Origin of the sequence: Aeromonas sp. S12(2024) (assembly GCF_041402305.1) — a bacterium.
Classification (GTDB): domain Bacteria; phylum Pseudomonadota; class Gammaproteobacteria; order Enterobacterales; family Aeromonadaceae; genus Aeromonas; species Aeromonas veronii.
In genome coordinates, this window is record NZ_JBGLRB010000026.1 from 1 (window position 1) to 42,690 (window position 42,690).

Genomic DNA, 42,690 nt, shown 5'->3' on the forward strand with positions numbered 1-42,690 from the left:
TGTGAGTGCCCACACAGATTGCTTGATTCAAATTGTTAAAGAGCGACGCAACAGTGTGTTGCTGCGGGAGTGGAATTCTACTCAACCGCCTTCTCGAGTCAAGCCTTATTTGCAAAGGCTTTTCGAGGTTACCGACCCGGTTGTTTGCGTTGCCGCTTGCCGTGTCGATGGAGGCGCATTATAGGGAGTGAATTCGTTCTGGCAACCCCTCTCCTGCAATAAAATTGCAAAAAAGGGCACTTTTTTAGTTATTCATCTCCAGCCACAGCTTTTATACAAACTTATCCACAGAAATAGCCTTCCGGTTGTTAGAATGGCCGAAAACAAGGAGGCCAAGATGGACTTACGACTGAGACCTTACAAGGGAAAACGCCCGCAATTGGGCAAGCGGGTATATGTAGACCCCTGCGCGACATTGGTGGGCGATATCGAGCTGGCTGACGATGCCAGCATCTGGCCCATGGTGGCGGCGCGGGGGGATGTAAACCATATCCGCATCGGTGCCCGCAGCAACATTCAGGACGGCACGATGCTACACCTGACCCGCAAGAGCGCCAGCAATCCGACCGGCTATCCACTGCTGATCGGTGAAGATGTCACGGTCGGCCATAAGGCGATGCTGCACGGCTGCACCATCGGCAACCGGGTGCTGGTCGGCATGGGTGCCATTCTGCTTGATGGCGTCGTGGTCGAAGATGATGTGATGATCGGAGCCGGCAGTCTGGTGCCGCCGGGCAAGCGACTCGAGTCAGGCTTTCTATATATAGGGAATCCCGTCAAACAGGCTCGCCCGCTCAAACCGGCCGAGCTCGCCTTCCTCAAAACCTCGGCGGACAACTATGTCCTGCTCAAGGATGAGTATCTGCAAGAGACGTTATAGGAACGGCAGAGATGAAGAAGCCCGGCATGATGCCGGGCTTCGCTTCTTATATAGCTATATAGCCGTGCAGAACGGCTGACCGGAAATCAGTGGGCCTGATCCCAGTTGTCACCGGTACCCGCTTCAACCAGCAGCGGCACATGCAGTTCGGCTGCGGCCGACATCTTCTCCTTGATGATGGCGGTGTACTCCTCCAGCTTCTCTTCGCGGATCTCGAACACCAGTTCATCGTGTACCTGCATCAGCATGCGGATCGACTCATCCTCGATACCGCGGATCCAGCTATCCACGTTGATCATGGCGCGCTTGATGATATCGGCGGCCGTGCCCTGCATCGGGGCGTTGATGGCGGCCCGTTCGGCAGCCTTGCGCAGACCGGCGTTGCGGGACTTGATATCCGGCAGATAGAGGCGACGACCAAACAGGGTCTCGACATACCCCTGGGCTTCCGCCTGCTGACGGGTGCGCTCCATATACTCCAGCACGCCCGGGTAGCGCTCGAAGTAGAGATCCATGTACTTCTGCGCTTCGGCACGACCGATCCCCAGCTGCTTGGCCAGACCGAAGGCACTCATGCCGTAGATGAGGCCGAAGTTGATCGCCTTGGCACTGCGGCGCATGTCGCTGGTCACCGCCTCGAGCGCCACCCCGAACACCTCGGCGGCGGTCGCCTTGTGGATGTCCTTGCCTTCGGCGAAAGCGGTCAGCAGACCCTTGTCGCCGGAGAGGTGCGCCATGATGCGCAGCTCGATCTGGGAGTAGTCCGCCGCCACCAGCTTGTAACCGGCGCACGGGATGAAGGCCTGCCGGATGCGGCGCCCCTGTTCGTTGCGCACCGGGATGTTCTGCAGGTTGGGATCAGATGATGACAAACGGCCCGTAGCCGCTACCGCCTGATGATAGGAGGTGTGCACCCGCCCGGTCTGCGGCTTGATCATCAGCGGCAACTTGTCGGTGTAGGTGGACTTGAGCTTGGCCAGACCGCGATGTTCCATCAGCAGTTGCGGCAGCTCATAGGTCTCCGCCAGCTCGGCCAGCACCTCTTCTGCGGTGGACGGTGCCCCCTTCGGAGTCTTTTTGATGATCGGCAGGCCCAACTTGGTGAAGAGGATCTCCCCCAGCTGCTTGGGCGAAGAGAGGTTGAACTCCTGCCCGGCCAGCTCATGGGCCTGCTTCTCCAGCTCCGCCAACCGCAGCTCGATCTCCTGGCTCTGCTGGTGCAGCAACTTGGGATCGATGGTGGTGCCGAGCAACTCCATCCGCGCCAGCACTGGCAGCAGCGGCAGTTCGATCTCGCTGAATACCCTGGCAAGGCCCGGTACGGCCTCCAGCTGACCCCAGAGGGTCTGGTGCAGACGCAGGGTAATATCGGCATCTTCCGCCGCATAGGGGGCCGCCTGCTCCAGCTCGATCTGGTTGAAGGTGAGCTGTTTCACTCCTTTGCCGGCGATATCTTCAAAGGAGGTAGTCTCGACCCCGAGGTAACGCTTGGCCAGCGAATCCATGTCGTGGCGGCTGGCGGTGGAGTTGAGCACGTAGGACTCGAGCATGGTGTCGTAGGCGATACCTTGCAAGTCGATGTCATGGTTGAGCAGCACGTTGCGGTCGTACTTGAGGTTCTGCCCCACCTTGAGACGGGTCGGATCTTCCAGCAGCGGTTTGAGCTTGCCGAGCACCACGGCCTCGCTCAGCTGTACCGGCGCCCCCAGATAGTCATGGCCAAACGGCACATAAGCAGCCTTGCCCGGCTCAACCGCGAAGGAGACGCCAACAATCCGTGCCTCCATATAATCGAGACTGGTGGTTTCGGTATCGAAGGCAAACAGCGGTGCCGCTTTCAACTGTTCCAGCCAGCCGTCAAACTCGGCTTCGTCCAGAATGCAGTGGTAGTCGGTTTCGATGGCGGCAACCGGAGTGGTGTTGTCATCGCCAGCGTCGCCCTGTCCGGCGCTCTCGCTCCCCTCTTCACCACCGGATTCCAGCTCCTTGATCAGGTTGCGCAGCTCGTATTCGCGATAGACCGCCAGCAGGGACTCCTTGTCGACCGGCTTGAGCAACAGCTCTTCCAGACTCTGTTCCAGCTCGACATCGGTCTTGATGGTCGCCAGTCTATAGGAGAGACGAACCTGCTCCTCCTGCTCGCGGAACTTGTCGGCGAACGCCTTGGAGCCACGGAAGCCGAGGGCAGCCACCTTGTCGAGGTTGGCGGCAATCTCGTCGATGCTGCCAATCCCCTGCAGCAGGGCCAGTGCGGTCTTCTCGCCGACACCGGTCATGCCGGGAATGTTGTCGACCTTGTCACCCATCAGGGCCAGGTAGTCGATGATGAGCTCGGGCGGTACGCCGAACTTCTCGATCACCCCTTCCCGATCAGTCTTCACATCTTTCATGGTGTCGATCAGGGTGACATGGTCGGAGACCAACTGCGCCATGTCCTTGTCACCGGTGCTGATCAGTACCGGCAGCTGCTTCTCGGTCGCCTGGCGGGCCAGGGTGCCGATCACGTCGTCTGCCTCGACGCCTTCGACCATCAAAAAGGGGAATCCCATCGCCTTGATCATCTGGTGGATAGGCGCAACCTGGCTGCGCAGATCGTCCGGCATGCTGGCGCGGGTCGCCTTGTACTCGGGATAGATGTCGTCGCGGAAGGTCTTGCCCTTGGCATCAAACACCACGGCCACATGACAGTCAGGATATTGCTTGCGCAGGCTGCGCATCATGTTGGCCATGACACGGACGGCGCCGCTCGGCAAACCGGTCGATGTGCGCAGATCGGCCTGCTGGGAGGCGAAGAAGGCGCGGTAAAGATAAGAGGAGCCGTCGACCAGAATAAGGGGGTTGCTAGGGGCCATGAAATCGTCCTGCCAGAGATAAACAGCCGCTAGGATGCCACAGGGCCCCCCTCACACCAAGGGGCGCAGCAACAGCACACAGCGCCCGATAAAGGGACTCAATCTGTGGATAACTCTGTGTTCAAAAATGGGGCGCATCAGAGCACACAGTGATAAAACTGTGCATAAGAATATAAAAAGCCATTAAAAACAATGTGTTGAGATCGCAAAAACCGATCGTGAGACAGTTAGAATGATCTCGATCAATGTGGAAAAAGATTTAAGGGAGTAGGTACGGCAGGATCCAAAACGAAACAATCCTAGCACAGCAAGATGACTTGACCAGCGGAGGGCGAGCGATAACCATACAAAAGTACAACAATCCATCCTGGCTCACATTTTCAACAACGAGGAGTTTGCCATGAAAAAAGTGGCCGTGATTTTGAGTGGCTGCGGTGTCTTTGACGGGGCCGAAATCCACGAGGCCGTCATCAGCCTGCTGGCGTTGGCCCGTCAGGGAGCCGCCGTCCAGTGCTTCGCCCCGAACGTGGCGCAGCTCCATGTCATCAACCACCTGACCGGTGAAGTGAGCGAGGGGGAGAGCCGCAATGTGCTGGTCGAAGCGGCCCGTATCTGCCGTGGCCAGATCAAGGATGTGGCCGAGCTGGATGCGGCCGACTACGACGCGCTGCTGGTGCCCGGCGGCTTTGGCGCGGCCAAGAACCTGTGTGACTTCGCTATCAAAGGAGCCGAGTGCCAGATCCAGCCCGATGTGCTGAAAGCGTGTCAGAGCTTTGCCAACGCCAACAAACCGGCCGCCTATATCTGCATCGCCCCCGCCATGATCCCGCTGATCTATGGCGCCGGGACGCTGGCGACCATCGGCCATGACGAAGGCACCGCCAACGCCATCGAGGCGATGGGTGGCAGCCATCTCAACTGCCCGGTCAACGAATTCGTGGTGGATCAGGAGCGCAAGGTGATCTCCACTCCGGCCTACATGCTGGCCAACAACATAGTCGAAGCGGCAGACGGCATCGAGAAGACAGTCAAGCAGCTGCTGGCGCTATAATCCTCACCCAGCCAAAAACAGACGGGCCGCTCATGGAGCGGCCCGTTTTCAATTCTGCCTGAAGGCGATGAGTTAGATGGTTTCGCCCATTTGATCCATTTTACCCAGCAGGGCACGCAGACGCTCCTGCCATGCAGTGTGCTCGTTGCGCAGCTGATGGTTCTCGTCTTGCAGCTTGCTGTTCTGCTCTTTCAGCTCGTCCAGCTCCATCTTCAGCAGGGAGATGTTGTCGACAGCGGATTGTACTTTGGATTCGAGTTGCTCAAGGACTTCTAGTGACATATGCATACCTGTTTGTTCAATTGCGATGCCCCACAGAGGGCGATTCAAGCGCGTGAAGCCAGCATACCCCGAGCGCATCGGCACAAACAAGCCAGTGCGCTGTAAAATGCGCCTTCCATAGATGTATTGTCTAAATATGCGTCTATTTTTCTCGCATCCTGCGCCCGAGCCGCGACAACACACTGAACCGTGCGTAAAAGACCCCGCCGCCCGCGCATCATTTGCCCCCTCCTGACGGCGCCGCCGTTATCCATGCAAGGCGATATAAGCCCCCAGCAACAGACAGGCGACGACATACATCAGCAGGCCATAAAGCAGGTTCCAGCGCAGGATCAGCCCGGCACTGAGGTTGTAGCGGGAGGCCAGCGCCAGATTGGAGCCGGAGAGCGGACTGGTGCCGGTGGCAAGCCCCCATCCCAGCAGGAAACACATACCTAGCAGGCTGGGATCCGGCGCCAGCGGCCAGAGCAGCGGCGCCAGCCCGGAGATACTGATGAGCGGATGCACCCCAACGATGGCCACCAGCAGGATCAGCAGCAGAGTGAGGGATGCCTCAAGCCAGCCAAAGTGGTTGAACAGTGGCAGGCCATGACCGGCACCGAGATCGATGACCGACAGCGCGCTGTTGATGCCTGCCGCCAACAAACCGGCCCCCAGAAACAGCACCAGCTGACCGCCGATGGCGGGAAAGCGTTCCACCACCTGCCGCTTGAGGGCCGCCTTGCGCCCGACCCTAGGCATAAAAAGCAGCGCCAGCAGCGGGGCCACCAGCGCGATCACCGCCAGAATGCCGAGCTGGGGCCAGACCTGCTTGATGAGCAGTACCAGCAGCGCCAGCGTGACCGGCAACCCCAGGGTCTGCAGCCGCAGCGGATAACCGGCAAAGTCGGCCACTCCGATCCTCTCCACCTGCCAGGCAGTCAGCCCCATCGCCAGCAAGGCGGCGAGGATCCCGAACGGCAGAATATGGGAGAGCTGCAAGCCCGGCGCATAGGTGAGCGCCACCGCCATGGCGACAAAGAAGGGTGACCAGAAGGCAGCGGCACAGAAGATCCGGCTCAGCACCATCACCTGACGCCGCTCCAGGGTGCCATTGCGCTCCAGCCGATCGCCGATGATGAACAGCACCGAGAGGTTGATGACCGCCCCCAGCAGATTGAGGCTGGCCATAGTGCTCCACAGCCCCTTGCGTCCGGTCCAGGAGGTGGTGCCGGTCAAGAGACCTGAGGTGGCGAGGTTGAGGGTGCTCACCGCGGCAAACATGGTGAGCATATTGATGTTGGGCAGCAGCCAGTCACCGGCGGTGAGGGTCGCTCCCTGCCACCAGGAGAAGAAGAGCAGCAGCAGGGCGGCACCATACAGGGCCAGCGCCTGCCGCCTGGCGGCCCCAACCAGCCAGGGCCAGGTGAGCAGTGATGCCCCCCAGGCCGCCATGGCCGCAGGCCAGGGGGAGAGTCCCAGATAGAGATGGAGCAGGTTGAGCAGCCACATCCCCAAAATCAGATAACCCGACCAGCGTTTGGCCATCGACTACTCCGGCCGGGAGATCAGAGACACTGATCCATATCCAGTGAAGGCTTGTCGCACTCCGGACGGCCGACGATCTTGGCGGGTACGCCAGCGACCGTGGTATGAGGCGGCACCGGGTTGATCACCACGCTGCCCGCGCCGATTTTGGCGCCCACGCCCACTTCGATATTGCCAAGCACCTTGGCGCCCGCCCCTATCATCACCCCTTCGCGGATCTTGGGATGGCGATCGCCGCTCTCCTTGCCGGTACCGCCGAGAGTCACGCTCTGCAGGATGGAGACATCATCCTCAATCACTGCCGTCTCGCCGACTACTATGCCGGTGGCGTGGTCGAACATGATCCCCTTGCCGATACGGGCGGCCGGGTGCACATCCACCCCGAACACCACCGAGATCTGGTTTTGCAGATAGAGGGCCAGCGAGCGGCGCCCTTGGCGCCACAGCCAGTTGGCGACCCGATAGCCCTGCAGGGCATGGAACCCCTTGAGATAGAGCAGCGGAGTGGAGAAGAGGTCGACCGCCGGATCGCGCTCCTGCACGGCGCAGATGTCGGCCGCCACTACCGTCAGCAGCTCGGGCTCGCTGCGCAGGGCCAGCTCGATCACCTCGCGCAGGGCGATGGCGGGCATGGTGGCGCTGTCGAGTTTGTTGGCCAGCTGGAAGCTGAGGGCCGAACGCAGATTCTTGTGATTGAGAATAGTGGAGTGGAAGAAGCTGGCCAGCATCGGCTCCTGGGCCGCCATGCACTGTGCTTCTTGCTGAATTTTGTGCCAGGTTTTGGCAACCAGTTCATCCATGTTGCAGCCTACTGTTGTTCTGGGTGAGGGCTCTGTTGTTCTTTTGTCAGCACCGAGATGGGGTCCATGTGGATGATGACATCCATCCGCTCGAATGCCTGGCGTACCGCCAGTTCGGCTTCATCGGCGATCTGATGGGCCTTGACCAGGGGGATCTGATCATCCAGTTCAAGATGCAACTGTACGAATCGGGTCGGCCCGGATTGACGGGTGCGCAGGTCATGTACGCCGTGTACACCTTCTACGGCACAGCAGAGCGCCATTATTCTCGCTTGTTCTTCCGCTGGCAACTGACGATCGAGCAGGGCCTGCACCGACTCGTAGCCAATGTGTCCCGCCCCCCACAACAGGAATAGCCCGATCAGGATGGCAAACAGGCCGTCGGCCCAATACCACCCCTGCCCCGCCAGCACCAACGCCAGCAAGACACCGGCATTGAGCAGCAGATCGGAACGGTAGTGCAGCATGTCGGCCTTGATGGCCACACTGTTGGTCTTGCGAATAACGAAACTCTGGAAGCTGACCAGCAGCAAGGTCAGCACGATGGAGCCGCCACTGACCCAGAGACCCGCCTCCAGCCGCAGAATAGGCGCCTGATTGAGCAGGGATGAAATTCCGTGCATCACCAGCAGCAGGGCGGAGCCGGAGATAAAGGCCGACTGGATGAGGCCCGCCAGCGACTCCGCCTTGCCGTGACCGAAACGGTGTTCGTCATCGGCCGGGGCAAGCGCATAGCGAATGGCCAGCAGGTTGATGATGGAGGCACTCACATCCATGAAGGAGTCGGTGAGCGACGCCAGCAGGGTCGACGAGTCGGTCATCAGCCAGGCGATCAGTTTGCCGATGATCAGCAAGGTAGCGGTGGTGACCGCCGCTATGCTGGCAAAGGTCACCCAACGGGAATATTGTTGATGGCTCAAAACCGGCTTTCCTCTGGCGATGAAAAACTTATTATACCCTGACCCCGGCGTCAGTTTGGCGCGAAAATCTGCGGAATAACACCAGATGAACAGAATACTCCTGGTCGACGACGATCTTGAATTGACCCAACTGCTCACCGAAATTCTGACCCTGGAGGGATTTCAGGTCACGGTCGCCGAGGATGGTGAAGAGGGGCTGCAACGGCTGGCGGAGCAGAGCTTCGATCTGGTGTTGCTGGATGTAATGATGCCCAAACTCAACGGCTTTGCCATGCTGACCAAGCTGCGCAAGACCCACGATACCCCGGTGCTGATGCTGACCGCCCGCGGTGACAGCCAGGATCGGGTCAACGGTCTGGAAGCAGGTGCCGACGACTATCTGGCCAAGCCATTCGATGACAGGGAGCTGCTGGCCCGGGTACGCGCCATCCTGCGCCGTACCCAGAGCGCCCCACCCCAGCGCGGCAACTCCTCCGACGAAGTGCACTTCATGGATATCGTGCTGCAACCCGGCCTGCAGCAGGCCCGCTGCGGCGAACAGCTGCTGGAGTTAACCGCCACCGAGTTTGGCCTGCTGGAGTGCCTGCTGCGCAATCCCGGCCAGATCGTCAGCAAGAGCCACCTCTCCGAGCAGGTGCTGGGCAAGAAGCTGGAACCCTTCGATCGGGCCATCGACATGCACCTGAGCAACCTGCGCAAGAAGCTGCCGGACCGCACCGATGGCCAGCCCCGCTTCAAAACCGTACGGGGGCGCGGGTACCTGTGGCTAGAGCAAGAATAGAGCGCATCAACTCCCTCAACGGGATCTCGACCCACATCTTCCTCTGGTTCTGGTTCATGCTGCTGGTGATGCTGGCCGCCGTGATCAGCCTGCCGACCCTGGATCCCCGCAACCAGATCCCGCTGCCGACCCACGAAGTCGCGCGGATGCAGAACAACGTGCAAGCCCTGCTCAACGCCGCTGAGCCGGATCAGGATTTCGATCTGGCCAAGGCGATGGACAAGATCGCCATGCTGCCGGTGGACAACGTCTACCTGCGCGACGAGAAGGGGCAGATCCAGTCCACCACCCATCCGCGCAAGTTTGTGGTGCGCTTTATGGTGGATGCCGATGACCCGGCCAATCCCATGCTGGGCAACGAGGATCGCAAGGCGATCGCCGGCCCCTTCCTGATGGAGCACCACGGCCATCGCTATCACGTCTATTTCGGCCTCAATGCCGAGAACCCCTACCTGTTCCTGTTTATTCAGGTGCTGGATCACCCGATCCGCATTCTGGGCATCTCGATGCTGGTCAGTACCCCGCTCTGCCTGCTGCTCGCCTGGCGGCTGACCCGGCCCATCCTGCAGTTGCAGAAATCGGTCTCCCAACTGGCGGCCGGCAATCTGGAGGTACAGATCCCCAACCTGGGACGGGGCGACGAGATCGGCCAGCTGGCGGATAACGTCAGCCGCATGGTGGAGACACTCAAGAGCATGATCCAGAAGCAGAAACAGCTGCTTTCCGATATCTCCCACGAGCTGCGCAGTCCTCTCACCCGGATGCAACTGGCGCAGGCGCTGATCCGCCGCAAGCAGGGTGACAGCGCCGAGCTGGCGCGGATCGAATCGGAGATCGGACGGCTGGACAAGCTGATCGGCGATCTGCTGGATCTGTCGCGGGTGCAGCAGCATGTGGAGGCACCGGTGGTGCACCCGCTGGCCGACCTGCTGGAGCCCATCCTCGAAGATGCCATGTTCGAGGCAAACCAGAGCGGCAAACAGCTCAGACTGCCGCCACTGCCCGCAGAGTCGATCCAGATGTGGCCCGAGCTGCTGGCCCGGGCGGTGGAGAACCCCCTGCGCAACGCCCTCAAATATGCCCGCGAGTTCATCAAGGTGGACTGGTATCGGGAGGGGCAGGAGTGGGTGATGACCATTCGGGATGACGGCCCCGGCGTGCCAGACGAGCAGCAGGCGCTGCTGTTCCAGCCCTTCTTCCGGGTCGATGACGCCCGCAACGCCAAAACTGGCGGCACCGGGCTGGGGCTGGCCATCGCCTCGGAGGCGATCCAGCGCCACGGCGGCACCATTGCGGCCAGCAACAATCACCCGACCGGGCTGACCATCACCATCCGCTTGCCCATCGCCTGATCCTTTTCATCCGGACGGGCGCTGGGTATGCTGACGCCCCTTCTTGGCTTTACATCTCTTTGCAGGAGCTCGTCATGCTCGATATCGTCCTCTACCAGCCGGAAATTCCGCCCAACACCGGCAATATCATCCGGCTCTGCGCCAATACCGGTTACCGGCTCCATCTGATCGAGCCGCTGGGATTTGAGTGGGATGACAAGCGGGTAAAGCGGGCGGGACTCGACTATCACGAATTTGCCGAGGTGAAGCGCTGGTCGAGCTATGAGGCTTTTCTGGCTGCCGTGGCACCCAAGCGGGTGTTTGCCTGCACCACCAAGGGGCGCACCGCGCACTCGGCAGCACAATATGCCCTTGGCGATGCCCTGCTGTTTGGCCCGGAGAGTCGCGGCCTGCCCATCGAGATCATCGAGAGTCTGCCATTCGAGCAGCGGCTACGCATCCCTATGGTGCCCCAGAGCCGCAGCATGAACCTCTCCAACGCGGTGTCTGTCTTTGTCTACGAGAGCTGGCGCCAGCTCGGCTACGACGGTGCCATGTAAGCGCCACCGATGATCAGTGGCGGGCGTCGAGCAGATGCCCGCTGCGCTCCAGCCGCCAGCAAGTGACCCCCAGCGACAGACCGCGCCCCACCATCAGCGCCGCCATCGCCGCCCATAACGCGGCCACGCCCCACGACTGACAGAGCCACCAGATCGGGAAGAAGCCGCCAAACGCGGCCAGCAACATGCTGTTGCGCATCTCCCGCGCCCGGGTCGCCCCGATAAATACGCCATCCAGCAGGAAGCACCAGACCGCCAGCAAGGGCATGGCGATCAGCCAGGGAAGCTGACGATGTGCCTCCGCCACCACGGCCGGAATGTCGGTGATATAGCCGATAAGATGGGCACCAAAGAGGGCAAACAGCAGGGTAAAACCACTGGCGATGAGGGCGGCCCAGCCCAGATTGAGCACAATGGCCTCCCGCAGTTTCTGCCGATCCCGCTGACCGATGGCTCGTCCTACCATGGCCTCCACCGCATAGGCAAAACCATCGAGCCCGTAGGAGATGAGCATCAGGAAGTTGAGCAGCACCGCATTGGCGGCCACCGCCACATCCCCCAGCCGCGCCCCTTGCAGAGTCATGAAGGCGAAGCAGAGCTGCAAACAGAGGGAGCGCAGGAAGATATCGCGGTTGAGGCCGAGCAGCCGCACCATGGGCGCGAGCTGCCGCCAGCGCTGCCAGCCATCCTGCCACACCGTCGGCGCCAGTTGCCCCAGCTGACGGCGTACCAGCCAGATACCGACTGCCAGCGCGCAGTAGTCCGCCATGACCGAGGCCGCCGCCACACCCCGCACCTGCCAGCCGAGTCCCAGCACAAACAGGGCATCGAGCGCCATATTGACCAGATTGGTGAGGATCAACATCACCATGGGGCTGCGGGCATCCTGCATCCCCAACAGCCACCCCATGATCACCAGATTGCAGAGCGCCGCCGGGGCGCTCCAGATCCGCACCGCCACATATTGGCCCGCATAGAGCTGCACCTCGGGCGAGCCGCCACTCAGGGCGATCAACCGTGGCAACAGGGGGAAGAGCAACAGCAGCAGCGCCAGGCCAAGAGCAATGGCCAGCCCCAGCGCCCGCAGCAGGGTATCGAGCTGGGCACGACCGTCGGCGGCGCCGTGCGCCTGCGCCGTCAGGCCGGTGGTCGACATCCGCAAGAAGCCGAGCAGCCAGAAAATGAGGTTGATCAGGGTTGCACCGACCGAAACGCCCCCCAGAAACCAGGCCTGACCGAGATGACCGATCACCCAGGTGTCCACCAGCCCCAGCAAGGGGGTGGTGATATTGGAGAAAACCATGGGCAGGGCGAGCGCAAAGACGGCGCGGTGGCGAGAGGGATCTCGCCACCAGGGGGCAACAGCTGGGGTCACGCTCAGTGGCCTGCCAGCTTCAGGATGCGGGCGAAGTCAGAGAGCATGGTGGCCATCTGCACCCTGGGCACCTGACCCGGCGCCACCTGCGGGCGGAATACCGCCTGCAGCTTGCCCTTGGGATTGATGAGCACGATGGAGGCGGAGTGATCGATCAGGTAATCCTTCTCCCCCTGATTGGCGATGGAGTAGATCAGCCCCAGATTGCGCACGAACGGAAACAGCTTGTCGTGGGGGGCAGTGGCCGCCTTGAATTCGGGATTGAAGAAGGCGGTATAGGTCTTGAGGCGTGGAATGTCGTCACGCTGGGGATCCGCCGAGATAAACACCACCTGACTGTCGGGCGCCATCTTCTTCAGTTGGTCATAGACGGAACGCATATCTGCCAGCGTGGTGGGGCAGATATCGGGGCAGAAGGTGTAACCGACAAACAGGAAGGTCCAGTGCCCCTTCAGGTTGGCAGGGGTGAACGGCTGGTTGTCCGCATCGGTAAAGGCGAAATCATTGATGTCCCGCCCCGCCGGATAATAATCGGCCTGTTCCGGCTGCTCTGGCTGCGTGGCGTAAAACACCAGGATCAGACAGGCTGTCAGCAGCAGAAAGAGCAGGGGATAGCGGAGCTTCATCATAACAAGAGACCCTTTCAGTTCGAGGCAGATGGCCAGCAGTGACCGGACAAGAGGGGGCATTGTACCCCAGCGAGCCGCCAAGGTGGTTCAACCTTGTGCAACGCCCTGTCAGGAGTCGACCATTTGGCATAATTAATCGCCAGTTGCGGCCATAAAAAAACCGGCCCCCTCGGGTGCCGGTTATGGATGGATTTGTTTGTCTCTTCTGCTCAGGGGCGAGCGTTGCGCCCCTGCTGCAACATCTTGCCGATGGCCCGCACGCCGATGGGAATCACGGGGGCCAGCCAGCCCTCTTCCCCCTGGCGATCGCCATGACCACGTTTGAACAGCAGCACCAGACGCACCACCTTCTCTTTCGGGCATCCCAGCCAGAGCGTCCAGTGCGAACCACGATGGTGCAGCCAGAGACCGTAAAACCAGGTCATCCGGCTACCTTTGACAAAACGGGTTATTGACGATTCCGCTGGCGCAACCCCAGCCTCTGAATCCCATGGCGATCTTGATGCCATACCAGTCCTCCTTGACCGACAGGTCATGTTGCTTCGTCGGCCTGAACTGGGAACAGGCCCGTCACGACTATCTGCAACCATTACGAGTGGTCCCCTTTGCCCGACAAGGCTCGGGATCTCACCACTCCCCCTTCATATCCCGTGAAGGTGTACTGCCCTATTCTCGTTGTTACCGGCCCTTCCGTACCGACGCATTGTGATGGTCAGAGGGAGGTGCCAAGCCCTGTCTCGGCGACAGGGCACTGATCTGAGCATATATCTGAAATGGATGATTGGTAGCCGGTCGCGCAGGACAAAAATGCCGCCGCCGATGATCTGTTTGATATGACAGGGAAAGTGTGCCAGAAACAGCACGGCCTCCCGAAGGAGGCCGTGTGGCAAACGCAGTTGGCGGGGATGATTACATCCAGTCGGCGTTGCGGATCACCCCGACAGCCAGCCCTTCGATGGTGAGCTGCTGGCAGGAGAGATCCACCTCGATGGGGGAGAGCTCTTCATTCTCCGGCAGCAGCCATACCTGACTGCCCTTGCGCTGGAAGCGCTTGACGGTGACATCCTCATCGAGACGGGCGACCACCACCTGACCGTTGCGCACCTCCTGGGTTTTGTGCACCGCCAGCAGATCGCCATCCAGAATGCCGATGTTCTTCATGCTCATCCCCTGCACCCGCAGCAGAAAATCAGCGCGCGGGTGGAACAGGGCGGGATCAACCTGATAGTGGCTCTCGATATGCTCCTGAGCCAAGATGGGTTCACCGGCAGCGACCTTGCCGATGAGCGGCAGGCCGCTCTCTTCCAGCACCTCTTCCTCTTCGAGCAACAGGCGAATGCCGCGGGACGTGCCCGGCATGATCTCGATGACCCCTTTTTTGGCCAGGGCCTTCAGATGTTCTTCGGCCGCATTGGCCGACTTGAAACCAAGCTTCTGGGCAATCTCGGCACGAGTCGGCGGCATACCGGTCTCGCTCATGTTCACCTTGATCAGCTCCAGCACTTCGGCCTGGCGGGGGGTAAGGGGTTTCATAGAATTGGCACCTGTCTTTTTATACAGCACACTGGCAGTATATACAGTGCAGTGGCCAAGGCAAGGCGCAGCTGACATTTGTCGCAACCAACCCCTCATTTACTGCTGTTTTGATCCTGCGCAGCCGACTCATCGTACCTCTCGGCGACAAGGGGCTGTCGATTTGCTATGCTCACGCCGCATTTTTTTGGAGAGCAGACGCACATGTCCCTAGGACAGAAGATTTCCAGAGCCATCTTGCAATGGCCGGTCAGCGGCTTGGTCAATCACAAGAGCCTGCCGGAAAATCCCATCACAGAACTCAATCTGGATCCGGCCAGACCCATCGTCTATGCCCTGAAAACCAGTTCGATCACCGACCTGATGACCCTGCAGCAGTGCTGCGAGGATCTCGGTCTGCCCGGCCCCTTCACGCCGCTGGAGCTCAACGGCCAGCTGCTGCCGCGCTATGTCTGTCTGGATCGTCCGCCTCCCCTGTTTGGCAAACGCAGCAAACCGCTCCCCTTCCTGCAGGAGTTCCACCAGCTGCTGGATCTGCACAAGCAGGATCCCGCGCTGGATATCCAGGTGGTGCCCGTCACCCTGTTCTGGGGCCGCGCTCCGGGTCGGGAAGGGGAAGAAGCCTCCGGCCTCAACATCATCAGCAGCCTGGCGCCGAACCGGCTGAAGAAGGCGCTCATCGTGATCCTCAAGGGTCGCGAGAATCTGGTGCGCTTCTCGCCCCCCCTCTCCCTGCGCTACATGGCGGACAAACACGGCACCGACGAGGCGATCGCCCACAAGCTGGCACGAGTGGCCCGTACCCACTTCAGCCGCCAGCAGCTGGCTGCCACCGGCCCGAAACTGCCGAACCGCAACCTGCTGTTCAAGCAGCTGCTCGACTCCGCGGTGATCCAGCAGGCGATTGAAGAGGAGGCCCAGCGCGAAGGGATCAGCCTCGAGAAGGCGCAAAAGCGTGCCCATGGCTACATGGACGAGATCGCCTCCAACTTCTCTTACCGGCTGATCCGCCTGGGCGAGAGCTTCCTCGGCTGGCTGTGGAACAAGCTCTACCGCGGTTTGTCGGTCAATGGCGCCGAGAAGGTACGCCAGCTGGCGCAGGAAGGGCACGAGATCGTCTACGTCCCCTGCCACCGCAGCCACATGGACTACCTGCTGCTCTCCTACGTCATCTACCACCAGGGGATGGTGCCGCCCCATATCGCGGCAGGCATCAACCTCAACTTCTGGCCGGCGGGCCCGATTTTCCGCCACGGCGGCGCCTTCTTCATTCGCCGCACCTTCAAGGGCAACCCGCTCTACAGCACGGTATTCCGGGAATACCTCAACCTGCTGTTTGCCAAGGGTTACTCGGTGGAGTTCTTCACCGAAGGCGGTCGCTCCCGTACCGGCCGTCTGCTACCGCCCAAGACCGGCATGCTGGCGATGACCCTGCAGGCAATGATGCGCGGGCTGGACAGGCCGGTCACTCTGGTGCCTGTCTATCTGGGTTACGAGCACGTGATGGAGGTGAACACCTACCACAACGAGCTCAAGGGGAGTCGCAAGGAGAAAGAGAGCTTCCTGCAGGTGCTCGGCATCCTGCGCAAGCTGCGCAACTACGGCCGTGGTTTCGTCAACTTCGGCGAGCCGCTGACCCTCAACAGTTACCTGAGCGAACATATCCCCGACTGGAAAAAGCACATCGGGGAAGAGGAGCGTCCGGAGTGGATGGCGGGCACCGTCAACAATCTGGCCGAACTGCTGATGACCCGCATCAACGGCGCTGCCGCGGTCAACGGCCTGACCCTGAGCGCGCTGGCGCTGCTGGCCGCCGAGCGCCACGCCCTGACCCGCGACGAGTTGCAGGCCCAGCTCAACACCTATCTGGATCTGCTCAAAGCAGTGCCTTACAGCCCGCAGAGCACCATTCCGGATGAGGATGCCAAGACCCTGCTGGATCAGGCGATGGAGCTCAACAAGTTCGAGGTGAGCGAGGACAAGCTGGGGCAGATCATCAGTCTCGACCGCTATCAGGCGATCCTGCTGACCTATTACCGCAACAACATCCTCCACTTGTTTGCCATGCCCTCTCTGGTGGCGGCACTGATCGAACGGTGTGAAGGGATCTCCCGCAGCGAGATCATGGCTCGTTGCATCGACATCTATCCGCTGCTCAAGACCGAGCTGTTCCTGCGTTATGAAGAGGAGGCGTTGCCGGCGCTGGTCGACAGCCTGCTCGACGCGCTGCAGACCCAGCAACTGATCGAGACCCGCGATGACGGCTACTGGGTCAATCCGGCCAACCAGATGCGCCTGCTGCTGCTGGCGGAGAGCATTCAGGAGACCCTGCAACGCTACGCCATCGTGCTGACCCGGGTGCTGGCCCAGCCTCATATCGAGGCGGAGCAGTTGGAGGCGGACGGCCTGATGATGGCAGAGCGCCTCGGCACCCTGCACGGCATCAACGCCCCCGAGTTCTTCGACCAGAAGCTGTTCAGCACCCTGATCCACACGCTGCGCAAGGAGGGCTACCTCTCTCCCGAGTGCAAGCCGGATCTCGGCCGCTTCCAGGCGCTGGCCGACAATATAGTGCCGCTGCTGAGCAACAAGATCCGCCGCACCATTCAGGCAGGCAATCAGCTCTGATCTGCAACGCAAACAAAGAAGGCCGCATGATGCGGCCTTCTTTTTTATCGGAGTCTGCGCGGGAACATGTCACGCCAGCAGGTAATCGAGCACCAGACCGGCAAACAACAGCCCCCCAACACGCGACCCTCTTTTTTATTCAACGTGACTCAGGGCGCTATCACGCCAACAGGTAATCGAGCACCAGACCGGTAAACACCAGCGCCCCCACATAGTTGTTGTTGAGAAACGCCTGGAAGCAGGCTTCCCGCTGCCGCTCGCGAATGAGCCGCTGCTGATAGACAAACAGCACCGCCGCTCCCAGCAATCCCCAGTAATACCAGCCCCCCAGCGTCATCAGCTGCCCGACCGCCAGCAACAGCAGCAGCGTCGAGAGTTGCAGTGCACCGATGATCCGCTTGTCATAACGACCAAACAGGATGGCGCTGGATTTGAGGCCGATCTTGAGGTCGTCATCCCGATCCACCATGGCGTACTGGGTGTCGTAAGCCACGGTCCAGAGCAGATTGGCGAAGAAGAGCAACCAGGCAACCAGCGGCAGGGCATCCGCCTGCGCCGCATAGGCCATCGGGATCGACCAGGAGAAGGCCATCCCGAGCACCAGCTGGGGATTGGAGATAAAGCGCTTCATGAAGGGGTAGCTCACCGCCAGCAGCAGGGCGACAAACGACAGACCGATGGTGAGCGGATTCATGGTCAGCACCAGACCAAACGAAATGAGCGCCAGCACGAAGAAGAGCGCCAGCACCTCCCACGGCTTGACTCTGCCCGTGGGCAAGGGGCGACCTGCGGTGCGTTTGACGTGGCCATCGAAGTTGCGATCCGCATAATCGTTGATCACGCACCCTGCCGAGCGCATCAGAAAGACGCCGACCACAAACACGGTCAGCACCCAGAGATTGGGCAGGCCACCGGCGGCCAGCCAGAGCGCCCACAGGGTTGGCCACAGCAGCAGCAGAGTGCCTATGGGTTTGTCGACGCGGGCCAACTGCATGTAGGCAAGTCCCCGCTCCTTGGTTAACAGATTCACTCCAGCTCCTTGTCACAGACGAGAGAGGGCAGAAACAGCTCGTGCACCAGCAGTGGCCACTGCCCCAGAAACAGACGGGAACGACGCCCCCAGACAGTGGCGGCCGGGCAACGGGGATTGGCGGCAATATCGAAACGGGCCAGTTGCAGATGATCGCGGCGGGCAGGCTCATGGCCAAATACCCGCTCACCCAGCGGCTGCTCGCCAAGCTCGGCAATGCCGCTCCCTTGCAGTGCGTCATCGGCAAACAAGGTCCAGCCCAGCACGGCGGGCCCACGATCCCCATGCAGGATCACCTCGCGGCAGGTACCGGCCGGCGAGGCCGAATCCACCAGCCACTGCTCATCGGCAGTAAGGGCGACCGGGTGATTGCCCAGCCACTCCACCGAAAAGTGGCGATTGTGCTGACGCAGCCGCCGGGTCATGGAGCCGGGCTCCAGCAGCCAGGGGCGCAAGCTGGCGGGCAATTCGCAACATTCGGGGGCCAGCCACCCGCTTAACGGCGTGAGGGGAACAGTCAACTCGGACTTCACAGCTTCACCATCCAGAGATTTCCGTGTTCAGGTTAAAATCCGGTTTATTATCCGTAAATCAATAGCGAAATGTAAGAACATCCGTGCTTGACGGCCCCGATGGCAACATCAAAAATGGGTTATCTCTTGCTGATGAGCCATCTATATGAAGATCTTCAAAATTCTGCTGGTGTTGTTACTGAGCTGTGGCGCCCTGCAGCAGCAAGCTCTTGCTGAAGATGAGCCGCCCGCCGAGGGCGCAGAGGGGGCTGCCAAGCCTGGTTTCTCCTACCACGCGCTCGATCCCGACATCATCACCAACTACCTGAGTGATAGCAAAACCCTCGGTTATATCCGGGTCACGGTAGAGCTGATGGCGGAAAACGAAGCCGACCTCAAGCTGCTGGAGCAGCATGACCCGCTGATCCGCGATGCCATCATCCGTCTGATTGGCAGCAAAAATGCCGATCAAGTGAAGTCCCTGACCAACCGAGAAGAGCTGCGCAAGGAGTGCGAGACAACCGTCAACGAACTGCTGGTGAAAGAGACCGGCAAGAAAGCGGTGCGCGAGCTTATCTTCACCAAGTTCCTCTACCAGTAATCCTTCCCGAAACAATCGCTTATTGGCATATCGGCCAATAAGCGAGCTTTGCCGGTTTATTCGAAATGAAAATCGATTACAATACGGCCGTCAAGTCGTAGAGGTAGTCGTTATGGGCAGCAAAACCCTGTGTGAATGGCGCCGTCACGAGATCCCCACCGATCTCAAGGCGCTGAGAAAAATCGTGCGCAAACCCAAGTTTGTCTGCAGCAAGTGCGCCCGCAGTGCCAATGACAAGGGTTACCTCTGCCAGCCGCTGCGTTTGAAAGAGGAGTAACGCCCCTCCCTGTCAGGGCGTTATTGATCGGTCCACCCCTGACGCCCCTGTTCGAACAATCTGCGTGCCTGGGTATCGTTCGGGCAAACGCCGCGATACTCCTCACCTGAGCGGCCAGCCAGATAGAGGTGCTCGGGACGGCAATACCATGCCAATCCATTCTGATGTCCCTGCTTCCACAGTTCGGCATCCACCTTCTTGCCACACTGGCCCTGATGGAACTCGATCCGCTCGGTGGTGAAGCCCAGCTTGCCATCCGCCTCCCCCACCTCACTCCACACCTTCTCGCAGGGATCATCGTTGGAGACACAGCCACCCAGCAGGGCAGCCAACAATATGATGGAGAGTCGCATAGTCATCCTTGAGCGTCATTTGGGCAGTTCATTCTACCCAGCGGCCCGCCCCTGACCAAGGACGAACGCTCAGCCATGTGAGCGCGGCAAAAAAATCAGGCGGGCCCAAAGCCCGCCTGTTCGTTCAATGCCGTGGTTCACTGGTCATCGAAAGTGTCATCATCCTGCCAGCTTTCATCTTCCCACTGATCCAGCTCTTCTTCCCAGGAATCCGGCTCCCAATCATCATCAGAGGAGTCGTAATCCGGCTTGTGTCCACCCATCTTCACTCTCCTTGGATAGTTCACCCGCACTCCAATTTTATCCGGAATTATCGGGCTCGCCAGTCAAGGGGAGTTCAAAGTTTGACCAGAGTCCGGCCGGCGATCTGGCCTTGCGTGATGGCCTCGGCGGCCTCCACTACCTGCTCCAGCCCAATCTCGGTAACCGCCTGTTCAAAGAAGCTGGCGGGAAGATCCCGTGCCAGTCGCTGCCATGCCAGTTGACGACGTTCAAACGGGCACATCACCGAATCGACCCCCTGCAACCGCACATTGCGCAGGATGAAGGGCATCACACTGGTCGGCAGATCGAAGCCACCCGCCAGCCCGCAGGCCGCCACGGCGCCGCCATAGTTCATCTGAGCCAGCAGCTTGGCCAGCACCTGACTGCCGACGGTATCGATGGCACCGGCCCACAGCTGCTTCTCCAGCGGTTTGGCAGGCACCAGCAGCTCGCTGCGCGGCACGATGCGGCTGGCACCCAACGCAGTGAGCATGGCGCCCTGCTCTTCCGGACGACCGGTCAGCGCAGCCACCTGATAGCCAAGGGCGGCCAGCAGGGCAACCGAGGTGGAGCCCACGCCGCCAGCCGCGCCGGTGACCAGCACCTCGCCGCTTTCGGGAGTAATGCCCGCCTCTTCCAGTGCCAGCACGCAGAGCATGGCGGTGAGACCGGCGGTACCGATGCACATGGCCTGCCGTTCATCCAGCCCGGCGGGCAACGGCACCAGCCAGTCCCCCTTGACCCGCGCCTGTTCGGCCATGCCGCCCCAGTGCCCTTCGCCCACACCCCAACCGGTCAGCACCACCTTGTCGCCGGTCTGATAGCGGCTGTCGGCAGATTCGAGCACGGTACCGGCGAAGTCGATACCGGGCACCAGCGGCCACTGGCGCACTATCTTGCCCTTGCCGGTGATGGCCAGCCCATCCTTGTAGTTGATCGAGCTGTAAGCGACCGCCACCCGCACTTCACCTTCCGGCAACTGGCTCTCGGCCAGCCGGGTCAGAGTCGGAACAGTCTTGCCGTCTTGGTTTTCCAGTAACAGAGCCTTGAACATGGTTGCCTCTTTGATGACGTGTGAAACGGGGATCAGCTGCTTTGACGCTTTTGCAGTTGAAAATCGAGAGCCAGAGCGGTGCTCATCATGGGTTCAGTCGTTCTCCAACGCAGTGAGGCAGTGCGAGAGAGTACGCGCCAGCGCCCCCTGATTGCGCAGCACCACGGCGCGGGCCTGCTCCCCCATCTCGCGGCGGGTGCTCTCGTCAGCAAACAGCTGGCTCACCCGCTCGCCCAGCTCGGCGGCATCGGCCACGATGGCAGCGCCACCCTGAGCCACCAGCTGGCGGGTGATGTCGCTGAAGTTGAAGTAGGCGGGGCCGGTCAGGCAGGGCTTGCCGAGCGCCGCCGGCTCCAGCAGGTTGTGACCGCCAATCTTCACCAGACTGCCGCCAACGAAGGCCACATCGGCCGCCGCCAGCATCAGCGGCAGCTCGCCCATGGTATCGCCGAGATAGACCTTATCCTCCGCACTCACCGCAGCACCATCAGTGCGCCGCACACAGCCATAAGGGGCACACAGTTCGGCCACCCGATCGAACCGCTCGGGGTGGCGCGGCACCAGAATGAGCAGCGCGTCGGGATGGCGTTTGAGCAGCAGATCGAAGGCGGCCAGCACCTGCTCGTCCTCACCCTGATGGGTGCTGGCGGCGATCCAGACCGGCCGCTCGGCGCCCAGCTGCTGGCGCAGGGCGCGCCCTTTGGCCTGCACCTCGTCACCAAACTGGATATCGAACTTGATGGAGCCGGTCACCGCCAGCCGCGAACGCTCGATGCCAAGGCGGGCGAAGCGGTCGGCGTCATCCTGATGCTGACAGAGCAGATGGGTCAGCGGCCGGCTCAGGACGTCGAAGGCACCGTGGAAACGGGCATAACGCTGGCAGGATCGCTCGGAAAGACGGGCGTTGATTATGGTCACCGGCAGGTGACGCGCCTCACAGGCGGCCAGCCAGTTCGGCCACAGCTCGGTCTCCATCACCCAGAGCGCGCGCGGCTTGAAGGTGTCGAGAAAGGCCGCAATGGCCCAGGGGTAGTCGAGCGGCGCGTAGCGATGGATCACCAGATCCCCCAGCTTGGCAGCCTGATCGGCGCCGGTGCGGGTGGTGGTGGTGAGCAGGATCGGCAAATCGGGCCGCTCCGCCTTGAGGGCGCGAATGAGCGGCGTGATGGCCAGCGTCTCCCCCACGCTCACCGCATGGATCCACAGTGGTGCATCCTGTCCGGTGGCGGGCAGTCGGCCGAGATGCTCGGCCCAGCGCTCGCCAAAGCCGGGCTTGCCCTTTTTCGGCTTGTAGAGGGCCAGCAGCGCCAGCGGCAATCCCAGATGGATCAGCAGGTTGTAGAGCAGACGGTAGGGCATCTTACTGGCTCTGCTCCAGCTTCTTGCAGGCATCGACCACCTGCTCCGGCGCCAGATCGATCAGGCACTTGAGATGGCCGAACTTGCAGGTGCGCTTGAAGCAGGGGCGACACTCGATGTCGGTGTGGACGATCTCGACCCGATCCGCCAGCGGCGGAGTATAGAGCGGCGAAGTGGAGCCATAGACACCCACCAGCGGCCGGTTGAGGGCGGCGGCGATGTGCATCAGGCCGGAGTCGTTGGAGATGACCCGGCTGGCCAGCGCCATCAGATCGATCGCTTCGTGCAGGCTGGTCTTGCCCGCCAGCACGTGGCAGTTGGGGCGAGTCAGCAGATTGACCCGATCCCGGATGGTGTTGGCCACCGGCACATCCTTGTTGGAGCCGAAGATCCACACCTGCCACCCCTCGTCCAAATGCTGTTGGGCCACCACGGCGTAGTGCCCCTCCGGCCAGCGCTTGGCCGGGCCAAACTCGGCACCGGGGCAGAGCACCAGCACCGGGCGGGCGCGATCCAGCCCCAGTCGCTCCAGCGCCTTGCTCTGGTTGACCAGATCGACGTGCAGAGAGGGGTGGGGAATGGTCGGAATATCGGCCCGGCTCTTCATCTGCTCCTTGGGATAGGCGAGCGCCAGATAGCCTTCCACCATCAGCGGGAAGGCGGACTTGTTGCTGCGCAGGTCGTTGAGCAGGCCGTAGCGGCTCTCACCCTTCCAGCCGGTACGGACCGGAATGCGGGCAAACCAGGGGATCAGCGCCGATTTCATGGAGTTGGGCTGGACGATGGCCTGATCGTACTTCTCCGCCGCCAGCTGCTTGCCGAGGCGGCGGCGCGCCACCAGCTTGAAGTCACCGTGGCCAAGGGGCATGGTGATCGCCTTGTCCACCTCCGGCATCCGCTCCAGCAGGGCGCAGCACCAGGCGGGGGCCATCACGTGCAGCTCGCACTCCGGATGGTTGGCCTTGATCGCCTTGTAGAGACTCTGGGACATCACCATATCGCCGACCCAGGAGGGGCCGATCACCAATATTTTCATCACGCGTCTTCTCTCGGGACTAGCCCGGCTGTTAATCATCACTGGGCGAGATTATGCCCCAAGAATGACTGGATAAATAACAGAAGATCCTTGGCAGACGCTGCCGTCACCCCATTTTTCCAGCGGTGCCCCGCTTCCAACCGGACGAGACGAGACAGGCAAACAGCTGATAGAAACGGGCAATGGCGGCTCTCTCTTTGGCCCGTTTTTCCGTTAGAATGGCCCATCAATACGCATTCGACCCGCCAGCCGGGCAATAACCGTGAGCCCACATTCGTGAAAAAACCGACTCTGGCTGCCGTTCTGATCGTCAAGAATGAAGCCGACAACCTGCGCAAGTGCCTCGCCTCCCTCGACGGACTGGTGGACGAGATCGTCATTCTGGACTCCGGCAGTCAGGACGAAACCCCGGCCATTGCCGCCGAGTTTGGCGCCCGCTTCTTCGTCAACGCCAAGTGGCCGGGCTTTGGCAAACAGCGCCGGCTGGCCCAGTCCCACGTGCAATCCGACTGGGTACTGTGGCTGGATGCCGACGAGCGGCTCACCCCCGAGCTGAAAGCCGCCATCGCCGAGGTGATGGCCAATCCGGCCAGCGATACCATCTACTCGCTGCCGCGCCTCTCCTGGGTGTTTGGCCGCTTTATCCGTCACAGCGGCTGGTATCCGGATCGGGTGCTGCGTCTCTATCCCAAGGCGCTCACCAGCTATAACGAGGCGCTGGTTCACGAAAAGGTAGAAGTGCGGGCCAACATGAAGATCGTTAACCTCTACGGCGATCTGCTCCACTTCACCTATCGGGATCTGGAGCACTATCTGGTGAAATCCGCCGGTTATGCCCGCGCCTGGGCCGATCAGCGCACCGCCCGCGGCAAGAAGGGCTCCCTCAGTCAGGGGCTGATCCATGCTGTTGGCTGCTTCCTCAAGATGTACCTGCTCAAAGCGGGCTTCCTCGACGGCAAGCAGGGGCTGCTGCTGGCGATCCTCTCCGCCCACTCCACCTTCGTCAAATACGCCGACCTCTGGGTGCGCCAGCAACCGCACCAGCCGGAATAACCGTCATACGAAACAGGGCCCCGCGGGGCCCTGTTTGCATTGCTGCATACGTTACTTGCGCCAGAAAGGCGCCGCCCAGCGGGCCATCACCGGCACCATGGTCTTGGGATCGAGCTGACTCATATCCTCCGGGTGGTCGCTATCCTCCGGCGGGCTGAAGGCGAGGTGACGCCCTTCGCTGTTGAGGGGCTTCCAGCGCAGCGGAGTCGCGGAGCGGCGCATCGGGAAGAAGCCGATGGTCGGCACATCGAGCGCGCCGGCGATATGGAGCGGGCCAGTACTGCCTGCCACGAACAGGGCGGCGTTGGCCAACACCTGACAGAACATCGGCAGACCATCGCTGGAGCGGTAGATCCAGCCGTTGCCGCCGTGGGCGAGCAGCTCGGCCGCCAGCTGTTCGGCCATCTTCTCCTCGCCTGGGCCTGCGGTCAGCACGCACTGCAGCTCGGGGCAGGCCTGATTGAGCTTGATGATGATGCGGGCGTACTGCTCGATGGAGAGGTTGTTGGCAGACCCACCGCTACCGGCATGCACCATCAACCAGGGGCGGCTGGCATCGAGCTTGAGCTTGGCCGCCAGCTGTTCGCGCACCTGTAGCAGGGTCTCGTCATCGAACCGCAGGAAGGGGGTCTTGGGCTCCACCACGACCACCTGCTGATCGGCCAGGAAGCGGCGGATCAGCTCCAGGTTATACTCGGACTCCGGCTTTTGGGAGCGGGAGCGGCGCTGTACCAGTCGCTGGTTGTAGAGCACCTGCGCCAGCTTGGTCGCCGGTGCCAGCCGGTAAGGGATGTGCGCCTTCCACACCAGCATGGCGTTGCGGGAGTTGGAGAAGAGGCAGATGGACGCATCGAACGCCGCCGCCTTGATCCGCGCCAGCAGCGCTCGCTGTTGCTCCTTGTCGGCCCGCACGCCCGGGTCGATGATCACCTCGTCAATCCAGGGGCAGAGCCGGGCCAGCGGTGCCGTGTAGGCCGGAACCAGGGCAGTCACATGACACTCCATGGAGCCTTTGAGCATGGCGAAGCTAGGCCACGCCAGCATGAAGTCACCAATCTTGTCATTGCGAACGACCAGAATACGTTTCATAAAAAATCCCTTTGCTCCCTGTCACCAATGCAAGGAGGCTTGATGCGCGATGGCGTATTCTTGCCTGATGCACTGCTATTCTCAAGCGACGACCTTATAATGCGACCAAATTTCCAGGTTGCAGGACCGCAAAGATGACTACCAGGGTAATTTATCCCGGGACTTTTGATCCCGTTACCAATGGCCACGCCGATCTCATCGGCCGCGCCGCCAAGCTGTTTGACGAGGTGGTGGTCGGGGTCGCCAACAGCCCGAGCAAGCGCCCGCTGTTCGATCTGGCAGAACGTGTCCAGCTTGTCCAGCAAGTGACCAGCACGCTTCCCAACGTCAAGGTGGTGGGCTTCTCCGGCCTGCTGGTCGATTTCGCCAAAGAGCATCAGGCCAACGTGCTTATCCGCGGCCTGCGCGCCGTCTCCGACTTCGAGTACGAGTTCCAGCTGGCCAACATGAACCGCCGCCTGATGCCTGAGCTGGAAAGCGTCTTCCTCACCCCGGCGGAGGAGAACTCCTTTATCTCCTCCACTCTGGTGAAAGAGGTGGCGCTGCACGGTGGCGACATTCGTCAGTTTGTCGATCCCGTGGTGGCCCAAGCCATCGCAGCCAAACAGCAACAGCGCTAATTCCTCCCCTGATGGCAGAAACGACAAGGGCTACCCACGGGTAGCCCTTGTCGTATCTCTATCGCATGGAGAGGTCAGCCTGCTTGCCGGTTACTGACGGGAAAACCGCTCATTCATCTCCTGCACCAGCAGATCGAGCCACTCGTAGCGGCGCCGATACATGGCCCGCTTCTTGGAGGCGATCTCCTCCAGCGGCTTGCGCGGCTGGGCTTGCAGAGCGACGAAGTTGGCATCCACATCCCGGGCGTCGAACTCCTGCCACAACTCGTCGTAATCGGCCTGCAGGTTGGCTTTCTGCTTGCTGCTGTAGCGCTTGGCCTGAAACACATGGGCCCGCTTGCGAACCGCCAGCACCTCTGCCGCCCCCATGCTCTGCGCCAGTTGCAGCACCAGTTGCACCAGCAGGGATTTGGGCCGCAGGCCATGTCCCTCTTTGGTCAGCTCGCGCACCCGATCCTGGGCATTGTCGACCGCAGGCTCCGGCCCCTGCATGGAGCCGATCATCAGAATCAAACGATCCACGCTGCCCGCCAGCGAAAAGGCGCAGCTGTAGAGGCGCTGTCCCTCGCCGTTGACGATGGAGAGCGCCAGCTCGGCCTCGCGGCGGAAGGTGCCATCGTGACGCAACAGAATGCGGCAGCCGCTCTGGGGATAGTGCCCAAGTTCGATCCCCTCGCCCAGATAGAGGGGGTCGATCATCTGCGGGTAGCACTCCAGCAGCAAACGGTAGTGATTTTCCAGCATCTCGGCCCGCTCACGGGCGCTGGCACAGGCGAAGCGATAGGGGCGCATCGGCTTGTCGAGCAGCTCGGGATAGACCGCTGGCAGCGCCTTGAGCGAGTCGCACTGAAACAGGCTGAAGACCCGGCTCAGCGACTTGCGATAGAGCAGGCTGCGCAGCACGAACTTGCCGCGATTGAAGGTTTTCCGGTCACATCCCTCGGGGTAGAGGAAGCGGGCCATGGATTTTGCGCAATAGCGCTCCTGCCGGGATAAATATTCCCAGTCTATTGATTTAACTGTCATTTTTATATTCTCAAACCGCCTGAACGGTCGGGATACTAGTGACAGCTGTGCAAATCTTCAACAGAGTGGAAATACGCTGTTACAACTTCCCCCGGATCGGGGCAAAAAGTGCGCTCAGCGCTGGCAATGACTGCAAAAAACCGTGGTGCGCTGGCCCATTCTTGTCTCGGTCAGCAGGGTGTGACAGTGGAAACAGGGCTGACCGCCACGGCCATAAACCTGCAACTGCTGCACGAAATAGCCCGGCTTGCCATCGGCACTGGTGAAATCCTTCAGAGTAGTGCCGCCCTGGCGAATTGCCTCGGCCAACACCCGCTTGATCTCGGCCACCAGGGTTCCCAGCCGCTCGGCGCTGATATTGCCCGCCGCCCGTTTGGGGTGAATGCCGGCGGCATAGAGCGCCTCGTTTGCGTAGATGTTGCCCACCCCGACCACCACCTGATTGTCCATCAGGAACTGTTTGATGGCGGTGCTGCGTCCCTTGGCGCGCTCACGCAGGTAATCAGCACTGAAGGCATCGGTGAGCGGCTCGGGCCCCAGCTTGGCGAGCAGCGCATGGGCTTCGGCCGGTTCCCGGGTCCAAAGCAGGGCGCCAAAGCGGCGCGGATCGTTGAGCCGCAGCAGCTTGCCATTCTCCAGCTCGATATCCACGTGGTCGTGCTTCTCGGCTGGCGTGCCGATATCCAGCACCCGCAGGCTGCCGGACATCCCCAGATGAAGGATGGCGGTGCCGAAATCGGTCTCCAGCAGCAGGTATTTGGCACGGCGACGCACCCGATGGATGGTGAGATCCACCAGCTCCTGAATTTCACCGGGGATCGGCCAGCGCAGGCGGCCATCCCGCACCACTACACGCGTCACCTTGATACCGGTGAGCCAGGGGGAGATCCCCTGACGGCTGACTTCAACTTCTGGCAATTCAGGCATGGGCACCTCGCAAGGAAAAGGAACTCAGGGGGCAGGACGCAGCAGATCGCGATACTGCTCGGCAGTGAGGGCGAGCCAGAGACCAGAGGGAAGCTGAGCGCCATATTGGCCGCTGTTCTGATAGAGGCCAATCTCGATCGGATCGTTCTGGCCGGCAATCCACACCTTGATGGTCACCGGGGTACCGCGCACCACCTCGCCGGGGGGCAGCAACCAGCCTTGCCAGCGTGCCAGACGGGCATCCAGCTGAGCCGTGTCGAGCCCCAGATCCGGCACGCTGCGCCAGCCCTGACCAATCCGCTCAATCTGCCAGCTCGGCCCCTGCCAGGTGAGCACCACGGCCGCATCCGGCAGCAAAGGGCGAGCGCGCTTGGCGCTGTTCTCCTGCTGGGCAGTCTCCATACGATGCAACAGGGTGATCACGATCAGCACCACCACAATGATCACGTTATTCCAGCCTTTGCGGCTCAATTTGAACATGGCAAGCCTCCCTTTGAACCGGCAGTGTACTGAATTCGGCGCATAAAAAAACCCGGCACGAAGCCGGGTTTTTGGGAATGCAGCATCAAGTAATTACTTGATTTTGCCTTCCTTGTAGATCACATGCTGACGAACAACGGGATCAAACTTTTTGATCTCCATTTTTTCGGGCATGGTGCGCTTGTTTTTGGTAGTGGTATAGAAGTGACCAGTACCGGCGCTGGAGTTCAGGCGAATTTTCTCGCGAATACCTTTAGCCATGATCTAATTCCTTATACCTTAACACCGCTGGCGCGCAGTTCAGCCAGAACCACTTCAACGCCACGCTTGTCGATGATACGCATGCCTTTTGCGGATACGCGCAGGCTTACGAAGCGTTTTTCACTCTCAACCCAGAAACGGTGAGTGTGCAGGTTCGGCAGGAAACGACGCTTGGTGGCGTTGTTAGCGTGCGAACGGTTGTTACCAACTGCCGGGCGCTTGCCGGTTACTTGGCATACTCTAGACATGTCAGTCTCTCCAAATCTTACTTCATTGCTCGAGCAAATATCTGCCCCGCTGGCCTTCGATTGCGGGGCAAACAGAAGGCGGCATTTTATACAGCATCCGTGATCAAAGATCAACTAATACGGTGCCAGAGCACAGTTATAGCCAACCGCGCTCGGCAAAAGAAACCGTGATGCCATCACCGATCACCAAGTGATCCAGCACTCTGATATCGATCAGGGCCAAAGCGGCCGTGATCCGATCCGTGATCTGGCGGTCGGCCCTACTGGGCTCGGCGACGCCGGACGGGTGATTATGCGCCAGAATCACCGCGGCTGCATTATGTTTGAGCGCGATCTGCACGATTTCTCTTGGCCAGACGCTTGCCGAATCGATGGTGCCGAAAAAAAGCTCAACAAATTGAATGACTCTGTGCTGGTTGTCGAGCAGCAGCAGGGCAAACACCTCGCGCGGCCGATCCCGCAGCTGGGCCTGCAGATAGTCCCGGGTCAGCTGGGGCGAGGTGAGTGCATCGCCCCGTTGCAGCTGCTCGGCCAGATAGCGCCTAGCCATCTCCAGCACCGCCTGCAACTGGGCATATTTGGCCGGGCCAAGGCCGTGCGCCTCGCAGAATGCCCGTTGATCCGCCCCCAGCAAACTGCGTAAAGAGCCGAATTGATTCAATAGATTACGTGAAAGATCCACTGCACTCAGGCCATTCACGCCGGTGCGCAAAAAGATGGCGAGCAGTTCGGCATCGGAGAGCGCCATGGGCCCCTGACGCAGCAACTTCTCTCTGGGGCGTTCATCTTCTGGCCACTCTTTGATGCTCATTTGTCTCTCCCTCATCCCTGTTGAGAAAAAACATAGCAAAAAATTGCGCGCGCCCGACTACACCCCTTGATGCCAACCCCTGTCGTCATCCATTGCCTGTGGTATCTTAGCCGACCAGTCAGAATGAGCCGGATAGAGAAACAGCAGATGAGATTGGCCGATAAACGCATCCTGTTGGGTGTCAGTGGCGGGATCGCCGCCTACAAGAGTGCCGAGCTGGTACGCCGCCTGAAAGATCAGGGCGCCGAAGTGCGGGTGGTGATGACCCGCTCCGCCAAGGAGTTCATCACCCCGCTGACCCTGCAGGCGGTCTCCGGTCATCCGGTGGCCTACAGCCTGCTGGACCCCTCTGCCGAGGCGGGCATGGGCCATATCGAGCTGGCCAAGTGGGCCGATCTGGTGCTGATCGCCCCCGCCAGCGCCAACCTGATGGCGCGGATGGCTGCAGGCATGGCCGACGAACTGCTGACCACCCTCTGTCTGGCCACTCCGGCGCCCATCGCGCTGGCACCAGCAATGAACCAGCAGATGTATCTCAACGCCGCGACCCAGGCCAACCTCAAGACCCTGGCCAGCCGCGGCATTCTGCTGTGGGGGCCGGATGCCGGCAGCCAGGCCTGTGGCGATGTGGGCCCGGGCCGGATGCTGGATCCCCTCGAACTGGTGGATCGCTGCTGCCAGCAGCTGGCCGCCGAGCCCTTGCTGGCGGGCGTCAAGCTGCTGCTCACCGCAGGGCCAACCCGCGAGGCACTGGATCCGGTGCGCTACATCAGCAACCACAGCTCCGGCAAGATGGGCTACGCCATCGCCCGAGCTGCCCGTGAAGCGGGTGCCGAAGTGACGCTGGTGAGTGGGCCGGTGACGCTGGCGACGCCTGCGGGCGTTACCCGCATCGATGTCGAGAGCGCCGAGCAGATGCATCAGGCTGTGATGAGCCGGGTGGGCGAGTGCGACCTCTTCATCGGTTGCGCCGCGGTAGCCGACTACCGTCCCGAACAGGTCGCCAGCCAGAAGATCAAGAAAACCGGCGACAACGACCAGATGGTGGTGAAGCTGGTGAAAAACCCCGACATCATCGCGGCCGTCGGTGCCCTTTCAGACAAACCCTTCACCGTCGGATTTGCCGCCGAAACCGTGGATGTGGAACAATACGCCCTCGACAAGTTGCAGCGTAAGCGGCTGGACATGATCGCCGCCAACGATGTGTCCCGCGAGGGGCAAGGCTTCAACGCCGATGACAACGCCCTGACCGTGTTCTGGCAAGGGGGCCAGGCCCCGCTGCCGCTGGCCGACAAGCTGACGCTGGCCCGTCACCTGATCGCCCTGATTGCACGCCACTACCGGCACTGAGCGTCCCGAAAGAACAAGACTCACGGCGCCCCGCCTGCCAAGAGGGACGCCAATACAAGATCCAACTGAAAAAGCGATTCATGACTACACAAATTGAACTGAAGATTCTGGATGCCCGTATCGGTACCGAGTACCCGCTGCCCGCCTACGCCACACCGGGCTCTGCCGGCATGGATCTGCGCGCTCTGCTGGATGCGCCGCTGACTCTGGCTCCGGGTGATACCACCCTGGTGCCGACCGGTCTGGCAATTCACATCCAGGATCCGGGTCTGTGTGCCACCATCCTGCCCCGCTCCGGCCTCGGCCATAAGCACGGCATCGTGCTGGGCAACCTGGTCGGTCTGATCGATTCCGATTACCAGGGTCAGCTGATGGTATCGGTCTGGAACCGCGGCAAAGATGAGTTCACCATGCAACCCGGCGAGCGCATCGCCCAGCTGGTGATCATGCCGGTGGTTCAGGCCAGCTTCCAACTGGTCGATGAGTTCAATCAGAGCGAACGGGGTGAAGGCGGTTTTGGTTCTTCTGGTCGCCAATAACAGACCACACCAGCCCGATGGGCGGTGCCTAATAATAGAATCAAGCCATTGTTTTTTTAGGGGAATCCATGGCAAGCAGTAATCAGAAACAGAGTCGGCGCGATCAGATCCTGCAGGCGCTCGCCCATATGCTGGAAACCAGTCCGGGTCAGCGCATCACCACGGCCCGTCTGGCGGCCGAGGTCGGCGTCTCTGAAGCAGCCCTCTATCGACATTTTCCCAGCAAGGCGCGGATGTTCGAGGGGCTGATCGACTTTATCGAGGATTCCCTGCTGTCACGGGTCAATCTGATCATGGCGGAAGAGAAGGACACCATGGCGCGCTGTCACCATATCCTGCAGCTGCTGCTGGTGTTCGCCGAGCGCAATCCCGGCATCACCCGCATCCTCAATGGCGACGCCCTGCTGGGTGAGCACGATCGGCTGCGGGATCGCATCAGCATCCTGTTCGACAAGCTGGAGACCCAGATCAAACAGGTGCTGCGCGAGAAGCGGCTGCGCGAGGGGCAAGGCTTCCAGCTCGACGAAACCATGCTGGCCAATCTGCTGCTGGCCTACACCGAAGGCCGCATCAGCCAGTTCGTGCGCTCCGAGTTCAAGCTCAAGCCGACCGCCGGTTTCGAAGATCAGTGGCAATTTATCCGCAGCCAACTGCTGCAGAGCTGATGGTTTTTTCGCATCATTCAGCAAAAAGAAGGGAGGCTTTGGCCTCCCTTCTTTTTTGTGTCAGGTTTTTATGGCAGAAAAGAAGTACCAGATGCGACCCGTACTGTCGCGCTGCGGTGTTAGATTTATCCACCATAAACCTTTTAGAACCTGACAGGACATCCTATGGAACCCGAAATCATTACCGAAGCGCAGACCTGGCTGGTCAATAATCAGGGACTGCTGATCGAATACGGCGTCAATATCGCCGCCGCCCTGCTGACCCTGCTGGTCGGCTATATCGCCGCCAACCTCATCAGCGGTGGCGTGGTCAAGGTGATGCAGGCCCGCAAGCTGGACACCACAGTCACCCACTTCGTCGGCAGCATCCTCAAGTACGCCATTCTGGTGTTCGTGGTGATCGCCGCGCTGGGCCGTGTCGGGGTGCAAACCGCCTCCTTCGTCGCCATTATCGGTGCCGCCGGTCTGGCCATCGGTCTGGCGCTGCAAGGCTCGCTCTCCAACTTCGCTGCCGGCTTCCTGCTGATCATCTTCCGCCCCATCAAAGCGGGCGAGTTTATCGAAGTGGCGGGCACCGCGGGTGTCGTGCAGTCCGTTCAGCTCTTTACCACCACCCTCACCTCAGGTGACAACAAGATGGTGGTAGTACCGAACTCCGCCATCCTCAACGGCACCATCGTCAACTACTCGCGTATGGATACCCGCCGCGTCGATATGACCTTTGGCATCGGCTACGGTTCTGACCTGCGCAAGGCCAAACAGATCCTCGAGCGTCTGGTAAGCGAAGAGCCGCGTATCCTGAAAGATCCGGCAGCCACCATCGCCGTTGCCGCGCTGGCCGACTCCTCGGTCAATATCGTGGTGCGCCCCTGGGTGAAAACCGCTGACTACTGGGGTGTCTGGTTCGACTTCCACGAGAAGGTGAAACTGACCTTTGATGCCGAAGGCATCGAGATCCCCTTCCCGCAGATGGTGATGCACATGCAAAAACCGCAGGCGTGATCGCGGTTCTGCTGCAACAGACAATGCCAGCCTTCGGGCTGGCATTGTCGTTTCTGGCCCCAGCCCATGGCCATGTCGGTGCATAACCACGCCAACAGGATGAAAACAATTTCAGGCTATCGGGGTGGCCCCAATCATGAGCAAGCGCAAGATCCGCCTTGCTTTCGTGACACATAATCCCAATGTTCTGGTTGTATGCTCCCGGCAGTGACCCATTGCGGTAAAAGACAATCGGTAAAAATCTGTTACACGGGCCGCCCGATCGGCTCGCTATAATGCTCGGATAATAAGGTTTGGCGGGACCTTGCCTGCAAGGTTCAAACACAACTTGGCATTTCAGGAATCCTATGAAAAATATCAATCCAACCCAAACCCAGGCCTGGCAGGCACTGGAAGCCCACTTTGCAGCAAACAAAGAGACCCGACTCAAGGATCTGTTCGCGCAGGACCCGAAGCGCTTTGACAAGTTTTCCCTTACCTTCGGCGGCGACATCCTGGTTGATTACTCGAAGAACCTGATCACCGAAGAAACCCTCAAGTTGCTGGTTGATCTGGCCAAAGAGACCGATCTTCGCAGCGCGATCGATGCCATGTTCAATGGCGACAAGATCAACATGACCGAAGGGCGCTCCGTACTGCACGTGGCCCTGCGCAACCGCTCCGACCGCCCCATCGAGTGCGACGGCAAGGATGTTATGCCGGAAGTGAACGCCGTGCTGGCCAAGATGAAGGGCTTCTGCGAGAAGGTAATCGGAGGCGAGTGGAAAGGCTACACCGGCAAAGCGATCCAGCATGTGGTCAACATCGGTATCGGTGGCTCTGATCTGGGTCCGGTGATGATCACCGAGGCGCTGCGTCCCTACAAAAACCACCTGCAGATGCACTTCGTCTCCAACGTCGATGGCACTCACATCGCCGAGACCCTGAAGAAGATCGATCCGGAAACCACCCTGTTCCTGGTGGCCTCCAAGACCTTCACCACCCAGGAGACCATGACCAACGCCCTGACCGCCCGCGACTGGTTCATCAATATCGCCGGTGACAAGGCCCACGTTGCCAAGCACTTCGCAGCCCTCTCCACCAACGGCAAGGCCGTGGCCGAGTTCGGCATCGACACCAACAATATGTTCGAGTTCTGGGACTGGGTTGGCGGCCGCTACTCCTCCTGGTCTGCCATCGGCATGCCCATCGCCCTGTCTGTCGGTTTCGAGAACTTCGAAGCCCTGCTGCAAGGCGCCTTCGAGATGGACATGCACTTCGCCACTGCCTCCTATGAGCAGAACGTGCCGGTGCTGCTGGCGCTGATCGGCCTGTGGTACAACAACTTCTACGGTGCCGAGTCCGAAGCCATTCTGCCGTACGACCAGTACATGCACCGCTTCCCTGCCTACTTCCAGCAGGGCAACATGGAGTCCAACGGCAAGTACGTGGATCGCAACGGCAAGCCGGTTGACTACCAGACTGGCCCCATCATCTGGGGTGAGCCGGGCACCAACGGCCAGCACGCCTTCTACCAGCTGATCCACCAAGGCACCAAGCTGATCCCCTGTGATTTCCTGGCACCGGCCATCAGCCACAACCCGATCGGTGACCACCACCCGAAACTGCTGGCCAACTTCTTCGCCCAGACCGAGGCACTGGCCTTCGGCAAGAGCAAGGAAGAGGTTGAAGCCGAGTTCCTGGCTGCTGGCAAAACCCTGGAGCAGGTCAAGGATCTGGTGCCGTTCAAGGTGTTCGAAGGCAACCGCCCGACCAACTCCATCCTGTTCAAGAGCCTGACCCCGAAAACCCTGGGTGCCCTGATCGCCATGTACGAGCACAAGATTTTCGTACAGGGCGCAATCTGGAACATCTTCAGCTTCGACCAGTGGGGTGTGGAGCTGGGCAAACAGCTGGCCAACAAAATCCTGCCGGAGCTGGGCAACAACGAGGCTGTCACCAGCCACGACTGCTCCACCAACGGTCTGATCAACACCTGGAAAGCGTGGAAAGCCTGATTTATCCAGCCTTTCTGAATGCAAAAGCCCCGCTCGATGAGCGGGGCTTTTTTATGACTGTCAGGCTGATTTTTCTGGCTGGCCGGTCGGGTGTCCACCGACCAGCGACGGGGATCGTCATCCCCGCCCCTTCATCATCCAGCCCGATGCGGGCTTAACCGCCAACGGCGATGCGTTTCATGTCTTTCATATAACCGCGTAATACCTGGCCGATTTTTTCGATCGGGTGGTTGCGGGTCGCTTCGTTGGCCGCCAGCAGCGCCAGGTTGTCGACGCTCTGCCCTTCCGCCTTGCTGGCACCCAGATCGCCCGCTTTCAGGGTCGGCATGAAGTGCTCGCGCAGCAACGGCACGGCGGCGTTGGCGAACAGGTAGTTACCGTACTCAGCGGTATCGGAGATGACCACGTTCATCTCGTACAGGCGCTTGCGGGCAACGGTGTTGGCGATCAGCGGCAACTCGTGCAGGGATTCGTAGTAGGCGGACTCCTCGTAGATACCGGAAGCCACCATGGTCTCGAACGCCAGCTCGACACCCGCCTTGACCATGGCCACCATCACCACGCCATTGTCGAAGTACTCCTGCTCGGCAATCTTGCCTGCAAACGCCGGCGCATTTTCGAAGGCAGATTTGCCGGTCTCTTCGCGCCAGCCGAACAGCTTGGCATCGTCTTCGGCCCAGTCGGCCATCATGCCGCGGGAGAACTCACCGGCGATGATATCGTCCATGTGCTTCTCGAACAGCGGGCGCATCAGGGTCTTGAGCTGCTCGGAGAGCTCGAAGGCGCGCAGCTTGGCCGGGTTGGAGAGGCGGTCCATCATCAGGCTGATGCCACCCTGCTTCAGGGCTTCGGTGATAGTCTCCCAGCCGAACTGGATCAGCTTGCCGGCGTAAGCCGGGTCTGTGCCTTCGGCAACCAGCTTGTCGTAGCAGAGCAGGGAACCGGCCTGCAGCATGCCGCAGAGGATGGTCTGCTCGCCCATCAGGTCGGATTTCACTTCCGCCACGAAGGAGGACTCCAGCACGCCGGCACGGTCGCCACCGGTGGCAGAGGCCCACGCCTTGGCGATGGCCATGCCTTCGCCCTTGGGATCGTTCTCCGGGTGAACAGCGATCAGGGTCGGCACGCCGAAACCGCGCTTGTACTCCTCACGCACTTCGGTACCCGGGCACTTGGGCGCCACCATCACGACAGTGATGTCGGAGCGGATCTGCTGACCCTCTTCCACCACGTTGAAGCCGTGGGAGTAGCCCAATGCGGCGCCCTGCTTCATCAGCGGCATCACGGTTTTCACGACGTCGGAGTGCTGTTTGTCTGGAGTCAAGTTCAGCACCAGATCGGCGGTCGGGATCAGCTCTTCATAGGTGCCGACCGCGAAGCCGTTGTCGGTAGCCTTCTGCCAGGAGGCGCGCTTCTCGGTGATGGCGGCCTTGCGCAGGGCGTAGGAAATATCCAGCCCGGAGTCGCGCATGTTCAGACCCTGGTTCAGACCCTGGGCACCACAGCCCACAATCACCACCTTCTTGCCCTTCAGCACGTTGCAGCCGTCCGCGAACTCTTCGCGCTGCATGAAACGACACTTGCCCAGTTGGGCCAACTGCTGACGCAGGTTCAAGGTGTTGAAATAGTTAGCCATGGTGATTGCTCCGTTCGATTGATTCCATGCCGGATAGCGGCGTTGTCTGAACCACTATAGCGCGGGACACTTATTGCCTGAACTGATATATTCGAAATAGTACGTTGCAATAACTGAAACGTTCACCCTTTATAATTGCCTGCTGAATGTACCGCGAGATGGCAGAAACAAGCCGCCAACCGCTGGATATCGGGCACACCAGCCGCGCCAGGAGCTGAAAGATGGACCTTCGCAATCTCGAGCTGTTTCTCCACCTCGCCGACTCCCTTCATTTCGGCAAGAGTGCCGATGCCATGGCGGTCAGCCCCTCCACCCTGAGTCGCGCCATCCAGCGGCTGGAGCAGGAGACCGGCTGCATCCTGTTCGAACGGGACAACCGCTCGGTACGGCTCACCCCCGCCGGCGAGAAACTGCGCGAATTCGGCGGCGGCCTGTTGCAGGAGTGGCGCCAGCTCAAGCAGGAGCTCAAACGCAGCGACGAGCCGCTGCAAGGTCGGCTGCGGGTCTTCTGCTCGGTCACCGCCAGCTACTTTCTGCTGCCCGAGGTACTGGAGCGCTTTCGCCGCCGCTACCCCCAGCTGGAGATCAAGCTGGAGACCGGTGACCCGGCGCTGGCGGTGGACAAGATCCTGGCCGATGAGGCCGATCTCGCCATCGCCGCCCGCCCCGATGCCCTGCCCGCCAAGCTGGAGTTCGCCAGCCTGCAGCTGGTACCGCTGGTCTTTATCGCACCGCGCAACGCCCCGCAACTGAACCAGTGGTTCCGTCAGGGAGAACCTGATTGGGAGCAACTGCCAGTCATCCTCTCCGAGCAGGGGCTGGCCCGCAAACGCAGCGACCAATGGTTTCGCAACAAGGGGATCGCCCCCAACATCTATGCCGAAGTGGCGGGTAACGAGGGAATCGTCGCCATGGTGGCGCTCGGCTGTGGCGTGGGACTGGTGCCAGCGGCGGTGATCGACCACAGCCCGCTCGGCGACAAGGTACGGATCATCGACCTCAAACCCGCCTTCAAGCCATTTGATGTGGGGATCGGGGTGCTCAAGAAGCGGCTGGAGGAGCCGCTGATCCGCGCCTTCTGGGATACCGCGCAGAATCAGGGCTCACTGCGCTGACACCGGATTATAGATAAGGGCCGGATCGACCATCATGACGCGACTGGGCTGCGGCAAGTCGGGGTTGTGCAACTCGAGGCGCACCCGCTCATCCAGTTTCAACCGCCGAATGGTGCTGCCAAATCCCTCTTCAAAGACCCGGTCAAAAGCACCAGACTGCCGCGCTCGCAGCAGGCCAAGCTCGATGCGCTGGGCCAGCTCCGGATATTTTGGCGAGACAAAGAAGAGCAGCGCCAGCGGATAGCGAAACACCAGACGGGGCTCGATGGCGAGATCGGGATGCTGCCTTAGCTCATCCTCGACCTCGATGACCGAGCGCAGGAAGCAGTCAAAGCGCTTCTTGCGCAGCATGTTGAAGAGCGCCTCATAAAGATTGCCCACCGTCACCTTGAGGCCGTTAGCCCGCAGCAACTGGGTGTCTGGCCAGGATCTGTGCTGGCCGATGGAGAGCCCGGCGCGATGCCAGTCCGCCAACGATCCGATCGCGGCAAAACGCCCCTCATCCCCCTGCCGAACCAGACACACCCGCCATCCCAGCAACCCCTTGGCCAGCGGAATGTGGATTGCCAGCAACTCCCGCTCTCGCTCACCATCGGGGGCAAAGACACCCACCTGAACCAGCTCGCCGCTACGCAGCTCCTTCACCGCCCGCCCCTGCTCCATCTGCGAGCTGGATACCAGCTGATAGGGGCCATATTCGGGCACGGTGAGATCGAGGGAGAGGCGCAGCAACTGGACGACGGCGGGGTTGGGGTGATCCAGCAGCAGATTCCAGGCGCGGATAGGCTGCTCGGTTGCCGTTGCGCCAACCGTCCACAGTGCCATGCACCACCACCAGACTCTGATCATCCTGCGCACCATCCGTGCCTTATGCTCCTCGCCATACTATAACGTCAGCCAGCACCTCAACGACGCCCTCTTTGAAAGATGTGTGAGCGCTCTCGTGTCAAATCTCGTGTCAAAAGTGACAATAGGCAAACCCGGCAGGTCATCGCAGACTGGGCGTTCATCAACAAACGCCAAGGCGCAGGGAGGAGAGCCATGAAACAGCATCTGGTAGAGATCAAGGGTTCAACCCTGTTTGACGAGTATCTGCAAAGCATGGGCGTACCCAGCACGGCGCTCGATCGGGAGCAGGATATCTATCTGCAGGAACGCCACCTGGGAGCCATTCGCCGGGTGCAGGGCGAACTGCGCTTTTATCTGCGTGCCAATGCCCTCAACAAACGGTGATCAGGATCCGGTCACAGAACCCGCAGCAAAGGCGTATTAGACTGGTATCTTCCCCCTTTTGTCGGGAGTGCCCATGAAAGCAAGCGGTCTGGATCGGCTGTTCAAACCCCACTCAATCGCCGTGATCGGCGCCTCGACCGACCCGCTCAAGGCGGGTCATGTGATCGTGCGCCACCTGCTGGCGGGCCAGTTCAAAGGGCCCATCCTCCCTGTCACCCCGCGCAACAAGTCCATCGCCGGCGTGCTGGCCTATCCCGATATTGCCAGCTTGCCGCTGACCCCGGATCTCGCCATCATCTGCACCAGGCGGGAGCGAGTCTTGCCATTGCTGGAAGCGCTCGGCCAGAAGGGCGCAGGGGCGGCCATCATACTGGCCGCCGACTTTTCCCCCGAGGAGCGGCTGGAGCTGAAACGGGTCTGCCAGCAATATGGCATTCGCCTGCTCGGCCCCAACAGCATGGGGATGCTGCTGCCCGGCCAGGGGATCAACGCCAGCTTTTCCCCCATTGCTGCCAAGCCGGGGCAGGTCGCCTTTCTCTCGCAATCCGCCGCCGTCAGCACCACCATTCTGGATTGGGCCAAGCAGCATGAACTGGGCTTTTCCGCCTTCATCTCCCTTGGTGATCACTGCGACATCGACTTCGGCCAGCTGCTGGATCAACTCTCCCGCGACAGCGTCACCCGCGCCATTTTGATCTATATGGACAAGTTGCACGACGCCCGCCACTTTCTCTCGGCGGCGCGGGCAGCCTCGCGCAACAAGCCGATCCTGGTACTGAAAAGCGGGCGCCACGAACCGGCCCACGGTCTCGACAACGTCTATGATGCCGCCATCCGCCGCGCCGGCATGCTGCGGGTACGGGATACCCACGAACTGTTTGCCGCGGTGGAAACCCTGAGCCACTCCATGACCCTCAAGGGGGAGCGGCTTGCCATCATCTCCAACGGTCGCGGGCTGGCCAATATGGCAGTGGATGTACTGCTGGAGCGGGGCGGCAAGCTGGCTCGTCCGCCGCTCGATATCGGCAGCGATGCCACCATCACCACCTATCAGGAGGCGCTGGACAGCGTGTTGCAGGAAGATGGCATCGACGCCATCCTGATCATCCATGCCCCCTCGCTCACGGCACCGAGCGCGCCGCTGGCCAGCCATCTTATCGCCCATCTGAAACAGCATCCCAGAGCGCGCCGTTTCAATATCCTCACCAACTGGGCGGGTGAATACTCGGCGCAGGAGGGGCGCAAACTCTTTACCGAGGCGGGCTTCCCGACCTACCGCACGCCGGAAAGCGCAATGGCCGCCTTCATGCACATGGTGGAATACCGCCGCAACCAGAAGCAGTTGATGGAGACACCGGCATCCCTGCATGGCAACCAGCTCAATGTCGATCTGTGCCAGCAGCTGATCCGCCAAGCGCAGGAGCGCAAACAGCTAAGATTGGATACCCATCTGGTGCACCCGATTTTACAAGCCGCCGGTCTCTCGACTCTGCCAACCTGGATCGTCACCGACGCCATCGAGGCGACCCTCACCGCCGAGCAGATCGGCTACCCGGTGGCGGTAAAACTGCGCTCGCCCGATATCCTGCACAAGTCTGCCGTACACGGCGTGGTGCTCAATCTGCGCACCTCGGCCGAAGTGGCGCAAGCTGCAGATGCCATTCTGGACAGGGTCAAACAGCATGATCCGGGCGCCCGTATCGAAGGGCTGCTGGTGCAGCGCATGGCTCGCCGCAGCGGCGGCCTCGAACTACGGGTTCGCATCCAGCAAGACGCCATCTTTGGCCCCGTCATCCTGCTGGGCGAGTCGGGCGCCGAACCGCAGGAGATGGTAGCAGCCTTGCCACCGCTCAATCAGGCGCTGGCTCGTTACCAGATCATCGGAGCCCTCAAGAGCCGCAAGATCCGTGAGCAGGCCACACCGGAACGACTGGATATCGATGCCCTCGGTCAAGTGCTCTGCCAACTATCCGAACTATTGCTCGCCTTTCCTGAGATTCAGGAACTGGACCTACACCCGCTGCAAGCGTGCGGCGCAGAGATGGTGGTGCTGGATGCCAGCCTCACACTGGCTGACCCCACCATCCCGACCAGCAACCGACTGGCGATCCGCCCCTATCCTACCGAGCTGGAGGAGGGGGCCTGGCTTAAAGATCAGCGCCATATCCTGCTGCGCCCAATCCGGCCGGAAGATGAACCGGCTCACAAGCAGTTCGTGCTGCGGGTCTCCGATGAAGACAGGTACAAACGCTTCTTCGCCGATGTGGGCGAGCTGGGTCATGAAGAGCTGGCTCGCATGACCCAGATCGATTACGACCGGGAGATGGCCTTCGTAGCGGTAGGGCAAGATGGCGAGCTGCAGGATCAAATCCTCGGCGTGGTACGCGCCATTTCGACCCCGGACCAGAGCGATGCCGAGTTTGCCATTCTGGTGCGATCGGACTTGAAAGGGGTGGGTCTCGGCAAATTGATGATGGAGAAGATCATCCGTTACGCCAAAGAGCAGGGGATTGGCCAGCTATCCGGCATGACCATGCCCAGCAATCGCGGCATGGTCAACCTCGCCAAACGACTTGGCTTCAAGATCGATGTGCAAATGGAAGAGGGGGTGGTCAATATGGAACTTCCCTGCAACCAGCAGGCGGCAGAAGGCTGATTTGGCCGCCTGTAAACTCGCTCAAATGGCTGATAAGGCTCGGATATAGCCAGAAAATGGTGGAAATAACCGGCTATCTGGCACTCTTACTTGGCAGGGAAAAGCCAGATATTGGTGGTTTAAGGCGCTAAAAATACAAAAGCCCAGTCGAGAGACCGGGCTTTGTGTTGGTTCTTGCGTACAAATCTGTGGGACTTATGGGCAAGATCGCACATAGCAAAAAGGCCTTCCCAATCGGGAAGGCCTTCAAATTAGTGGCGGAGCGGACGGGACTCGAACCCGCGACCCCCGGCGTGACAGGCCGGTATTCTAACCGACTGAACTACCGCTCCGCATTCGGTTAGCTT

44 protein-coding genes and 1 tRNA gene are annotated in these 42,690 nt (G+C 60.6%); 19 read left to right on the forward strand and 26 right to left on the reverse strand.

The features are described 5' to 3' along the window. A partial coding sequence (locus ACB035_RS19235) for a hypothetical protein (protein ID WP_371167937.1) occupies positions 1 to 184 on the forward strand: 184 nt, incomplete at its 5' end. A 153-nt stretch (positions 185 to 337) separates the two neighbouring features. Then, positions 338 to 880: a gamma carbonic anhydrase family protein gene (locus ACB035_RS19240; protein ID WP_371167938.1), complete on the forward strand. Its 543-nt coding sequence runs from the start codon at positions 338 to 340 to the stop codon at positions 878 to 880. 86 nt (positions 881 to 966) lie between these two features. On the opposite strand, the gene polA is transcribed toward ACB035_RS19240, so the two are convergent. After that, entirely contained in the window at positions 967 to 3,732 is a 2,766-nt protein-coding gene (gene polA / locus ACB035_RS19245; RefSeq protein ID WP_371167939.1) for a DNA polymerase I, read from the reverse strand. 400 nt (positions 3,733 to 4,132) lie between these two features. On the opposite strand from polA, the gene elbB reads away from it, so the two are divergent. Next, the gene (gene elbB, locus ACB035_RS19250; RefSeq protein WP_005357423.1) at positions 4,133 to 4,783 is read left to right on the forward strand and encodes an isoprenoid biosynthesis glyoxalase ElbB; all 651 of its coding nucleotides are present in this window, start codon (positions 4,133 to 4,135) and stop codon (positions 4,781 to 4,783) included. A gap of 72 nt (positions 4,784 to 4,855) precedes the next feature. Here elbB and ACB035_RS19255 read toward each other — a convergent pair whose 3' ends face one another. The 4 genes from ACB035_RS19255 to ACB035_RS19270 form a co-directional block, all read right to left on the reverse strand. Further along, entirely contained in the window at positions 4,856 to 5,065 is a 210-nt protein-coding gene (locus tag ACB035_RS19255) for a cell division protein ZapB (protein ID WP_005339554.1), read from the reverse strand. A 246-nt stretch (positions 5,066 to 5,311) separates the two neighbouring features. After that, entirely contained in the window at positions 5,312 to 6,592 is a 1,281-nt protein-coding gene (locus tag ACB035_RS19260; protein ID WP_371167940.1) for a hypothetical protein, read from the reverse strand. Positions 6,593 to 6,612: 20 nt separating this feature from the next. Further along, positions 6,613 to 7,392, reverse strand: a complete 780-nt coding sequence (gene cysE / locus ACB035_RS19265; RefSeq protein WP_019446522.1) for a serine O-acetyltransferase — start codon at positions 7,390 to 7,392, stop codon at positions 6,613 to 6,615. A gap of 8 nt (positions 7,393 to 7,400) precedes the next feature. Continuing rightward, positions 7,401 to 8,312, reverse strand: a complete 912-nt coding sequence (locus tag ACB035_RS19270) for a cation diffusion facilitator family transporter (protein WP_005339551.1) — start codon at positions 8,310 to 8,312, stop codon at positions 7,401 to 7,403. A gap of 85 nt (positions 8,313 to 8,397) precedes the next feature. Here ACB035_RS19270 and ACB035_RS19275 point away from each other — a divergent pair, with 85 nt between their 5' ends. From ACB035_RS19275 to trmL, 3 genes are all read left to right on the forward strand, one after another. Next, positions 8,398 to 9,093 carry a response regulator gene (locus tag ACB035_RS19275; protein WP_005339549.1) on the forward strand — a complete coding sequence of 232 codons (696 nt, stop codon included), beginning with the start codon at positions 8,398 to 8,400 and terminating at the stop codon, positions 9,091 to 9,093. Continuing rightward, positions 9,075 to 10,445 (forward strand): ATP-binding protein, encoded by a 1,371-nt coding sequence (locus ACB035_RS19280; RefSeq protein WP_005339547.1) that lies wholly within the window; start codon positions 9,075 to 9,077, stop codon positions 10,443 to 10,445. Before ACB035_RS19275 ends, ACB035_RS19280 begins: the two co-directional genes overlap by 19 nt. Positions 10,446 to 10,519: 74 nt before the next feature. Continuing rightward, positions 10,520 to 10,984, forward strand: a complete 465-nt coding sequence (gene trmL / locus ACB035_RS19285; protein ID WP_115522537.1) for a tRNA (uridine(34)/cytosine(34)/5-carboxymethylaminomethyluridine(34)-2'-O)-methyltransferase TrmL — start codon at positions 10,520 to 10,522, stop codon at positions 10,982 to 10,984. Between the two features lie 13 nt (positions 10,985 to 10,997). Here trmL and dinF read toward each other — a convergent pair whose 3' ends face one another. The 4 genes from dinF to lexA form a co-directional block, all read right to left on the reverse strand. After that, positions 10,998 to 12,359, reverse strand: a complete 1,362-nt coding sequence (dinF, locus tag ACB035_RS19290) for an MATE family efflux transporter DinF (protein ID WP_371167941.1) — start codon at positions 12,357 to 12,359, stop codon at positions 10,998 to 11,000. A gap of 2 nt (positions 12,360 to 12,361) precedes the next feature. Next, positions 12,362 to 12,988 (reverse strand): SCO family protein, encoded by a 627-nt coding sequence (locus tag ACB035_RS19295; protein ID WP_005339543.1) that lies wholly within the window; start codon positions 12,986 to 12,988, stop codon positions 12,362 to 12,364. A 209-nt stretch (positions 12,989 to 13,197) separates the two neighbouring features. Then, positions 13,198 to 13,413 (reverse strand): hypothetical protein, encoded by a 216-nt coding sequence (locus tag ACB035_RS19300; RefSeq protein WP_019446524.1) that lies wholly within the window; start codon positions 13,411 to 13,413, stop codon positions 13,198 to 13,200. Positions 13,414 to 13,897: 484 nt separating this feature from the next. Next, entirely contained in the window at positions 13,898 to 14,521 is a 624-nt protein-coding gene (gene lexA, locus ACB035_RS19305; protein ID WP_005339540.1) for a transcriptional repressor LexA, read from the reverse strand. A gap of 204 nt (positions 14,522 to 14,725) precedes the next feature. On the opposite strand from lexA, the gene plsB reads away from it, so the two are divergent. Then, the gene (gene plsB, locus ACB035_RS19310; protein WP_371167942.1) at positions 14,726 to 17,149 is read left to right on the forward strand and encodes a glycerol-3-phosphate 1-O-acyltransferase PlsB; all 2,424 of its coding nucleotides are present in this window, start codon (positions 14,726 to 14,728) and stop codon (positions 17,147 to 17,149) included. Positions 17,150 to 17,309: 160 nt separating this feature from the next. Here plsB and ubiA read toward each other — a convergent pair whose 3' ends face one another. Continuing rightward, entirely contained in the window at positions 17,310 to 18,179 is an 870-nt protein-coding gene (gene ubiA, locus ACB035_RS19315; protein ID WP_167557333.1) for a 4-hydroxybenzoate octaprenyltransferase, read from the reverse strand. Beyond that, positions 18,176 to 18,712 carry a chorismate lyase gene (locus tag ACB035_RS19320; RefSeq protein ID WP_005339534.1) on the reverse strand — a complete coding sequence of 179 codons (537 nt, stop codon included), beginning with the start codon at positions 18,710 to 18,712 and terminating at the stop codon, positions 18,176 to 18,178. The genes ubiA and ACB035_RS19320 overlap by 4 nt, the downstream gene beginning before the upstream one ends. Before the next feature lie 145 nt (positions 18,713 to 18,857). Here ACB035_RS19320 and ACB035_RS19325 point away from each other — a divergent pair, with 145 nt between their 5' ends. After that, positions 18,858 to 19,292: a flagellar basal body-associated protein FliL gene (locus ACB035_RS19325; protein WP_005339527.1), complete on the forward strand. Its 435-nt coding sequence runs from the start codon at positions 18,858 to 18,860 to the stop codon at positions 19,290 to 19,292. Between the two features lie 112 nt (positions 19,293 to 19,404). Continuing rightward, a complete protein-coding gene (locus tag ACB035_RS19330; protein ID WP_005339525.1) occupies positions 19,405 to 19,569 on the forward strand; it encodes a hypothetical protein in 165 nt (54 codons plus the stop codon). A 20-nt stretch (positions 19,570 to 19,589) separates the two neighbouring features. Here ACB035_RS19330 and ACB035_RS19335 read toward each other — a convergent pair whose 3' ends face one another. From ACB035_RS19335 to waaF, 5 genes are all read right to left on the reverse strand, one after another. Then, entirely contained in the window at positions 19,590 to 19,922 is a 333-nt protein-coding gene (locus ACB035_RS19335; protein WP_371167943.1) for a DUF2799 domain-containing protein, read from the reverse strand. Positions 19,923 to 20,059: 137 nt separating this feature from the next. Then, the gene (locus ACB035_RS19340) at positions 20,060 to 20,185 is read right to left on the reverse strand and encodes a hypothetical protein (RefSeq protein WP_005339521.1); all 126 of its coding nucleotides are present in this window, start codon (positions 20,183 to 20,185) and stop codon (positions 20,060 to 20,062) included. A 74-nt stretch (positions 20,186 to 20,259) separates the two neighbouring features. Beyond that, positions 20,260 to 21,240, reverse strand: a complete 981-nt coding sequence (locus ACB035_RS19345; RefSeq protein ID WP_371167944.1) for an MDR family oxidoreductase — start codon at positions 21,238 to 21,240, stop codon at positions 20,260 to 20,262. Between the two features lie 93 nt (positions 21,241 to 21,333). Further along, positions 21,334 to 22,599 (reverse strand): lipid IV(A) 3-deoxy-D-manno-octulosonic acid transferase, encoded by a 1,266-nt coding sequence (waaA, locus tag ACB035_RS19350; protein ID WP_371167945.1) that lies wholly within the window; start codon positions 22,597 to 22,599, stop codon positions 21,334 to 21,336. Between the two features lies 1 nt (position 22,600). Then, positions 22,601 to 23,635 carry a lipopolysaccharide heptosyltransferase II gene (gene waaF / locus ACB035_RS19355; RefSeq protein WP_047434118.1) on the reverse strand — a complete coding sequence of 345 codons (1,035 nt, stop codon included), beginning with the start codon at positions 23,633 to 23,635 and terminating at the stop codon, positions 22,601 to 22,603. Positions 23,636 to 23,911: 276 nt separating this feature from the next. Between waaF and ACB035_RS19360 the strand changes: the two genes are divergently transcribed. Then, positions 23,912 to 24,688, forward strand: a complete 777-nt coding sequence (locus ACB035_RS19360; RefSeq protein WP_371167946.1) for a glycosyltransferase family 2 protein — start codon at positions 23,912 to 23,914, stop codon at positions 24,686 to 24,688. 51 nt (positions 24,689 to 24,739) lie between these two features. Here ACB035_RS19360 and ACB035_RS19365 read toward each other — a convergent pair whose 3' ends face one another. After that, on the reverse strand, positions 24,740 to 25,777 hold the full coding sequence (locus ACB035_RS19365; protein ID WP_371167947.1) for a glycosyltransferase family 9 protein: 1,038 nt from the start codon (positions 25,775 to 25,777) through the stop codon (positions 24,740 to 24,742). A gap of 134 nt (positions 25,778 to 25,911) precedes the next feature. Here ACB035_RS19365 and coaD point away from each other — a divergent pair, with 134 nt between their 5' ends. After that, a complete protein-coding gene (gene coaD / locus ACB035_RS19370; protein ID WP_111901322.1) occupies positions 25,912 to 26,397 on the forward strand; it encodes a pantetheine-phosphate adenylyltransferase in 486 nt (161 codons plus the stop codon). 90 nt (positions 26,398 to 26,487) lie between these two features. Here coaD and ACB035_RS19375 read toward each other — a convergent pair whose 3' ends face one another. From ACB035_RS19375 to radC, 6 genes are all read right to left on the reverse strand, one after another. Next, complete coding sequence (locus tag ACB035_RS19375; protein WP_371167948.1) at positions 26,488 to 27,423, reverse strand: VirK/YbjX family protein; 936 nt, start codon at positions 27,421 to 27,423, stop codon at positions 26,488 to 26,490. Positions 27,424 to 27,537: 114 nt separating this feature from the next. Next, positions 27,538 to 28,350: a bifunctional DNA-formamidopyrimidine glycosylase/DNA-(apurinic or apyrimidinic site) lyase gene (gene mutM, locus ACB035_RS19380; protein ID WP_021231536.1), complete on the reverse strand. Its 813-nt coding sequence runs from the start codon at positions 28,348 to 28,350 to the stop codon at positions 27,538 to 27,540. Positions 28,351 to 28,374: 24 nt separating this feature from the next. Then, positions 28,375 to 28,830, reverse strand: coding sequence for a hypothetical protein (locus ACB035_RS19385; protein WP_088868142.1), 456 nt, complete (start codon positions 28,828 to 28,830; stop codon positions 28,375 to 28,377). Between the two features lie 93 nt (positions 28,831 to 28,923). Next, positions 28,924 to 29,091 carry a 50S ribosomal protein L33 gene (rpmG, locus tag ACB035_RS19390; RefSeq protein ID WP_005307500.1) on the reverse strand — a complete coding sequence of 56 codons (168 nt, stop codon included), beginning with the start codon at positions 29,089 to 29,091 and terminating at the stop codon, positions 28,924 to 28,926. Positions 29,092 to 29,102: 11 nt separating this feature from the next. Beyond that, complete coding sequence (gene rpmB / locus ACB035_RS19395; RefSeq protein WP_005307492.1) at positions 29,103 to 29,339, reverse strand: 50S ribosomal protein L28; 237 nt, start codon at positions 29,337 to 29,339, stop codon at positions 29,103 to 29,105. 136 nt (positions 29,340 to 29,475) lie between these two features. Next, entirely contained in the window at positions 29,476 to 30,150 is a 675-nt protein-coding gene (radC, locus tag ACB035_RS19400) for a DNA repair protein RadC (RefSeq protein WP_193861456.1), read from the reverse strand. Between the two features lie 147 nt (positions 30,151 to 30,297). Between radC and coaBC the strand changes: the two genes are divergently transcribed. The 5 genes from coaBC (at position 30,298) to pgi (ending at position 35,703) form a co-directional block, all read left to right on the forward strand. Further along, complete coding sequence (gene coaBC, locus ACB035_RS19405) at positions 30,298 to 31,500, forward strand: bifunctional phosphopantothenoylcysteine decarboxylase/phosphopantothenate--cysteine ligase CoaBC (RefSeq protein ID WP_124930445.1); 1,203 nt, start codon at positions 30,298 to 30,300, stop codon at positions 31,498 to 31,500. An 80-nt stretch (positions 31,501 to 31,580) separates the two neighbouring features. Continuing rightward, positions 31,581 to 32,039 (forward strand): dUTP diphosphatase, encoded by a 459-nt coding sequence (dut, locus tag ACB035_RS19410; RefSeq protein ID WP_005339498.1) that lies wholly within the window; start codon positions 31,581 to 31,583, stop codon positions 32,037 to 32,039. 68 nt (positions 32,040 to 32,107) lie between these two features. Then, positions 32,108 to 32,704: a nucleoid occlusion factor SlmA gene (slmA, locus tag ACB035_RS19415; RefSeq protein WP_005339495.1), complete on the forward strand. Its 597-nt coding sequence runs from the start codon at positions 32,108 to 32,110 to the stop codon at positions 32,702 to 32,704. Positions 32,705 to 32,869: 165 nt separating this feature from the next. Then, positions 32,870 to 33,706, forward strand: a complete 837-nt coding sequence (locus ACB035_RS19420) for a mechanosensitive ion channel domain-containing protein (protein ID WP_005339493.1) — start codon at positions 32,870 to 32,872, stop codon at positions 33,704 to 33,706. Positions 33,707 to 34,053: 347 nt separating this feature from the next. Further along, positions 34,054 to 35,703, forward strand: a complete 1,650-nt coding sequence (pgi, locus tag ACB035_RS19425; RefSeq protein ID WP_021231531.1) for a glucose-6-phosphate isomerase — start codon at positions 34,054 to 34,056, stop codon at positions 35,701 to 35,703. Between the two features lie 154 nt (positions 35,704 to 35,857). Here the strand turns inward: pgi and ilvC are convergent, their stop codons facing one another. Further along, positions 35,858 to 37,339 (reverse strand): ketol-acid reductoisomerase, encoded by a 1,482-nt coding sequence (gene ilvC, locus ACB035_RS19430; RefSeq protein WP_041210772.1) that lies wholly within the window; start codon positions 37,337 to 37,339, stop codon positions 35,858 to 35,860. A 221-nt stretch (positions 37,340 to 37,560) separates the two neighbouring features. On the opposite strand from ilvC, the gene ilvY reads away from it, so the two are divergent. After that, positions 37,561 to 38,454: an HTH-type transcriptional activator IlvY gene (gene ilvY, locus ACB035_RS19435; RefSeq protein WP_005342097.1), complete on the forward strand. Its 894-nt coding sequence runs from the start codon at positions 37,561 to 37,563 to the stop codon at positions 38,452 to 38,454. Here ilvY and ACB035_RS19440 read toward each other — a convergent pair. Then, a complete protein-coding gene (locus ACB035_RS19440) occupies positions 38,443 to 39,303 on the reverse strand; it encodes a hypothetical protein (protein WP_201906727.1) in 861 nt (286 codons plus the stop codon). The two genes, ilvY and ACB035_RS19440, sit on opposite strands and share 12 nt — an antisense overlap. A gap of 192 nt (positions 39,304 to 39,495) precedes the next feature. Between ACB035_RS19440 and ACB035_RS19445 the strand changes: the two genes are divergently transcribed. Both ACB035_RS19445 and ACB035_RS19450 read left to right on the forward strand, forming a co-directional pair. Further along, positions 39,496 to 39,687, forward strand: coding sequence for a hypothetical protein (locus ACB035_RS19445; RefSeq protein WP_005339486.1), 192 nt, complete (start codon positions 39,496 to 39,498; stop codon positions 39,685 to 39,687). Between the two features lie 73 nt (positions 39,688 to 39,760). Next, positions 39,761 to 42,343, forward strand: coding sequence for a GNAT family N-acetyltransferase (locus ACB035_RS19450; RefSeq protein ID WP_371167949.1), 2,583 nt, complete (start codon positions 39,761 to 39,763; stop codon positions 42,341 to 42,343). A 255-nt stretch (positions 42,344 to 42,598) separates the two neighbouring features. On the opposite strand, the gene ACB035_RS19455 is transcribed toward ACB035_RS19450, so the two are convergent. Beyond that, positions 42,599 to 42,675, reverse strand: a tRNA-Asp gene (locus ACB035_RS19455). Positions 42,676 to 42,690: the final 15 nt, after the last annotated feature.

What these genes read in the sequence shown, in the direction of transcription:
- ACB035_RS19240 (WP_371167938.1), top strand. Translation starts at nt 338, where the DNA reads ATGGACTTACGACTGAGACCTTACAAGGGAAAACGCCCGCAATTGGGC.
- polA (WP_371167939.1), bottom strand. Translation starts at nt 3,732, where the DNA reads ATGGCCCCTAGCAACCCCCTTATTCTGGTCGACGGCTCCTCTTATCTT.
- elbB (WP_005357423.1), top strand. Translation starts at nt 4,133, where the DNA reads ATGAAAAAAGTGGCCGTGATTTTGAGTGGCTGCGGTGTCTTTGACGGG.
- ACB035_RS19255 (WP_005339554.1), bottom strand. Translation starts at nt 5,065, where the DNA reads ATGTCACTAGAAGTCCTTGAGCAACTCGAATCCAAAGTACAATCCGCT.
- ACB035_RS19260 (WP_371167940.1), bottom strand. Translation starts at nt 6,592, where the DNA reads ATGGCCAAACGCTGGTCGGGTTATCTGATTTTGGGGATGTGGCTGCTC.
- cysE (WP_019446522.1), bottom strand. Translation starts at nt 7,392, where the DNA reads ATGGATGAACTGGTTGCCAAAACCTGGCACAAAATTCAGCAAGAAGCA.
- ACB035_RS19275 (WP_005339549.1), top strand. Translation starts at nt 8,398, where the DNA reads ATGAACAGAATACTCCTGGTCGACGACGATCTTGAATTGACCCAACTG.
- trmL (WP_115522537.1), top strand. Translation starts at nt 10,520, where the DNA reads ATGCTCGATATCGTCCTCTACCAGCCGGAAATTCCGCCCAACACCGGC.
- ACB035_RS19295 (WP_005339543.1), bottom strand. Translation starts at nt 12,988, where the DNA reads ATGATGAAGCTCCGCTATCCCCTGCTCTTTCTGCTGCTGACAGCCTGT.
- ACB035_RS19300 (WP_019446524.1), bottom strand. Translation starts at nt 13,413, where the DNA reads ATGACCTGGTTTTACGGTCTCTGGCTGCACCATCGTGGTTCGCACTGG.
- lexA (WP_005339540.1), bottom strand. Translation starts at nt 14,521, where the DNA reads ATGAAACCCCTTACCCCCCGCCAGGCCGAAGTGCTGGAGCTGATCAAG.
- plsB (WP_371167942.1), top strand. Translation starts at nt 14,726, where the DNA reads ATGTCCCTAGGACAGAAGATTTCCAGAGCCATCTTGCAATGGCCGGTC.
- ACB035_RS19325 (WP_005339527.1), top strand. Translation starts at nt 18,858, where the DNA reads ATGAAGATCTTCAAAATTCTGCTGGTGTTGTTACTGAGCTGTGGCGCC.
- ACB035_RS19330 (WP_005339525.1), top strand. Translation starts at nt 19,405, where the DNA reads ATGGGCAGCAAAACCCTGTGTGAATGGCGCCGTCACGAGATCCCCACC.
- ACB035_RS19335 (WP_371167943.1), bottom strand. Translation starts at nt 19,922, where the DNA reads ATGCGACTCTCCATCATATTGTTGGCTGCCCTGCTGGGTGGCTGTGTC.
- ACB035_RS19340 (WP_005339521.1), bottom strand. Translation starts at nt 20,185, where the DNA reads ATGGGTGGACACAAGCCGGATTACGACTCCTCTGATGATGATTGGGAG.
- ACB035_RS19345 (WP_371167944.1), bottom strand. Translation starts at nt 21,240, where the DNA reads ATGTTCAAGGCTCTGTTACTGGAAAACCAAGACGGCAAGACTGTTCCG.
- waaA (WP_371167945.1), bottom strand. Translation starts at nt 22,599, where the DNA reads ATGCCCTACCGTCTGCTCTACAACCTGCTGATCCATCTGGGATTGCCG.
- waaF (WP_047434118.1), bottom strand. Translation starts at nt 23,635, where the DNA reads ATGAAAATATTGGTGATCGGCCCCTCCTGGGTCGGCGATATGGTGATG.
- ACB035_RS19365 (WP_371167947.1), bottom strand. Translation starts at nt 25,777, where the DNA reads ATGAAACGTATTCTGGTCGTTCGCAATGACAAGATTGGTGACTTCATG.
- coaD (WP_111901322.1), top strand. Translation starts at nt 25,912, where the DNA reads ATGACTACCAGGGTAATTTATCCCGGGACTTTTGATCCCGTTACCAAT.
- ACB035_RS19375 (WP_371167948.1), bottom strand. Translation starts at nt 27,423, where the DNA reads ATGACAGTTAAATCAATAGACTGGGAATATTTATCCCGGCAGGAGCGC.
- mutM (WP_021231536.1), bottom strand. Translation starts at nt 28,350, where the DNA reads ATGCCTGAATTGCCAGAAGTTGAAGTCAGCCGTCAGGGGATCTCCCCC.
- ACB035_RS19385 (WP_088868142.1), bottom strand. Translation starts at nt 28,830, where the DNA reads ATGTTCAAATTGAGCCGCAAAGGCTGGAATAACGTGATCATTGTGGTG.
- rpmG (WP_005307500.1), bottom strand. Translation starts at nt 29,091, where the DNA reads ATGGCTAAAGGTATTCGCGAGAAAATTCGCCTGAACTCCAGCGCCGGT.
- rpmB (WP_005307492.1), bottom strand. Translation starts at nt 29,339, where the DNA reads ATGTCTAGAGTATGCCAAGTAACCGGCAAGCGCCCGGCAGTTGGTAAC.
- radC (WP_193861456.1), bottom strand. Translation starts at nt 30,150, where the DNA reads ATGAGCATCAAAGAGTGGCCAGAAGATGAACGCCCCAGAGAGAAGTTG.
- coaBC (WP_124930445.1), top strand. Translation starts at nt 30,298, where the DNA reads ATGAGATTGGCCGATAAACGCATCCTGTTGGGTGTCAGTGGCGGGATC.
- dut (WP_005339498.1), top strand. Translation starts at nt 31,581, where the DNA reads ATGACTACACAAATTGAACTGAAGATTCTGGATGCCCGTATCGGTACC.
- slmA (WP_005339495.1), top strand. Translation starts at nt 32,108, where the DNA reads ATGGCAAGCAGTAATCAGAAACAGAGTCGGCGCGATCAGATCCTGCAG.
- ACB035_RS19420 (WP_005339493.1), top strand. Translation starts at nt 32,870, where the DNA reads ATGGAACCCGAAATCATTACCGAAGCGCAGACCTGGCTGGTCAATAAT.
- pgi (WP_021231531.1), top strand. Translation starts at nt 34,054, where the DNA reads ATGAAAAATATCAATCCAACCCAAACCCAGGCCTGGCAGGCACTGGAA.
- ilvC (WP_041210772.1), bottom strand. Translation starts at nt 37,339, where the DNA reads ATGGCTAACTATTTCAACACCTTGAACCTGCGTCAGCAGTTGGCCCAA.
- ilvY (WP_005342097.1), top strand. Translation starts at nt 37,561, where the DNA reads ATGGACCTTCGCAATCTCGAGCTGTTTCTCCACCTCGCCGACTCCCTT.
- ACB035_RS19440 (WP_201906727.1), bottom strand. Translation starts at nt 39,303, where the DNA reads ATGATCAGAGTCTGGTGGTGGTGCATGGCACTGTGGACGGTTGGCGCA.
- ACB035_RS19445 (WP_005339486.1), top strand. Translation starts at nt 39,496, where the DNA reads ATGAAACAGCATCTGGTAGAGATCAAGGGTTCAACCCTGTTTGACGAG.
- ACB035_RS19450 (WP_371167949.1), top strand. Translation starts at nt 39,761, where the DNA reads ATGAAAGCAAGCGGTCTGGATCGGCTGTTCAAACCCCACTCAATCGCC.